The organism is Halobacillus sp. GSS1 (assembly GCF_017307035.1).
Taxonomy (GTDB): domain Bacteria; phylum Bacillota; class Bacilli; order Bacillales; family Halobacillaceae; genus Halobacillus; species Halobacillus litoralis.
This window is the reverse complement of the sequence record NZ_JAFLHE010000018.1, coordinates 1-46516: the sequence shown is the minus strand read 5'-3', so window position 1 is coordinate 46516 and position 46516 is coordinate 1. Positions and strand designations below refer to the sequence as shown.

The following is a 46516-nucleotide window of genomic DNA, read 5'->3' as shown; positions in this document are numbered from 1 at the left end:
GTTAGTGGAAATGGTTATTTGATTATGGTGAGCTTATTCCTAGTAACCTTATCGGTTTTTTATGATATGATAAGTAACAAGAAGAAATGGAAAGGAGTCGGTTCGATGAGCAAAATTTATATTCTGCATGAGAACGATGAATGGACCGATCATTTGACGGAGCGTTTAGAAGAGCTCAATCTTCCATACGAGCTCTGGCATTTGGATCAGGGGACACTTGATTTGACAAGCGAGCCACCGGAAGGGATTTTTTATAACCGCATCAGTGCTTCTTCTCATACAAGAAATCACCGTTATGCCCCTGAGTTTACTGAAGCTGTCCTTGCTTGGCTCGAACGTCATGAACGCACCATAGTAAATGGCAGCCGGGCTTTAAGGCTTGAAGTAAGCAAGGTGAATCAATATATGGCACTAAACCAAGCTGGCATTCACACACCAAAGACGATCACTGTTGCAGGGAAAGAGAATATTCTTGATGCTGCGCGCCAAATGGACATGGAATCGTTCATAACGAAACACAACCGTGCTGGAAAAGGTCAGGGAGTTCAGCTTTTCCATTCCACAGAAGCGTTGCGTGAATACTTGGATAGTGACTCTTTCGAGGAGCCTGTTGATGGGATTACACTCATTCAACAATACATTGAAGCACCAGAGCCCTATATTGTACGACATGAATTTGTAGGCGGAAAGTTTGTATATGGAGTAAAGGTCGATACGTCTGAAGGTTTTGAACTGTGTCCGGCAGACGCTTGCTCGATTGAAGATTTGTATTGCCCGACGAACGCAGGAGCGCAAACACCAAAAGCGAAGTTTGAAGTTCTTGAAAATTATCGGCCACCCATCGTGAATGATTATGAAAAGTTCTTACAGCAAAACCACATTGACGTAGCCGGAATAGAAGCCATTCAGGATAGAGAAGGTCGATTTTACACCTATGATGTGAACACGAATACTAATTATAATTCGGATGCTGAAGCAAAAGCAGGGATATATGGTATGCTCGAGCTGGCGAAATACCTTGGAGGTCTTTTACAAAAGTCACTCGTATAATAAAAAGATCGATCACATCCATGTGATCGATCTTTTTTAGTGACGTTTGCTCAACCAAAGAACCCCTGATTTAGCTAGGCGGGGGAGGACCCCTGTCATTGGTTTTTGAAGCATGTTACCAAATCCGTCATTCTTTCCAAGAGAACCGAGTGCACCTTTTAACTTCACCTCAGATGGACGCTCAGGGACACGGTCTCTAAGTATGGCATTAAGTACAGCGGCTACCTTCTCACCTTGCTGACCGGCAAGCTGTGCACTGGGAGAATGTTCAGAGGCTGCGCAATCACCTACAACGTAGACATTTTGATGGGAGGGTACCTGGTAAAAATCATTGACGATCACTTTTTCCTGGTCATCCTTTTCAAAAGGAAGCTCTCTGACAAGGAAATTTGGGCGGACACCGGCGGTCCATACAGTGACATCGTTCAAATAACAAACACCATTGTTGCATACACCGTCTTTTTCAACGTATTCTACGTTTGCGCCGTGGATGACTTCCACTTCATTATCCTTAAACCACTTCTCTACATAATCCTGGATTTTGGAATCGAAGGCTTTCAAAACCGTTTCCCCACGGTCCAACAAACGTATGTTCAAGTCCGGCCTGCTTTCCCTGACTTCTGAAGCGACCTCAATCCCGCTTAGTCCGGCACCGACAACGGTCACTTTTCCGTACGCCCCTAGGTTGTTAATGGCAAAGCCTGCACTCCTTGCTTTCGAGAACGTCTGCACACTCTCGGTGAATTCTCGTGCGCCTTCTATGCCGTGATAGTTATCCTCACAGCCAAGACCAATCAATAAGTAATCGTAGGGAAGGTTTTTTTCCCCGCCTTTAATTACGATGGTTTCATTTTCTGTGTCGATTTTCTCAACTTCATTGAAGACATAAGTGACTTGTTCGTGTTCAGGAAAATCAACGCGCGCGTGACGGTCAGACTCCGTTCCTGCTGCTATGGTGTAAAATTCAGTTTTTAATGAATGGTAAGGATTCCTGTCGACGACCGTGATATGTACATCTTCTGGGATTTGATCGAGCAACCCGTGCAAAGTGTTCATACCTCCATAGCCGCCCCCCAAAATAACGACTTCTTTCATCTTTGTTCCACCACCTTTTCTTAATCCCCTGTTCGAAAACGCTTTCTGATTGTTACAACCTTTAGAGTACCAAAATTACTGGCGAAAAACTACAATGATTGAGCAAATTCTCTCATCTTTCCTTATTATTCGATTCCCTCTCCATAAATATTTAAAAGTCTAATGTAAACATTCCTAACAAATCTTTTCATATAAGCTCCCGATTGTGGAAGACTCAGTTTCGAGACGATTGTGTGGTTCTAGGGCTCCGGGAAAAGGTTCGTCTTGCTCCATCGTCCAGACACTCGCGTCAAAAGCAGAACAGCAAAGGAATGTGTTTTTTCATTCCTTTGCTGTTCTGCTTATGTCAGTCGTGTCTACCAGGACGATTCCGCATTTGAACACTTTCCATGGGGCGGGCGGTGTGCCTCCTCAGGCTACGCCTTCCGGGGTCTCACCTGTCCCACACGTCCCATAGGAGTCTCACTGTTTCCCTCCGCCCCTTTACCTTATAAGTGTCTCGAAACTGAGTCTTCAAGAAACCTGCCATTATGTTTAATAATAGGAAGGGATAGTTCAATTTTGAAGTGGAATCTGGTACATTGAAGGCAGAAATGGTTAGAAAGGAAACGATGATGAAAAAAATACATAGCGAAATATTGCAATTTAGAGGCACGCATTATGATTTTGGGTTTTATCAAGGACAACTCCTGAAAGATTCGTGGACAGTAAAGAATAGAGAAAAACAATGGCGGGTGAGGAAACCCCGTTTTATTGTAGAAGAACAGGAAGTGAAAGATGCGATCACGCGTTTTGCCCCAGGTGTATGGGAGGAGCTTCATGGTTTGAGGGATGCTTTGGAATGGCCGATGGAAAAAGTGATGATGGAATTCGGTGGATATCGAATCGACTACAAAAGAAGTGGATGTTCGATTATGACTGGAGACGGTTATTTTATTCGAAATTACGATTACATGCCAAAGACATATGAGGGGCGTTACACCCTTTTTCAGCCCACCGACCAAGGATACAGTATCATAGGACCAACGCAGCGTATTACGGGCCGTATGGATGGGATGAATGAAAAGGGTCTGGTGATGGGATATAACTTCATGCACCGCAAGCGCCCGGGGGATGGGTTTATTTGCTGTATGATTGGCCGCCTTGTGCTTGAGTCTTGCGCGAATGTAACGGAAGCTGTTCAAATGCTACGTGACATTCCTCATCGCCATTCATTCAGTTACACCGTCTTCGATAAAAGCAATATGACCTATGTAGTGGAAGCCTCTCCGCGTGGGGTGGAGGTAAGGGAAGCTGATGTTTGTACAAACCATTTTGAAATCATGAAAAAGGAAAATCGAAATCACCTCGTGGATTCTATGAAGCGTATGGATGCGATCCAATCGAATCGTGAAAAGATTGAGAATGCTTATGATGCCTTCCGTTTAATGAACGATACCGATCGTGGTGTGTTTTCTAAGCTGTACAGCAACTGGGCCGGAACGATTCACACCTCCGGGTACTTACCGAAAGAAAATAAGGCATGGTTTGCTTTAGGCGGAGATCAGAAACCTGTGGAATTTGATTTCTCTCAATGGTTGAATGGAGAGGATCTTGAAGAAGAAAAGGTAGACGGGGAAGTAGATACCGATATCCCTTTTGCTCACATGGAGGACGGCGCCTACTGGAGTGGGAAAAAATGACCTCGAAGAGATGTTTGATCCGTAAAGGAAAACCAGAAGATGCGCCTCATACGATGGCGTTGGCCAAGGAAATGTTATCGGAGGGCTATGGGTTGAAACACCTCTCTGAGTTCCATGATTCCTTGGAAAAAGAAAAAGCATGGATCAGCCGTTATGAAGACCCTGAGTTTTTTCTCGTAGCCGAAATGGATGATGATGTGGTCGGCTTTTTAAACTTTGATCTGGGTGCTCTTTCTTCCACAAGACATCAGGGCACATTCGGTGTTAATGTGAAAAGGGGTGCAAGGAACAAAGGGATCGGCCGAGAACTCGTGAAGGCGATGACTGCTAGATGTCTGCGAATAGAAGGCATTGATATTATCCGGCTGCATGTAATGGAGTCCAATGCACGGGCCATCCACCTTTATGAGGATCTCGGTTTTCAAAAGGAAGGACGCTTCAAAGATTATATTCGGAAGAACGGCAGGAGTGAAAACCTGATTCATATGGCTCTGCATTTACGTTCTAAATAGGGAGTGATGATGAGGATGCCTGAGAAAGTCATAGTCTCTTGGAGTGGTGGCAAGGATTCCGCCCTTGCTTTACAAAAGATGATGGAAGATGAGAAGTACGAGGTCGAGGGTCTGTTTTCAACCATTTCTGAGCAGTCTTTGCGATTATCTGTCCATGAAGTGGGGGAGAATCTGCTGATGAAGCAGGCGGAGGCCCTGGGACTCCCACTTGAAATCGTCCCGGTTCCGGAGAATGCATCAAATAAGGTTTATGAGAAGGTAATGCAAAGGATGTTCCAGGACTTCAAAGACAGAAACATCCACAAAGTGGTTTACGCCGATCTTTTCCTTGACGATATCCGAGCGTTTCGCGATGCTTTATTGAGGAAGAATGAAATGACAGGGATCTACCCATTATGGGGAATAAGTTCTCACCAGGTAGCAGATGAAATCATTGAAAAGGGATTTCAGGCAGTGGTTACTACCGTGGATACGAAGAAGTTGGATAAAAGATTACCCGGGGTTCTCTATAATCAGGAATTTCTGCATTCCTTGTCCCCTGAAGTTGATCCTTGTGGAGAAAACGGGGAGTTTCACACATTCGTGTGGGGTGGTCCTCTGTATGATGCACCTTTGAGCATTCAGCGAGGGAAGCGATTTGAGACATGGAGGGGAAGGTTTTCCCACGTGGAAATAGAGGAGAAGTAGACAACCCTCTTCGGAATAAGGTATAACTAAGAAAACACATGTTGGAGGTTACTATGGAAGATATTTTACAAATGAAAGATAAAAACATCGTTGTCATGGGTGTGGCGAACCAGCGAAGCCTTGCCTGGGGTGTGGCTAAATCCCTCTATCAGGCAGGCGCCAACGTTATTTTTACATATCGAAAAGACAGAAGTTATAAGAAACTCGAGAAGTTGCTTGCGGACGGTGGATTAGAGGCGAAAGCCATCGTTCAATGTGATGTAAACAGTGATGAAAGTATTCAGCAGGCTTTTGCGGAAATTGGTGAGAAAGTCGGAGTCATTCATGGGGTTTGTCATTCCATCGCTTTTGCTCATGCGGAGGATTTGAAAGGCGATTTTGTGGATACTTCACGTGAAGGGTTCGCTTTTGCACAGGATACAAGTGCTTATTCACTTATTGCGGTAGCGAAAGCCAGTCAGCCTTATATGACAGAAGGCGGATCGATGATTGCCATGAGTTACCTTGGGGCTGAACGTGTGGTTGAAGGCTATAACGTCATGGGTGTGGCGAAGGCGTCTCTTGAAGCCACGGTTCGTTACTTGGCGTCCGATTTAGGTGAAAATCAAATCAGAGTCAATGCCATTTCGGCTGGTGCGGTACGTACACTCGCTGCTAAAGGGGTACCAAGTTTCAATGAGATTTTACACAAAATTGAAGAAACAGCTCCACTGAAAAAGAATGTGACACAAGAAGAAGTCGGAGACATGACCCTGGCAATGATGAGCCACTTATCTCGTGGAGTGACAGGAGAAATTGTCTATGTTGACTCAGGTTACAATATTTTAGGTTAATGGATAGGTCCCCTCAAGCAGGGGGCTTTTTTCTTTGCTGAAAACGTTTTACAGATTCTGTTTGGGGAATGGACTCTTAGATAAGGAAATCCACACAGGACCAATTTATTAGAACGGAGGCTATCGGATTATGCAAAGACAACAAACCATTATCGAAGAGTCATTAAAAGCCATCATGGAGGATGAAGATTTTCTCCCTGACTTGAAAGCACAAACGCGTGAGCAAGCCTATAAGTCACTGGTCGCGCTTCTCTCAACTCCGAATCATATCCACAAATCTTTTCTACGCATCACTACTGAAAATGGAACGATCGTAAGGATTCCGTCATTCCGTGTCCAACATAGTGATACTGTCGGGCCTTATAAAGGCGGGATTCGTTTTCATGAATCGGTCGATGAAGATGAGGTCTCCAATTTAGCGAAACTGATGACTTTGAAAAATGCTCTGCATGAACTTCCTTTTGGTGGAGGTAAGGGTGGAGTGGTCATCAACCCTAAAGAGTACAGCATAAAAGAACTGAATTTAATTTGTAAGAAATACGTTCAATATTTTAATGATATCCTCGGGCCGGACAAGGATATTCCCGCTCCGGATGTTGGTACTGGAGAGCGGGAAATGGATTGGATGATGGGAGAGTTCAAAAACATCCATCCCGGAGAGCCATATCGCAACAGTTTCACTGGGAAAAGCATCGTAAATGGCGGATCTCTCGGAAGAAGAGAGGCAACCGGAAAAGGGGTTTACTATACGTTCCGTTACATGTTGCATGATTTCGTCAATGAACATAAAAAATGGTTGGCCGATACGGAAAATACTTTTGCTCATACGGCTCTTGATCATGCCGGCAAAAAGTTAAAAGTAGCGGTTCAAGGCTTTGGTAACCTTGGTTCTGTTGCTGCTCTTGAGGCCTACCAATGTAATCACCTGCAAAACCGGGTAGTGGCAGTGAGCGATGCAAATGTTATGCTTTATCATTCAGATGGCCTGGATATCCCGGGACTTGTTCAGTTTGCGAAAGAGCATGATGGCGACCTGCCTTCAACTGAAGAAGACTTGAACGAACATGAGCTTGTGGCAGAGATTAAAAACAGAGATGATTTACTGGAAATGGATGTTGATGTTCTGATTTTAGCAGCGTTGGAAGATCAAATCCATAAAGATAATATGAAGAACATTCAAGCGAAAATCATTGTCGAAGGCGCAAATGGACCAATTACAGAAGAAGCAGATCGATACCTTGCGGATAAAGGTGTATTGATCGTCCCTGATATATTAGCTAATGCGGGTGGTGTCATCGTTTCCTACTACGAGTGGGTTCAGGGAAGAGAGGCACAGTTCATGACGGAGGATCAGGTGTTCGAAAGACTTTTTGATAAACTGAAAGGTACCATGGATACGATTCTTCCTCAATTTTTTGGAGATCCGTTCCCATTGAGGCAAAATTGTTACATCCATTCTGTCACAAAACTTTCTACGATTATGTACCGCCAAGGAAAACTTTATTAAGTTAAAAACTCAGCCTTCCATAGGCTGAGTTTTTTTGTACATATTTTCGTAGAAAAGGGAAAATTAAAGGAAGAGTGCTTATTTTAAAGGAGGAGTTGGAATGCTTGAAGGTAGATCAGCTTTAATTACTGGTTCCGGACAGGGAATCGGACTTGAGATCGCAACAGAATTTGCAAAAGCAGGCGCGAAGGTCATGCTTAATGATATCAATGAAGAGACCCTCAACAAATCAGTAGAACAACTACGATCCCAAGGACATACGGTAGAAGGGGTCGTTGCCAACGTAGCAAAAGAAGAAGATGTAAAAAATGCAATTGAAGAAACGGTTCGTAAATTCGGCAAAATTGACATCTTAGTTAATAATGCAGGGATTCAACATGTCGCTCCAATTGAGGAATTCCCTAGTGAAAAATATTCATTGATCCTTGATATTATGCTTAAAGGACCGTTCTATGGGACGAAGTATGCGTTCCCACACATGAAGGAACAAGGTTATGGCCGTATTTTGAACATGGCTTCCATCAATGGACTTATCGGTTTCGCAGGGAAAGCCGGGTACAACAGTGCCAAACATGGAGTGATCGGATTAACGAAGGTAGCCGCTCTAGAGGCCGCGGACCACGGGATCACGGTAAACGCAATCTGCCCGGGATATGTGGATACCCCACTTGTCCAAAACCAGTTAGAAGACCTTGCAAAATCGAGAAACATCGATAAGGAAAAGGCATTGGAAGAGGTTATTTATCCACTCGTACCACAAAATCGGTTGCTGAAAGTCCAGGAAATTGCAGACTATGCGATTTTTCTTGTCAGTGAAAAAGCGAAAAGCATCACAGGCCAAGCAGCGGTCATCGATGGCGGATACACAGTACAATAAAGGAAAAAACGTCCCTTTTATACAGGGAATGTTTTTTTCATTTCCTCTATCAAATAAAAAGCTTCTCTCCTTAGGAGAGAAGCTTTTGTTAATTTAGTTGATTCCCATCATGGCAAGGAAAATAATCGCGATGGTGGCGATCATCGGAATGAGAAGACCGACAACGAAAACATCCTTGTAAGAATCTTTATGAGTCAGCCCTGTAACCGTAAATAATGTCAATAACGCACCGTTGTGAGGAAGAATGGAAGCTCCAGATGCTACCGATGTAATACGGTGAAAAGCTTCAAGACTCAACCCTTGATTGACAGCAATATTGTAATATTCCTGTCCTAGCGCTTCGAGGGCAATCCCCATACCACCGGAGGCGGATCCTGTGATCATAGCAAGGAGACTGACGGCAAAGGCTTCTGAGAAAAATGGACTCAGGGGGATACTGAAAATCAAATCTTTTACCGAGTCAAAACCAGGTGAAGCGGTAACTACAGTACCAAACCCGACGGCCGCACTCGTGTTAATGGTAGCCATAACCGAACCGGAAGCCCCTCCATTGATTGCTTTAATGAAATCCTTATAATCTTTCCAGTTAAAGATCATGATTAAAATGATCCCGATAAGCAAGGCGGCTAGAATACTGATGTCAAATGCGTTCAGTGTCAATACAACAGCAATTAGCGGAATGGTGGAGAGAATCCAGTTTGGAAGTTCTTCTTCATTTACACTTTTTACTTGGTTATCACCTTCAGGCTCCGTGAACTTTTCATCCTTCTTAATCAGTTGTTTTTCACGGAATTTCAAATAAAAATATCCACCGACAGCCATGATCAATGCAGCAACAATTCCTAGTATTGGTGCAGCCATAGTGTCTGTTTTAAAGGTGTTGATCGGAATGATGTTCTGAATTTGAGGTGTACCAGGAAGAGCTGTCATTGTAAAAGTGAAAGCACCAAGTACGAACGTTGATGGAATCAGCTTTCTTGAAACATTCGCCTCTCGAAACATCGCTACAGCCAATGGATACACGGCAAAGACTACAACAAACAAACTAACTCCGCCGTACGTAAGAATCGCTGCCGATAAAAGCATTCCAAGAATGGCGCGTTTTTTACCAATGACGCTCGAAATCTTATGGGCAACCGACTGTGCAGCTCCTGTATCTTCCATCAATTTTCCAAAGATCGCACCGAAAAGGAAAATCGGAAAATAATCTTTCGCAAAGTCGACAAATCCCTGCATGTAGGTATCTGTATAAGCGGGAAGGATATCCATACCGCTTAAAATCGCGACAATGCCTGATACGAGTGGCGCAATCCAGATGATGGACCATCCGAGATAAGCCAACAGCATAAGTAATACGAGTCCAATTAGGATACTGATCATGATGAATCCCTCACTTTGTTTAATATCAGTTTTACTTTGTCCAAAACTGAAAAATAAATGAGGGATTGTATATGAATCCAAATGGTTAATAGAAATTTTGCGTTCGTGAGTCTTCAACAACTCTGCCATTTTGTTGAATAAAAAACGGAGTATAACCCCTCGGGGGTCATACTCCGTTTTGGTATTAATTAATCAGCCTGTGTTACGAAGACCGGCTGCAATTCCACTGATTGTGAGAAGAACTTCAGTCAAGATATCTTCATGATCGTCGACTTGACGTAACTCCTTAATGAGCTCCACTTGAAGGAAGTTCAATGGATCCACATAAGGGTTACGAAGTCGTACGGATTCCTTGATTGTAGGTTGATGATCAAGAAGTTCGGCATCTCCTGTGATTTGCAGCAAGATGTCTTTGGTACGGTCGTATTCTTCTACTATGTTTTGGAAAATACGTTCTCCAAGTTCTTGATCATTAACCAGGGCTTTATATTCTTTAGCAGTTTGAATATCCGCTTTAGTCAGGGCCATCTGTAAATTGTTGATTGTAGAGCGGAAGAACGGCCAGTTCTCATACATTTGCTTAAGAACAGCAAGGTTATCTTCGCTATTTTCAACATAACTCGCAAGTCCTGTGCCTGCAGCGTACCATGCGGGTATAAGCTGACGGTTTTGCGTCCAGGCAAAAACCCAAGGGATGGCTCTTAAGTTTTCAAATTTGGAACTGTCTTTACGCTTCATTGGACGTGAGCCGATGTTCAGTTCACTGATTTCTTGTAACGGGGTTGCTTCGTTGAAATAAGTCAAGAAATCGGAATCACCGAATACAAGGGATTGATATTTTTTCAAAGATACTTCAGAAATATCCTCAAGGGCTTGCTCCCATAGCTCTTCACGATGGTGACCTTGTTCGGACTCTTTAGATATATTCATGGCGCCCTCCAGAAGGGTAGAAGCGCCTTGCTCAAGGCTTCGGTAGGCGATGTCTCTCAGCAGGTAACGGGAAGAGAGGACTTCTCCTTGCTCGGTGATTTTTACACCTTCTCCAAGAGTTTCCACTGGTTGAGAAAGCAAGCTCCGGTTCAACGGTCCACCCCCACGGCCAAGGGAACCTCCACGACCATGGAAGAACTTCAATCCAACATTGTATTCGTGAGCCATATCGTGAATTTCCTGCTGGGCTTTGTAAAGTCTCCAGTTAGCTGTGAGTGTTCCGCCATCTTTACTTCCATCAGAATAGCCAAGCATAATTTCCTGATGATTTCCATGCTTGTCCAAGTGTTTGCTGTAGACATCCATTTCAAATAGAGTTTTCAAAATGTCAGGGCCTGCTACAAGGTCGTCGACGGTTTCAAGAAGTGGTGCTACGTTCAAGTTGCTTTCCACTGTGCCATCTGCATGCAGACGGTAAATGCCGGCTTCTTTCGCTAATACTAGGACTTCAAGAAGATCACTTGCAGATTCCGTCATACTAATCAAGTAGACTTCAATCGAACGCTCTCCGAATTCTTTGTGAGCTTTACGGATCATTTGGAAGACATTCAGCATTTTTTGTGTCTCTTCAGAATAGTCTTCGTTCAGTAATGAAATCGGACGTGGATCCTTTAAGACTTCCTGCAGGACTTCAAGCTTGTCTTTTTCTTCAAGAGTAGCATAATCCTTAACAATGCCTACTTTTTGTAGAAGTTCAGACACTGCTGATTCATGTTCGCCACTATGGTTACGAATATCGAGTGTTGCCAGATGGAAACCGAATAGTTCCACTTGGCGAATCAATTTGCGTAATTTTTTCAGCTCACGTTTGTTCGGCTGGTGCGTTTGGGCACTGTCACGAATTTGACGCAGGTCTTCGATAAGCTCGTCTGCATAGCCGTAACCGATATCAGACTTACCAACTTGGCGAAGGCGTTCTAGAATAATGGCAAATTTGCGGCGGTAAATTTCGCGGTCCACTCGCCACTTTTTACCTTTTGGAAGCATAGGTTCTTCTTTTTCAATCGCATTTTTTAACTCATCGGTGACGGTCACTTGAGTAGAAGAGTGACTGAATCTTTTCATCAGCTCTACAAGAACGGCATCATATTTTTTCAAAACCAGTTTTCGTTGTTTCTGAAGTGTCTGCCATGTGATGTCAGGGGTTACGTTTGGGTTACCGTCGCGGTCACCGCCGATCCATGAACCAAAACGAAGGAAGTTCGGAACGTTCCAATCTTCACCTGGATAGTGATCTTCCAACCGAGCTTCGAGTTCCTGGTGGATATCCGGCAGTACATCAAACAAAGTCTCGTCAAAATAATAAAGGCCGTTGCGCACTTCATCCATAACCGTTGGCTTCCGTTCGCGCAATTCATCGGTCTGCCAAAGAACGGTCACTTCATTTTGCAGGCTGTCCTGAATGCTTTCACGTTCGCTCTTCGTCAATTGAGGATGGTCCAGTTTTTTAAGGAGTGTTGCAATACGTTTTTGAATTTCAAGTACAGTCCGCTTCGTAGCTTCAGTAGGGTGGGCCGTAATGATTAATTCCAAAGAGAGCTTATCCAGGACCTCTTGAATCGCACCCTTGGAAAAGTCATTTTTTTTCAAGTTCTGAACAGCGCTTTCGAGCGAGAATGGTTGTGCGCCATGATCTTCGCGCAGTTGATATTCGCGGCGACGGCGAATACGATGATTTTGTTCAGCGATGTTTACGAGGTGGAAATAAATTGAGAATGCGCGGATGACTTGGGAGCGCATCGGTGGTTCGAGGTTTTGAATCTCATTTTTCAGTTGGTTGTATGTTGAGGTATCTGGGTTCTTCCTCAAGTCTTTCGTTAATTGTCGGATCGTTTCTACTTTATTTAGTAGTTCCTCCCCGCCGTGGTGGACGAGAATATCACCTAGCATATTTCCTAATGCATGGATGTCCCGGCGTAAGGGAGTTGTATGATCGTTTGCGTTTTTTACAGTAGTCATACTTTCACCTTCCTGTCAGATCAATTTAAGTAAGATAAAATTGCCTATGTGTTTCATAATGTTATCAGAATAATTTGCATAGTCAAACACTTTGAACCGTGGTATTATCAATGGTTACCCCAAAATAGCCATCAGAAAAAAATGGTAAACATAAGAATGACAATGCATGTAAGCGTTAACTTATAATCATGCATAAACATACTCCTCTTATTTTAAATTCTTTCCCCACAAAACACAAAATGAAAAACCCAGATGCGCTTTTTGGGAAAATATGTATGACCTGGTCACCCAATCTTTTACAGAAAAAAGGTCTGTGAGAGCTTTCGTGTGGAAGGGGTGTATAGGAATGAGGGCAGTATGAAAAAGTAAGAGGAGAGCACGTGTAATGTTCTCTCCTTTTATGATTTATGTATATTTATGGAGACTCATTTCATAAAGACTCCAATACTCGTCTTCGAAAGGGCGATGGTTTTTGAGGTAGCGGTCTTTGGTAAAACCAGCATTCTCATAACACCGGATGGCACTTTTATTGAAATCAAAAACACCTAATGTCACTTTTTGAAGGCGTACGTGGATATTAGCTGGATCATCTGTTGGCCATATCCTTTCCCTCTGTATACGGGAGAAACGATAACCTTTCCAATACGTGCCTGTTTTTTATCTTTATCTATACGTCCTATGGAAATGTGCCCGATGATTTTTTCGACTGATGGATCATAAACCTGGAAAGTTCGTCGGTCTTGTGCTTCTTTGTAATCCATTAGTTGCTGGTGGGTTAATGGGAAATTAAACATCGGACCTTCCCCATTGCATCAGGAATCTGGGGGATTCGATCCAACCTAAGATTGTTTGAAAGTCTTTTACTTCAAAAGGGCTCAATTGCAGCATGTTCCTTCTCCTAACTTTGCTTTTTTTCCGATGATACACTACTTTTGAAAAATTATGAAAAAATTCGTGACATTACATCTATACACATGGGATGATAAACTATTGTACAGTTAACGTTGGTAGAGGAGGGAATCTAGTGGCAGATAAAGAAAAAGATCAAGTAATTGATGAAGCGGTAGGAGAAAAAGAAGTACGGAAGCTAGAGTTTCGCGGCGGCGTTTTTGCTGCTACCATCCCCCTGGTGTTTTTCATCATATGGGCGGTTGTATTAAGTGTCACAGGTCTTGTGACAGAACAAGCGTTAGTATTAGGAATGGTTATTGGAATTGCCATCGGACTATTCTTATGTAAGTCTGAATGGTCAGATTATGCACAGAGCTTAATTTCAGGCATGGCACAGCCAGTAGGGGTCGTTGCGATCATTGCCTGGTTTTGGGCAGGAATGTTTGCAAACATGTTATCCGCTGGTGGATTAGTAGACGGTCTGATTTGGTTCGGTTTTCAATCCGGACTGGAAGGGGGAGCCTTTGTTGGTATCACTTTTCTTCTGGCAGGATTGTTTTCAACAGCTGTCGGCACCGGTTATGGTACAGTAGCGACTTTTGGTGTTCTAATGTATCCGGCAGGTGTCATCCTTGGAGCGGATCCTGTTATTCTCCTCGCTGCGATTTTAAGTGGAGCTGTTTTTGGAGATAATCTGGCACCTGTATCAGACACGACGATTGTATCTGCAACAACTCAGGATGCTGACGTACCAGGAGTTGTGCGTTCCCGCTTTAAATATTCCATCACAGCAGCCATTCCAGCTCTTATTTTATTTGTAATTTTCGGCGGTGGTGGAGAGATGGGAAGTCAGCAAGTGGTCAGTGAGCTTCAAAATGAAGTTTCACCTGAAGGTCTGCTCATGTTAGCTCCATTTGCATTAGTTTTATATTTAGCTCTAAGTGGTCATCACCTTTTGACTTCATTGTCTTACGGAATTCTGGCAGCAGGCGTGTTCATCTTCTTTACTGGTCATTCTTTGAAAGAAGTCCTGTATATCCATAAGAACGATGCCGGGGAAGCCGTGATTGAAGGGGCATTGATTGATGGAATAAGTGGCTACTTCAATATGGCGATCTTGATTTTATTCATTTTAGCAGCGGCCTATCTGTTGGAGGTTGCGGGTACCATGGATGTTATCAAAAACTTCTTTTTGAAGTTAATTAATAATGTCGTGCGCCGAGCTGAACTTTCTATTTTCGGAATTGTCGCTTTTTTAAATGTATTTATTACGATTAATACAGCTGCTGAGATAGCTGCAGCACCGTTTGTCCGTAAATTAGGAACAGAAATGAACATTCACCCGTATCGTAGAGCTAACTTCCTGGATACGGTCACATCTTCTCTTGGCTACATTTTTCCTTGGAGTGGCGGGGTTTTGCTCGCATGGGCTACCGTCCAGGGAGCTGCTGATCAATACGACTTCTTACCTGTTGTCGGACCGGGAGAAGTTTTCCCGTTCGTCTTTCAGGGCTGGTTGCTATTGATTGTTATGTTTGTTGCGGCATGGACAGGCTGGGGACTTCGTTACAGTGGTAAAGATGGTGAGGAAGTTAAACCACAGGATTATAAAAAATAAGTCGTATGTCAAACCCCCTGAGTAATAAACTCAGGGGGTTTTTTGTTTTACGTATGAATGTGAGCTTTCACTTCTTTCATTTGATCGAGGTGGCGTAGTTCGTGCCAACCGATAAACTCTACCCACTGTTCCAGATTCATATCTCCGAAAGCGGGGTGGGGGAATACACGGTTTTGCAATGTTTCCTGCTCCTTATTGTGAATAAGGAAAAAAGTTGCTTCACGCGTTTTTTTCAAACCCTCTTTTGCTTGCTCCAAAGTCGTGAATTCCCCTTTCGGGCGAACGGCCTCCGGCGCTTCGACTTTATAATCACGGTTGGTCGTCTTATGAATCGGTTTTTCGGTTGCCTGCTGTGTGTCTCCCTGCTTAAGGGCCTGGTTAATCTGATAAACGATTAATTGTTCCATTAAGTATAAATGTTCTAAAACTTCAAGGATGGACCAACGATCTTCTTCAGGCTTAACTGATGCTTGTTGCTCTGGCACTTGATCTACAAAATCGAGCAGTTCTTTTCTCTTTTCATCTAAGCCATACATACAAAATCTCCCTTTCAATTGAAGTTATCTCGAGTCTATCACAATTCCTATAGAAGTTTCTTTCCCCACCCCCTCTAAAAATGAAACCTTTCCAAAGCCCTTCCGTATGTAAAGATAAGAGATTGAAATATTTCATGACCAGGTCATACAGATTATTCCAACTACGTTCGGGATGATTTGTCTAACAGTTGGAGGGAGGATAATCATGCCCATCGGCGTAGTACTATACCCGGGATTTAGTGAATATGAAATCAGTGTAGCTCTTTCAGTCTTTAAACAGGCAGAGCAAAAGGTTACATATATAGGTTTGGACGAGGAAAGAGTCACTGGTGAATCAGGACTTGAATGTGTAGTAAATGAAACAGTGGAAAATGTCAGGCCTGGCGATTATGATTGCATACTTCTTCCTGGTGTCGATAATTTCAAACATCTGGTTGATCATCAAACTCTCATTAATTTCATACAAAAAACCAATGAAGAAGGTGTTCTCATCGGTGCTATATCAAGTGCCCTATATTTCCTTGCCATGTCAGGAGTCCTTGATCATCAATCCTATACAACAGGCCTTACAAAAGAACAGAGAGTCTTCTTAAATGTGTTCAATGAGAATACGTATATGGATGAAACGGTGGTTGTTTCAAAAAGCCTGATCACTGCCAAGGGATCCGCTTATGTAGAGTTTGGCTTGATGCTGGGGAGAACTTTAGGACTCGATTTTGATCCATCGTGGTATAGTCAATTAGAAGCATAGATACTCTTAGAATACGATAAGGAGGAACAGATGATGAGCGACTACTCTATTGATGAATTTATTAGAAAGACAAAGCAGGATGAATCAGAAAATGACTACTTTGAATTGGAGACTCCGCGGATTCTCGAAGTGAACCTTCTCGATCAAGTGTGGGCCAAGGCGGGAGCAATGATCTCCTATAATGGAAACATTAAATTTGAAAGAGAGGGCATTCTTGAGCATGGTGTCGGTCGTTTATTTAAAAAAGCGATGACCGGAGAAGGAAGTTCTCTAATGAAAGCCACTGGTCGTGGTCGCCTTTACCTTGCCGATCAGGGCAAGAAGATTACTATTTTCGACTTGGATAATGAGACCATCACGGTTAATGGAAATGATCTACTTGCTTTTGAACCGAGCATTGACTGGGATATCAAACTGATGAAGAAAGTAGCGGGGATGGTTTCTGGTGGTTTGTTCAACGTAACCCTTAGTGGAAGTGGACGTGCGGCGATTACTTCACACTATGAACCATTGACATTGTTGGTCCGTCCAGGGGAACCTGTGATCACTGACCCGCATGCTACTGTTGCCTGGTCCGGGCATTTGGAACCGAATTTCCGGACAGATATCAGTTTTAAAACATTGATTGGACGTGGGAGCGGAGAATCCATACAAATGGAGTTTGAAGGAGATGGGTTCGTTATTGTCCAGCCGTTTGAGGAAGTTTATACAACAGGGCAGAGCTGAGCAGAAGCGGATTTTTTTACAGACAGGCATGAGCATGGTATGCTGTGAATACAATGACAGCAAGAGAAACTTGATGTGCATTTATTGAAAATTTTTAATCTGTTATCCTTTACTTCGTTACAAAAACGTAGTAGGATGGGTACTAACAAAAATAAATAACGGAAACTTCTTATCCAGAGAGGCGGAGGGACTGGCCCTTTGATGCCCGGCAACCATCGAATCAATCTACGGATTGACGAGAACGGTGCCAATTCCTGTAGAATGTATGAACATTCTAAGAGATGAGAGGATCGTGCGGATATTAGCGACCCCTTTTCTTACTGGATAAGAAAAGGGGTCTTTTCGTGTAAGCACCATAACCGTCAAGGCTCTCGATAGAAGTTGCGTTAAGGGAAAGGAAAGATGTTAAATGGCAACCGCTATTTTCGGTGCAGGATGTTTTTGGGGAGTAGAAGCATTTTTTGAAAAATTCGAAGGGGTGACAGAAACGAAGGTCGGTTACATTGGCGGCCACCTGGAGAACCCGACATATGAACAGGTCAAAGAAGGAAAGAGTGGACACGCGGAATCTGTCAAAGTGAACTACGATCCAACGGTCATCACTTATGCAGAACTAGTGAATATCTTTTTTGAAGCTCACGATCCGACATCCCGCAACAAGCAGGGAATCGACGTTGGTCATCAATACCGTTCTGTTATTTTCCATTCGGATGCAAGTCAGAAATACATTGCTGAAGAGAAAATTAAAGAATGGGAAGGTAAAGGGGTCTTTAAGCGCTCGATTGTTACAGAAGTTGAAGAGGCAACAACTTTTTATGAAGCGGAAGAACATCACCAGAAATATTTACAAAAGCATGGCTCTGCTGCATGCTCCATTGGATAATAGAAGGGACCCTTTCACAAGGGTCCTTTTAATATTTATGAATCTTCTTTTTGCCTGGATGCATCCATAGCTTTTAAGAAATAAGCTGTAGGGAGAAGGATGCCGATTCCTGATTCAAGCAAGGCAAAGAAACGGGCCGCCCCGACAGGCAGCATGTCACCATACCCCACGCTCAACAACGTTTCCCCACTAAAGTAAAGCAAGTCCAAAAAGTTTGGGTCGACAGGGTCCCGTGATGATAAACTAGTAACAAGAACGACTCCGTTTAAAGATAGCAAATAGTAAAGGAACGTAAATCCAATGAGCACACCTGTGAGTACAAAAAATAATTGAAAGAAAAGGGCCGTGCTAAAGTAACTTTTTCTGTAGGATTTATTCGTGAAAAAATACACGAGGTTCGCTGCAATGAAAATAACCGCAACGATGAATAGAGCTTGTACCATTTTTCTTCTCCTTTTTTTTAAAAATATGGAAAGGCTATGTCAGCGTCCATCGTGTAAAGATGAGCAAGCCATTATAGAAAATCTCCTACCCTGAGTAGTAGTTCCTGTAAACATAGATGAAGAGAGAATCATTAGGAAGGGGCTGGGCTTTTGTGGGTTAATGACGCCATTTTAATTGTTATGTGTATCTTCATGGTATTGGGAGCACTGGATTATTATGTGCTTGATCACCGCCTATCTCTGGGATGGCGGTTTTACGAAGCGTTTATGATGATGGGCCCGCTTGCTCTTTCGATGGTAGGAATCATTTCCCTTGCTCCCGTACTCTCCCAGTGGCTCGCCCCAGTCATCACCCCGTTGTTTTTATGGTTCGGGGCGGACCCATCGATGTTTGCATCAATGATGCTTGCTATTGATATGGGAGCCTATCCTTTGGCGGAATCCTTAGCCCTGGAGGAAGAGGCGGCCACCTTTTCCTGGGCACTTCTCGGTACGATGATGGGGCCAACGCTTGTTTTTACTATTCCTGTGGCGCTTACAATTGTACAAAAAGAGGATCGTCCTTACTTTTCCAAAGGCATTTTAGCTGGTTTAGTCACGGTTCCGATCGGATGTTTTGTCGGCGGTGCTCTGGCAGGGTATGAAGCGGTGTGGATGTTGCGTAATTTAACACCGGCTATTTTGCTTTCCGCCTGTATCGGGGCAGGTTTATGGTTGTTTGCGAACGCCACCATCCGGTTATTTTCTTATTTCGGAAAAACCATTGAAATCGTGATTATCACTGGTCTCACTCTCATTATTATTGAAACTTTGACCGGCTTCATTGTTCTTCCTGGAATGGCTCCCTTATCCGAAGGTGTGGTCATTGTTGGAAGGATCACTGTTACATTAGCGGGTGCTTATCCTCTTGTAGCTTTTATCAATCAGCGGGGAGAGCGATGGATAGGACAACTGAGTGAAAAGCTAGGAATGAATCCGACCTCTCTAACAGGACTGATTGCTTCTACGGCGCATCACTTACCTATGTTAGCGACAATGAAAGATATGGATGAACGAGGAAAAACGGTCAATGCTGCGTTTGCTGTGAGTGGAGCGTTCGTCATCGGCAGCCATTTTGCGTTTGTTGCTAGTGTAGAAAAGGACATGATTTTTCCTGTACTCATTGGTAAATTAACAGCTGGAGGGTTAGCCGTGGGCCTTGCCTTATGGATGACGAGGGAAAGCAAATCAGTTTCTTCTCGTGTTGCCCCCCTATATAATGAAAAGTGAATCCACGGAAAAGGAGTTTTTTCATGAAGACAGAAATGAGAAAGCATTATCATGAGTATATTGAAAAATTCAAGAAAGCAACTCCTGGTGAAGTACAAGAAAAAATGAAGAATGCGATTGATGAACTGGAAGCTTCAGATGAAGGAGAAGGTTTGTCTGCAGGAGAAAAAGCGCCAAACTATAATTTACCTGATGCGAAGGGAGAAACGGTCGAGCTTTATGAACAATTGAAAGACGGGCCGGTCGTCCTTACTTTTTATCGCGGAGGCTGGTGTCCTTATTGCAACATGGAGCTGAGAGCCTATCAGCAGATCCTTGAGGAGATCCATGGAGAGGGAGCAGAGTTAATGGCCATCAGTCCACAAACACCTGATCAGTCACTGACGACGCAGGAGAAAAATGAACTGAACTATCACGTACTGAGCGATGTTGGGAATGAAGTAGCCAATCAATACAATTTGGTGTACCAATTACCAGATTATCTTGTAGAAGTGTACAAAGATAAAGGACTGCACGTGGATAAACATAATGGCGATGAGACATGGACCCTGCCTGTCTCTGCAACTTATATTATTGATACAGATGGCACGATTGTGTATGACTATACGAAAGCGGACTACAAAGATCGAGCCGAGCCATCTGACGTATTAGAAGAATTAAAGAAAATAAATGCGTAAAAAAAAAGCGTCCTCTTTAGTTTGTAGAGGGCGCTTTTTTTATTTTACATAAAAAGATTCAGGTTCATGAAGAAGAAATAGGCAGCAAGGATAAATATGATGATACAAGACTGCAGGCAAAGCCCGACCACGCTACATACTTTCCCACCTAAAGCGAATCGGTATCCTGGCGCATTTGTAGAGAGTTCAAAGAGAGCTTTATTGGCAAAATGGAACCCGATCCATCCAAAGAGGATGCCGATAAAAGGAAGAAAGATGGACATTATTCCCAAAACACAAGATGTAACGGCCTTTTGATACATCAACAAACACCGCCCACTACTTTGTATATCGATTGGCATAGCTGCTTGCGACAATGGAATCGGGTTTAATTTTTGCTTCCATTCCAAGCGACTCGATTCTTGCCATCATTTCATTTACATAGACTCTTGTCCTGTTTCGATCTCCACTCCCGATATCAATATGTCCTTCGATAGTAAACGTTGCCCCTTTGTAGATATAGGGAAGGACGACTTCGATGAGAGCATTCTTCTTTTCCTCCGTAAATAAGGAGGCTACTTGTTCCGTTAACGATGTTTCGTAGGAAATACGTTCATGGAGAGTAGTCATTTGTCTGTGTACCACTTCTTTTCGGAAACAGGCCCATGCTCCTTTTCCAACACGTTGGATGACAATGCCTGTAATAAACAAGGTGTGCGAGGGGTGAACTTGGGAGTCGGTTCCCATCATGAGCTTGTATTCTCCGATGGGTTCACTCTTCATAAAGGTCAAAATATGTGAAAACACTTCTTCGAACGGCATTTTTTTATGGGTGAGATTTTGAAACACATGGGATTGGTTCACATTAGCCAACTCCTTAAATTTTTCAAAAGAAAGGGATTGTACGTCAATGAGCTAGTGACCATTCTGTTATTAAGATATTCATAGACCTACTCGGAAGATAACATGAATTTATCGAGAGTATGTGTCAGTGGTAAAAAAATTATGTGCGTTTTCATTAAAAAAGCCCTCTGCTCCCATGTGACAGAGGAATCAACAACACAAATCCAGAAGTATGACACAAAACTTTCATAATAAGTGTTTAATAAAAGCTCCCTTTAGTTGAAGACTCGTCTTCAGATGTTTGTTCGGTATGTTGGGGCTGCGGGTAATAGCTCGCTTTCCGTGGGAGCGCGGTGAGCCTCCTCGGACTGCGTCCTGTGGGGTCTCACCAAGTAATTTTTTCCTCCTCGATATCCGGTTCCGGCGCCTAGCGGCTAGTGAGACTTCCCTCGCTTCTGTACGATAAGTCAACATCGAATCGCTACGCTCTCCGTGTTTTCTTTATCTCCGCCAGCTCAGTCCAGTCTATACGCCGCTGATCGAGGCGCCTGCACACTTAAAATAGGAGTCTCGCCATTCCCCTCCGCCCCTTTACCAGGGAAGGTTCTCGAAACCACTACTATAAGGACAGCTCGTATGATTATGAGAAATGAATGATAGAAGACCTCCCCTAGCACGGAAAAGCTTGATACAAAGCTCTTTACACCCCTAACAGTGGGATAGTAGAAGACCATCTAACTTGGTAAAGGGGTTCGTTTCACTCATACATCGAATGGGGGGGGGGGGGAAGCTGCGAGACTCCCGCGGGAATGGATCGGCTGGCAAGACCCCACAGTGCGAAGCACGAGGAGGTTTGCCGTCATCCCCGCAGGAAAGCGAGTTGCTTCCCAGCCACCCCTTACGCTCAATCCTGGCAACGAACCCCTTAAAGTCTCGAAACTGAGTCTTCCAGAATCCTGCCATATTATTGAATAAATTAAGCGAAAGGAGGGGGAAATGGTGGTTGAGGAAATCCTTCAAAGACTTCCTTCATTAAATGAAGGAGAAAAATTTATATTAGGAATCGATGGCTTAAGTCGCTCAGGAAAGACGACGCTTACGCAGAAAATTCAAAATGAACTCCAGAAAGTCCCTGTTCCAATTGTGACGTATCATATCGATGATTATATTGTGGAAAGACAAAAGAGGTATCACACAGGATATGAGCCATGGTACGAATATTATTTTCTCCAATGGGATGTTCAAGCATTGAAGGGGGAATTATTTAAAGCACTAGAAAAAGAGAATGGATTAGTTATTTTGGAAGGCGTTTTTCTACAAAGGGAAGAATGGCGGAAATTTTTTGATTTTGTGGTCTATCTCCAATGTTCAAGAGAATTAAGATTTTCAAGGGAAGGGGAGGGAACGCGTAAGAAGATCACTAAATTCAAAGAACGGTACTGGAAAGCAGAAGATTATTACATCGAAACGGTTGATCCTGAAAGACAAGCCGATTTGATTGTAAAGTCCCCATCCTGAAATTAAAAAAGGAGAAAAGGCGCACCCTTTCTCCTTAAACATGTTAAAAAATAAAAATCCACATAAGAATGGCTGTAATGACAAACGTTATGGCGTATATGGTCGTAAGTAGCGGAATACTCCCCGTGTCACTTCCTGCGTTCTTCAACTGCTTGGCGTCATCTTCTGGTGAAGATGTGTTTTCCGGTCTGGTTACTTGCCTGGCTATAACGATCGTGCCAATCAGTGCGGCTACCGAGGCGATGATTGCAAGTCCATAATAAATCGGGTACATAGGATGCGCTCCTCTCCCTTTTGTTACTTCTATTATAATAGAAGTAAGGTGGAAGTGCTAAAGTTCACTATGCTACATGTTCTCAGGGGACTGAATTCCAAGAATGGTTAAACCTTCTTTCAATTGAACGTTCACGGCATAAATCAATGAGAGGAGTGCTTGTTCTTCCTCACTTCCTAACACTTTTGTATGAGCATAGAATTTATTGAAGTGACTCGCTACATCTAACAGGTGTCTGGCAAGTTTGGATGGATCATATTCTTTATAGGCCTTCTCAATGACTTCCGGGAAAAGACGGAAAGTTTTGAGCAGTGGCCAAGCGGTTTCTGATTGGACGTCTGTTACAGGATGTTTGGGATCAAAGTTCCCTTTTTCCAGTAGGGAGACGGTACGTGCGTACGTATATTGCAGGTAAGGCGCTGTATGACCTTCAAAGGTGAGCATATTCTCTAAAGAAAATTCTACATCATTGCGTCGGTCGTGTTTAAGGTCATGAAAGATGACGGCCCCTACCCCCACTTGTTCCGCGACTTCTTGAGCGTTCACCAAATCAGGGTTCTTTTCTTTTATATTTTTAGCTGCCACTGAAATAGCTTCCTGTAATGCTTGTTCCAGTAAAACAGTCTTCCCCTGACGAGTGGACATCTTTTTGCCATCCTGCAGCATCATTCCGAATGAGATATGTTTTAATTGATCAGCCCAGGAAAACTCGGCTTTCTTCAACACATGTTTAACCTGTTGGAAATGTAGGGTTTGCTCATGGCCAACTACATAGAGAGCTTCATCAAAATCATACGTTTGCTTACGGTCAATCGCAGCTGTTAAATCTCTCGTGGCATAAATGGTCGTGCCATTGCTCTTTCGAATCAGGCACGGAGGTAACTTTTCCTCATCGAGGCGTACGACTTGCGCACCTTCCGATTCTTCCAACAATCCTTTTTCCTGCAACATGTCAATGGTGGCACCCATTTTGTCATTGTAATAAGCTTCGCCACGGGTCAAGTCGAAGGTGATTCCTAAAAGTTTATAAATTTCTTCAAACTCTTCAAGTGATACGGATTTGAACCACTTCCAGAGAGTGACGGCCTCTTCATCGTTATTCTCCAATTTTTTGAACCATTCTCTTCCTTCATCAATTAATGCTGGATCTTCTTTCGAAGCATGGTGGAACTTCACATACACGCGGGTCAATTCTTGAATCGGATTCTGCTTGAGACTTTCTTCTTTCCCCCATTTGAGGTATGCGGCTAATAGTTTTCCGAACTGGGTGCCGTAGTCTCCAATATAATTAATTTTCACTGTCTTATACCCACATTTTTGTGCAAGGTTAGAGAGAGCATTTCCAATCACTGTTGATCTTAAATGTCCCATAGAAAAAGGTTTGGCAATATTCGGGGCTGACATATCCAGGACGACTGTTTTTCCTTTTCCAAATTCGTGTGATCCATATGCTTCAGGCTCTTGGTAGAATTGCTTCAAGGCGTGGTCAGCGACAAACACCTGATCAAGAAATATATTGATGTAGCCGCCTACTGTTTGTACTTCCTTGAAAATCGGGTGTTTTATTTGGCTGGAAATCTCATCAGCAATCAGCCCTGGACTCTTTTTCAAAGACTTCGCCAGCGGGAAGCAGGGAAAAGCCAGGTCACCGTGGTCCTGCTGTTTGGGAATTTCAATAAGTTGCTGCACCCACTCTCGCGGATATTCTTCCCCAAGGATATGAGAGATCTGCAGGGCAAGTATTTGTTTTTCCATGAACGACACCTCCATAAAAATAAAAACCCCGTCTCAAATAAAGAGACGAGGTTTGTGCTCGCGGTACCACTCTTATAGCTATCGTATAGCCACTCGATGTTGTTAACGGGGGCATCCCCGGCTTTTCCCTACTCCATGGTTCAGGAAAGCTTCTCAAAAGTCCGTTTCACTACTGAAATCCTGCTCAGGCTTCCACCACCCCTGAGTCGCTGATCTGTTCCAGGTAGTTACTCTCTTTTTCCTAGAATTTCTATATTTGAAAAAATTATAGCGGATAGCATTTCCTTTTGCAATCCCTTCCTTGGGAATATCCTGGTTTAAATAGGTGATTATACGAAGAGAGGTGATTGATCATGGATTGGATTTGGAAAGCGGTTCTCATTATTATCGTCGGTACAATCATATTACGGATTGCTGGCAGGAAGTCCATTTCACAAATGACGTTATCGCAGACGGTCATCATGATTGCGATTGGTTCCTTACTGATTCAACCGGTGGCTGGAAAAAATATATGGGTGACGTTCGGCGTGGGGGGAGTTCTCGTGCTTACATTGATGGTGATGGAATTCAGCCAGGTGAAATTTGATTTTATGGAACGTTTTCTTACAGGTCGGTCTGTTTCTATTATTGAAAATGGACAGCTGAATGAAAAAAATATTAAGAAGCTGCGTTTTACTGTCGACCAGCTTGAAATGAAATTAAGGCAGAGTAATGTCACTTCTATTGATGATCTTAAATCGGCGACCCTGGAACCGAATGGACAGGTCGGGTTTGAGTTGAAAAATCAAAAAAAGCCAGCGACAAAGCAGGATATTGATGATTTATATCAGGAAATCCTTGTGTTAAAAAGGATGTTAAATCCCGATCAGGCTACACAATTGCCGACTGCAAAACCGTCTACTGAAGATTTATTTAAAGAAGTAGAGACTAAGCAGCACCAGCATGTCCACCCTGATCGTTTGAATTAAGTTCTCTTGCAGGCATTTTGATCTATTCCTTGATATAATGGAGCAGAGGTGAGAAAAGTGGAATCCGTAAACACCATTGAAGAACTTCAGGCATTTGTTCATGAACATCCACTTTCAATAGTGTATGTTTCCAGGCCGGGATGTTCGGTCTGCCATGGTTTGCTACCGCAAGTGGAAAGCCTGTTGAAGGAATACCCTGATATTGAATCAAGACATGTAAACGCTGATGAAGTTCCGCAAGTGGCCGGTGAGTTTTCAGTCATGACGGTGCCTGCCGTTTTGATTTACTCCGAAGGGAAAGAGCTATTCCGTAAAGCCCGCTTCGTCCCCATAGGGGAGCTAAATCAGCAACTGGCCAAACTGAATCATTTCATTAATGAAGGATGACCATCTGTTGAACCCTCAACAGATGGTTTTTTTTATATGTTTTACGGAGAAATAAAGTCTGATAATTCCCTCAATTTTGCTTTCTCCGGCTTTTCTTGAAAATTCAACCCGCAAATACATGTCTGAGACGAGATTATTTGCGATGAGAAGCGATGAATTGGAAATACCTCCCCATGAAACCGTTTACACTAACTAATTGGCGTATATAGACCCGACTTGCCAAAAACCCCTTGAATAAGTTTTGCCCAGTGTTATGATGAAAAACGTCTTAAATAAAGCGAACAAAAAATGCGAACGGGAGAGATTAACCCAATATGATTAAACAAACGATTGCTTTTCTAGGTGCAGGCTCAATGGCTGAGGCGATGATTTCAGGCATGGTGGAATCCGGTAATATTCCAGCTGAGAACATCATCGTGACCAATAGAAGTAATCAGGAACGTTTAAACACAATCAATTATAAATATGGCGTACGCACAGTTTTAAAAGATGAATTGAACTTTCAAGAAGTCGATCAGTTCATTTTGGCGATGAAGCCGAAAGATATTGATGCAGTACTTGCCGATTTGAAAGATAAATTGACAGCAAACCAAGTGCTTGTTTCTGTACTTGCGGGAATCTCAACATCTTATATGGAAGAACGATTGAACGAAGGACAGCAGGTCATCCGTGTCATGCCGAATACGTCAAGCATGCTTCGCGAATCAGCGACAGCCATCTCACCAGGACGTTTCGCGGACATGGACAATGTACTTGTCGCGAAAGAATTAATGAAATCCATTGGTGAAGTTTTCATCATTGAAGAAGATAAAATGGACGTCTTTACAGGAATAGCTGGAAGCGGACCTGCTTACTTCTATTACTTGATGGAACACATTGAAGAAACTGGCCGTGCAGAAGGCATGGATCGTGAAACTCTTCGTGAAATCGGAGCTCAAACATTGCTTGGAGCAGCAAAAATGATGCTTGAACGTGATGAAAGCCCGACAGAACTACGTGAAAATGTGACCTCACCAAATGGTACGACAGCAGCAGGATTGAACGCTCTTGATCAGGCTGGCGGAGGTTATGCCATCTCTGAAGCGATTAAAGGAGCAGCCAGTCGCTCGAAAGAATTGAGCAAAGAACTTGAAGGACTACTTGTAGGCAGTAAATAAATAAAGCAAATCGATGCGAAAATGTTAAACAGGAGTGATATGTTGAGTCAAGATAAAAAAAGGGTAGTTATTAAAATAGGGAGTAGTTCTCTCACAAGTATGCATGGAGAAGTCAGCCGCCGTAAATTAGAAAAATTAGTAGATGAAGTCGTCCAACTGAAAGACGACGGCCACGAAGTTTTACTCGTATCCTCAGGAGCCGTAGCCGCTGGTTACCGTAAGCTCGGCTGTCTCGAGCGTCCAAGCTCTTTACCAGAAAAACAGGCAGCCGCATCCATTGGCCAAGGATTGTTGATGGAATCTTATTCCGATCTTTTCCTATCCCACGGTTATATGGGTTCACAAATCCTCATTACTCGCAGCGACTTCTCTGATGAAGACCGCTATAACAATGCACGTAACACGATTAATGTCCTGCTTGAGCGCGGCATTATTCCGATCGTCAATGAAAATGACACGATTACGATCGATCGTTTGAAATTCGGGGATAACGACACACTTTCTGCTAAAGTCGCAGGCCTTGTCGATGCCGATCAATTGATCATTCTATCCGATATTGACGGACTTTACGATGCAGACCCTAGAAAGAATGAGGATGCTAAACTACTTGATAAAGTCCACGAAATTACCCCGGAAATTGAAGCCGCAGCAGGTGACCCAGGTAGTGCAGTCGGCACGGGCGGTATGAAGTCCAAGATTGACGCTTTCAAAATTTCCATGGCATCCGGTATCTCGTCCTTCTTAGGAAAAGCAAACACACCGAACATCGTTTATGATGCTGTGTACGGAGATGCAACAGGGACGTACTTTGAAACAACGACAGACTCTGAAAACCTTGACCAGAAGAAGCAGTGGATTGCCTTTAACTCTGGACCTGAAGGTGAAGTGATTATCGACCATCGTGCGAAAGAATCGATCGTTGAAATGAAGAAGAGTCTTCTTCCTATGAACGTTCATCATGTAAAAGGGCGTTTTGAAAAAGGTGCCGTTGTCCGCATTCACGGACTTGATGGAGATGAGATCGGACTAGGCGTTGTCAACTACTCTTCTGAAGAGATGGAAAAAATGATCAGCCTGACTGAACCTGAACTTGAATCATATGAACAAGCAGCCATCGAACGAAAAGATTTCGTCTGCCACTTAGAAGTTGCCCTGCCCGTAGGTGTTTAAAATAATCAAGGAGGTCTTTGATGACACTAACAACAAATGTGAATGTTGAAGCACAAGCAATAGAAGCGAAGAAGGCTTCAAAAAAATTGATGATTCTTTCTGAAGAAGAAAAGAACCAGGCGCTTAATCACTTAGCTGATGTACTTGAACGCGAATATGAGACGATTCTAGCTGCCAATGAGAAGGATTTGGCCAATGGTCGTGAAAAAGGCTTCACTGATGCATTTATGGACCGTCTTTCTCTTTCTCAAGAGCGTGTAGCGGAGTTTGCTCAGGGGTTACGCGATGTTTCCAAACTTGAAGATCCAACAGGTCAAGTGGTGACAGATTGGACGCTTGAAAATGGCTTGCAAGTTGAAAAGGTAACTGTACCCCTAGGTGTCATCGGTATGATTTATGAAGCACGCCCGAACGTAACCGTTGATGCAACCGGTCTAGCTTTGAAATCCGGTAATGCGATTGTACTGAAAGGCGGATCTTCTGCGATCAACTCAAACCAGGCCATCGTTGAAGTCATGCACCGTGGTCTTGAAGAAACGAAGATTCCGAAAGAAGCTGTACAATTCATTGCATCTACAGACCGTTCCGCAACGAATGAACTTTTCAAAATGAAAGAACACATTGACGTACTCATTCCACGTGGTGGCGGCAAGCTAATCCAGGCTGTTGTCGAGAATGCAACAGTACCTGTACTCGAAACAGGTGTTGGGAACTGCCATATCTATGTGGATAAACATGCCGATGTTGAGAAAGCGATCAACATTCTCGTGAACGCGAAAACAGATCGTCCGGCGGTATGTAACGCTGCTGAAACACTCGTTGTCCACAAAGAGTGGTTGGACGACAATAAAGACGCACTTATCGCTGCCTTGAAAGAAAACAACATTGCTGTGCACGGCGATGAGTATATCCTGGATATCATTCCGGGTTCTGTACTTGCCGGCGAAGACGACTGGGCGAACGAATATTTGAGCACAGATATTGCCGTTAAAGCTGTGGATGATCTAACCGATGCGATCGCACACATTGAAACTTACGGTACGAAACATTCAGAAGCGATTGTGACCGAAGATGCAGAATCAGCAGAGACATTCTTTGCACTTGTGGATGCTGCCGCACTTTATCACAATGCGTCCACACGGTTCACAGACGGTGGTGCGCTAGGCTTCGGAGCTGAAATCGGTATTTCCACACAAAAATTGCATGCTCGTGGCCCGATGGGACTTCCTGCACTGACTACAGTGAAGTTCTTGATGAAGGGTACCGGCCAAATCCGATAAGGTTCTTAGCGGAAGGGAGACTCTTAGGAGTTTCCCTTCTTTTTTTGTGCTGAGGAAAGGAAAGTGCCCTAACGTTGGTCGAAAGTGACTTAACGACTTTTGAAAGTTACCTAACTAAATCTATCGTATATATTCTTGCTTTGGAGTGGCGATTGTTGTGGGAGCAACATTGGTTTAAGAGAGTGCGCGCAACCTTAACGAACCGATCCCCGCAGAAACGCGGAATTCTGCATTTGTAATCGTGTCTCCAATCAGTAATTGATGATCTCTTAACAAAAGTAAATGCGCATCCTTTGATTTCGTTCCAAACCGTCCGCAAAGCCAATGATCACGGCGGCGCGCCATGCCTAGCATGCGACAAGAAGGACACGGAACACCCCAATTGAGCTCATCTTTTGAAAGGCCATATTCTAAAATGACGTCTGAATGAACTCTTTTTCTTTTACTAAAGTCTTCTCCTTGAAAGGTAAGGGAGGCATTCGAGTTTGCGATGACTACGAAAGAGTAGATAGGGATGGAGGGGAAGCTTGACATCTTTAACCAGCGTTGTAACTGAAATTTCTGCAGTTCCACTTGTACAAAGGGATCCTGGAATACCTCACTTTTTCCTTCTACCGTACTTATAAGTTTCCTGTGGTCGAGGTCGAACTGTAACTCTCCTTTATAATTCTTTATTTCTATAAGGACCAAGCATTCCTGATAAAGGAGAAGCGCATCAATCTGAAAAGGCCAGACACCATCGTGGAGCCTGACATCCTGCATGCTTCTTCCCGGCAAGTACTCCATGTAGTGATCAGCTGTTGTTTCACCAAAATGCCCGGCAGACAAGTGGCCCAGGCGGTTTGCTATTTCTTCTCTGAGAGGATGATGGGTGGAAATTCGATTAAGAAGAGATTCAAGCTTTAAAAGTTCCAGTGATTTTTCTCGAGGCATATTCAAACTCCTTTTACAAAAAATTCATTCTATTATATGATGATGTAATCTTTATCTCTAGGAGGGGTAGGATGAGACAGAGAGAAGCAGTAGAAACGATAACGGAAAGTTTGCAGAAAGATAACCTTGTGAAGGCTATTTTCCTAAAAGGCTCGATGGGCCGAGAGGAGGAAGATGAGCACTCAGATGTGGATTTGTATGTGCTGGTTGACGAGGCGGATAAAGAAGCATTTTTGAATAATAGACAAAAGCACCTTGAAAGCTATCAGCCTATCATTTTCTATGATGATATTTTTATTATCGCTCCTCAAATTATTGCTGTATATGAAAATCTGCTGCACGTCGATCTTTTTACAGTTACTGAGGAAACGCTCGTACATAAAGATTTTTTCCGTGTTCTCTATGATCCGGAACAACGTATGGAAAAGCATGAAACTCATCAGAATCTCTATTTATCTGAAAAGGATTTTTTATATGCGGTCGATGACATTGCTTTCTTCTTCCTGCAATACAAGAAAGCGGCTGATCGTGGGAACGACATTTGGGCTGTGAAGGTAGCTAATGATATAGGTGTGAATGTGGGGAAACTTCTTTTACAAAAATACGCACCGGATCGAGCGCAGCTTGGTTTGAAGGCTGTCCCACATGCACTTCCATCTGCTCACGTTCAGGAGATGGAGAACGTGTATCGCTGGATTTCATTAGAGAAACATGATAAGGCTGTGGGCCGATTGGCTGTTATAATGGAAGAACATTTGGAGTGGCTTGAGGAGTGTCTGGGATATGAAACATATACCCTTCCTTTTTTAAAGAGGATGATTGAAGTAATAAAAAAATAGAACCCCCTTGATAGGGAGTTCCAGTGATTAAAAGGATTGACCGGCCATCGCTTGGGAAAGCGTCGCGGTAGTTGTGACATTTCTGAAATCGACACCGAGCTGCACAGCTGTTTGAGCAATTTCAGGTCGAATACCGACAACGGTCGATGAAACACCGATCAATTGTAAACTATCAATCAATTGAAAAATCTGCTGGGCCACCATGGTGTCTACGAGATAAACACCTGATAGATCGATATAGAGGACATCGATGTTCTCTTCCGTACAATTTTTCAAGGTGTTCTCCTGAATCGATGTAGCACGTTCAGTATCGATATTACCGACAAGCGGGAGAAGGGCGCGGTCGTTTGATAATTGTATAAGAGGTGAACTTAATTCGTTGATCACCGTGCGTTGGTGATCAATCTTTTTATTCAGCTGGTTGGATTTTTCTTCTGACACCTTGAACATGATTTCATCAAAGACTTCAATTAACAAACGTTTCCATTCATTTTCAAGATCTCGGGAAACTGGGGTTTCATACTGCAGGATAAACTCTTCCAGAAAATCCAGATATTGTTCACGAACACGCATGAATTCCCGGATAATTTCATGGGTGGGTGTATTTAAATGGTTGGGGTCTCTGCCGATCTCAATAATCCAACCATTGATTTGGCTGAAAAAATCATCGCGGTCAAGGATAAATAGCTGACGCATATATTTATGAAATTCATAATTTTGTGCTTTAAGATTTTTGACGGTTTCTGAATCTTTAGATGCATATACTCCGGACACATCATGTTGATTTAATGAATTGTACCATTCTTCTGTTAAAGCTTCCGCTTTATGTAGAAGGAAGTCATGTAAAGCTTGGTTCGTTTCCATTCGCAAGCTCCTCTCTATAAAATGAGCCTCTATAGGTGTGAATTTGAGAGGATCATCCTTTATCTTCATTATAAATGGAATAACTAATCTTTCCAATAGGATTGACTTAAGGTTATTAAAAAAGGGAATATCCAAACAAGGAGGTGTTTAAATGGCTCTTAGAGAAGTGTTATTGGAACAGTTGAGATCTGTTCATGATGAAAACAGCTGGTTTGTCTGTTTCAATTATGCCGTAAGAGAATTGGAAGAACCACAAGCGGTGGAGAAACTGCATGACCAGCACCATTCTATTGCTGAAATTGTGCATCATCTTTATTTTTACAATGAACGTTACTTAAGTAGATTCCGCGGAGAGGAAGTCGCTGAACGCCCGCGCCACTATGATACGTTTCAAAATCACGGACAAGTGCAGTGGCATGCAAGAGTGGCTGACTTCCAAATGGTCATGACGATGTTTAAACAAGAGGTTCTATCATGCAGTCAAGAAAAGCTTGAAATGTGGGCAGAGACCCTGTCGAATTTATTCATGCACAATGCTTACCATATTGGACAGATTGTAACCATTCGAAAACGAAACGGATGGTGGGGGATGAATCCAGTGGTGAAAGGTTAATCATGAAAAAATACAGCATGGTTGTCGCACTATTAATATTCATTCTGAGTGTGAGTTTCTTTAGTAATGGAAACGATAAGCAGGAAGCGCTCAACAAAGATACAATCCGGGAAATTACTTTAGAAGTAAAAGGAGAAACGTATCCTTTAAAGGGTAAAGTTGTTTGCCTACACGAGAAAAATTGTTCTGTTTCTGAAGAGCAGCGGTCCGTTTCTCAATTGGAGAAAGAACTGAAGATAAAAGATTACGAGTTGCAAAGGTCCACAGAAATAACACTGAGTTTCTCTACAAGAGACCCAGATATGATCTTCTACGATGAAATGGATAACAACTCAGTTACTACCATCTCTGTAGAGGGTACCAGTTTTGAAGTCTATGGATTGGATGATTCAGAAAAGGTTTACCGTATCGGGGTCCAGTGGGAGGACACAGATGGAGAAGTTACGCGCGCTTATTATCCAATCCGTGTATCTATTATGTAAAAACGTGCAGGAACAAGGTTCCATGCACGTTTTTAAATTATCCTTCGAATTGAGACATTGCGTCGTCCATTTCCTCGCGTGTCGCCATCAATGGAGTAGTAGGCTCTAGACATGTGATGCTGCAGAAGCAATCAAGGTCTACAGTAATGCAGACTCCTGTCGCACGAAGATTACGGATAGAGTTTCCTGGGAAATAGTCACACACATGTTTTCCGTTACAGGATCTCTCTGGTTGTGATCCTCCCATTGTAACAGGGATCAAAAGCTCCAGCTTCACGCATTTTCCATCATTCGTGAATTTTTTAGCTCTGAAAATTGGAGAGCTTAGGCAATCAAGAAATGTGTTTTCGGACATTCCCAGTTGCTTGCGAATGACACCACTTCCGACGAATGGCTTGCAGTCTTTGCAGTACAAAATGAATGGAACAGTAGTGTTACGTGGAGCTTCGTCAGCAGGTGAAAGCAGATCACGGATGGAACGCTCACAGCTGACATCACAACATCCATTATCCATCAAAGCGGCCACTTCATCTTGAGCTTTGATGATTTCTTTGATCACATCGCGAACGCAGCTGTTATCTCTTCCTTTACAACTCATTAAAACATCTCCTTCTTTGTTTTTCTATACATTCTATGGCTGTTCATAGAGAGTGCTTGTATAGTTGCCTATTATTCTAAGAATCTTCATAGTTTGTAAAAATACTAGGTGAATGCCAAGGCAATGAGAGGATACGGGCATACTTTATAGTACTGAGAGTTCACGAAAGCTCGAGGTACATGGTTTACCACGCCATGGAAAATTTCCCTACGGTCTGATGCCAGCGTACACTGGCATCTTTTTTTATTTCTCCTTATTAAAGGAAGTGGCAGGTTTCTTGAAGACTCAGTTCCGAGATGTTTCCAGGGTTCGTTGCCCAGTTTAGAATCAGGGTGGCTGGGAAGCTCCTCGCTTTCCTGTGGGGGAGAGCCGAGCTTCCTCGGGCTTAGCCCTGCGGGATCTCGCCGATCTCCTTTCTCCCACGGGAGTCTCGCAGCTTCCCAACCACCCCATTCGATAAAAGGGATAACGAACCCCTTTGCCAAGTTGGAAGGTCTCCCTCTATCCCGATTGTTGTAGGTATGAAACGCTCTGTATCAAGCTTTTAGGGTTCAATCACCCCGGCATGGGAGTTTCATCCTTATACTCCCATCAAACTGAAAAGCTGAAGATTGGAAAGTGGTTTCGAGATAGTTATATAGCAAAGGGGCGGAGGGGAATGGCGAGACTCCTGCGGGAAAAAAGTGCTTGGTGAGACCCCACAGGACGCAGTCCGAGGAGGCTCACCGCGCTCCCGCGGAAAGCGAGCTATTCCCCGCAGCCCCTATCTACCCAACAAAAGCCTCGAAACTGAGTCTTCAAGAAAAGGGAGCTTTCCTGGAAGAGGGAGGCTTCGATCTTAAATATGAATAATCATTCACTTTTTGTTGAATTTTCAGAATAGTAGGTATAAAATGGATGCATACTAACCGTTTGGTATGTTTTTTGCGAAGGAGGAGGAAAAAGGTTGAACTTTGATTATTCCGATAAGGTTAAAGGCTACCTTGAAAAGCTGGGACGGTTTATGGATGAATACGTTTATCCGAATGAGTCGGTGTATGAGGACCAATTAAATGCACAAGATGATCGCTTTTCGGAAGTTCCTCCCATCATGGAAGAGCTGAAATTGAAAGCGAAAGAGGAAGGGCTTTGGAATTTGTTTTTACCTAACGATACATATGGGGCGGGTCTCTCAAACATTGAATATGCTCCGCTGTGTGAGATGATGGGACGTTCACTCATCGGCCCGGAAGTTTTCAATTGCAATGCACCAGATACAGGAAATATGGAGGTGCTTGCCCGCTATGGAAGTGAAGCTCAAAAAAACGAATGGCTGGAACCTCTGTTAAAAGGGGAGATCAGGTCCTGCTTTTCTATGACCGAGCCGGATGTGGCTTCTTCTGATGCGACAAATATTAAGTCTATGATTACGCAGGACGGAGACGATTATGTCATCAATGGTCGGAAATGGTGGTCTTCGGGCGCGGGGGATCCAAGGTGTAAAATAGCCATTTTTATGGGGAAGACGGATCCAAATGCGAAGCGTCATGAACAACAGTCGATGATTCTTGTCCCTTTGGATACAGAAGGGGTTCACATAAAGCGTATGTTGCCTGTGTTTGGGTATGACCATGCTCCTCATGGACATGCAGAAATTGATTTTAACAATGTCCGTGTACCGAAGGAAAACATAATTTGGGGAGAAGGGAAGGGGTTCGCCATCGCTCAAGGGCGCCTTGGACCGGGAAGAATCCACCACTGCATGCGGTTAATCGGAGCGGCGGAACGAGCGCTTGAAGATTTATGTAAGCGCGTTCAAAAAAGAGAAGCCTTTCATCGTCCATTGGCCGACCAAGGGGTGGTGCGGGAGTGGATCGCAGACTCCCGGATTGAACTTGAACAGGCACGTCTGCTTACTTTGAAGGCTGCTTATATGATGGACACTGTTGGTAACAAAGAAGCGAAAACTGAAATCGCCATGATTAAGGTGGTCGCCCCGAATATGGCATTAAAAGTGATTGATCGGGCGATTCAGGCTCATGGGGGGGCAGGGGTCAGTGATGATTTCACCTTGGCAGCCCAATGGGCAAATTCACGGACATTGAGGCTGGCTGACGGTCCGGATGAGGTCCATCGGAGACAAATCGCTAAACTTGAATTATCTAAATATGAGGAGTGAGATCATGCATGTTAAAGATCTTTTTGATTTGAAAGGGAAAACCGCCCTCGTTACGGGAGGTGGTCGTGGCCTCGGTGAGCAAATTGCTGAAGGTCTCGCAGAAGCAGGGGCAAATATAATTGTTTGCTCCCGTAAACAAGAGGCATGTGAACAAACAGCCCTCAGGTTGGAAAGTGAATGTGGTGTCGAGACTCTTGCCCTCGGCTGTGATGTCACGAACCCTGATGATATTGATCGTGTAGTGGATGAAGCGGTAGCCAAATTCGAATCGATTGATATTCTTGTTAACAATAGTGGGGCTACGTGGGGCGCCCCGACACTTGAGATGCCCTTGGAAGCCTTCCAAAAGGTGATGAATGTTAATGTAACTGGAACTTTCCTTATGTCCCAAAAGGTTGGCGAGCACATGGTTAAGCAAAAATCCGGAAAAATCATCAATATCGCTTCTGTTGCTGGCCTTGGTGGAGCGGATCCAAGGTTTATGGAGACCGTCGGTTACAATGCCAGTAAAGGGGCGGTCATCACCTTTACGAAGGATCTTGCGGTGAAGTGGGGAGCGCATAACATTCAGGTGAACGCACTTGCTCCCGGCTTCTTCCCGACGAAAATGTCGAAAGGTGTGCTTGAGCACGGAGGAGATTTCATTCTCGATCGAACGCCGCTCGGGCGCTTCGGTTCGGAGGAGGACTTGAAGGGAGCGGCTCTATTTCTGGCGTGTCGTGCCTCGGATTATGTGACCGGAGACGTTCTCGTTGTCGACGGTGGCATGCACGCTTCCTGTTGATGGATTTTGCTGAGTTAGGACGGGTAGACATGAAAGAAAAAATGATGGACACAATTATAGAGTTATTCGGTAAAAAGGGGTTCCAGGCCACTTCCATTCAAGACATTGTCGAAGCAAACGGAGTGACGAAGGGGACATTTTATTATTATTTCAAGAACAAAGAAGATGTGCTCGTTCATATCCACCAATCGTTTATTGACCACCTGCTGGACGGACAAGAGAAAATCATGACAAACGAAGGTCTGTCAAACTCTGAAAAGTTGTACCAAATTGTAGAATTGTTAATCAGTAATATCCGAACAAACGGTCATAGTGCCCTTGTGTTTTTTCAAGAAATGAGACACCTGAGTGAAGAGAAGACAGCCATCATTCTTCCTAAGCGGCAACAATTCCAGGAAAACATCCAGAAAGTGCTGGGAGAAGGGATGGAGGCAGGCGAGTTCAAAAAAGACTTGCGTGCAGATATGTTGTCTTATGCAGTTCTTGGGATGGCGAACTGGAGCTATTTTTGGTACGAACCGGATGGTGAAGTGGATGAAAAGTCTTTGACTGATTTGTATATGCGGTTGATTTTTAAAGGAATCGAGGAGGATACCCATGACGATTGAAAAGTTAGCGGTGATCGGAGCAGGCAGCATGGGGCATCAGATTGCCATGCTTGGTGCATTAGCTGGATATGATACAAAGCTACAGGATATCAGTCAGGAATCATTGGAAAAGGCAGAAATGAAACTTTCAGGAATTATGGACAAGTGGGTAAAAAAAGAAAAAATCTCCAATGAGATGCGTGAAGAAGCTTTTACCCGCCTTCATTTCACCACAGAAATGGAACAAGCGGTTTCAGATGTCGACCTTGTCATTGAAGCTGTCGTTGAAAAGCTGGATGTAAAGCGACAAGTGTTCGCGAAACTGGATGAGTATACACCTTCCCATACAATTTTTGCAACTAACTCATCGACCATCGTCAGTTCATTGATAGCTGACGCAACTTCAAGGCCGGATAAGGTGTGCAACATGCACTTTTTCTTCCCACCACTTGTCATGGACTGTGTGGAAGTCGTCAGGGGTGAACATACGTCAGAAGAAACGGCTGCTGTGGCCATGAAGGTATGTGAAGAGATGAACCGGACCGCGGTTCTATTGCAAAAAGAAATCTCAGGTTTTATCGCCAATCGAATTTTATTCGCGATTCAAAAAGAAGCGATGAGCTTGTATGAGGGGGGATACGCGGATTATGAAGATATCGACAAAATTGTTAAAAAGGCGTTGAACCATCCAATCGGACCGTTTGAACTGATGGATTTGTCAGGGATCGATGTAGGCTATTATGTGATGCAGCAACAGTTTAAGGAGACAGGCGACCCCAAAGACCGGCCATCTAAAACATTGGAAGAGAAAATGAAAGCAGGGGAGCTTGGCCGAAAAACAGGGAAGGGTTTTTATACCTATGAGAATCCTGTTAAAAGTTGAGGAGGAGAACAAATGCATGAAATGGAAGTGAACGTCAGGTTTTGTGAAACCGATTTATTAGGGCATGTGAATAACAATAACTTTTTCGTCTATATGGAGGATGCGCGCATTCGATTTTTTAATGATCTTGCGCTGGTAGGAGATGATTGGAACTTTATCCTTGCTTCGACGAAATGTGATTTCATCAAACAGGTGTATTTTAATCAGACGTTGATCATTCGGAGCCATGTCGTGAAAGTTGGGCGCTCCAGTTTTCATTTAGAGCAGGACATGTTTGAAAAGGAATCAGGGGAACTTGCGGCCAAGGGCTTGTCGGTTATTGTACAATTCGACTTTGAACAACAGCAGAGTGTCGCACTGACATCTGATATGAAAGAAACCTTGTCATCTTATCAAATGGTTCCAAAATAAGGGGGGTCTACATGGTTTATACAGAAGATACAAGGCCTGTCCGTCAAGGGGAAGAACTGGACGCAAAGAAGCTTGAACGTTATTTAAGACAACAGTTAGATATTCCTTCAGGTGATATTCAAATCAGGCAGTTCGGGGCGGGGCATTCCAATCTGACCTATGAACTTTCAGTGAGAGAAGAGTGGAAAGCGGTCTTACGCCGCCCTCCTATGGGGCCGGTCGCTCCAAAGGCACATGACATGGAACGCGAATTCAAGGTTCTTCAATCTTTACATCCCGTTTATCCTTTAGCACCGAAACCCTATCTCTATGAATCTGGCAATCTGATTGGCCACCCTTTTTTTGTGATGGAACGGAGAGAGGGGCTAGTATTTGATCACACCTACCCTGAAGGTGTGGAAGCGACAGAAGAGCTAGGTAGGAAGCTATCCGAAACCATGGTCGACCGGTTAGCAGAGCTTCATTCACTGGATTATCGGAATACTCCCTTGAAAGATATGGTCAAGCCTGAAGGGTTTATGGATAGGCAAGTGCACGGATGGATTAAGCGCTACGAGAAAGCGAGAACGGATGATGTCGTTTCCGGAGAGCGCTTGAAAAAGTGGCTGGCCGGAAATATTCCGGAATCCAAAGATGTTTCCATCATTCATTATGATTACAAGTTGAATAATGCCATGTTCAGTAAGGAAGATCCTTCGGAGATGGTAGGTTTGTTTGATTGGGAAATGACCACCGTGGGTGATCCGATGGCTGATGTTGGTGCTGCCATGAGTTATTGGATTCAAAAAAACGATCCCGAACTCTTGAAAACGGGACTGGGGAAACCGCCGCTCACCGTTCAAAAAGGATTCTATACAAGAGATGAATTCATTCACCGCTATGCTGAAAAAAGTGGAAGAGACGTAGAAGATATCGACTTCTATTTGACCTTCGCCTATTTCAAACTGGCAGGAATCGTCCAGCAAATCTACTATCGCTATAAAAATGGACAAACCGAGGATCCAAGGTTTGCTGGTATGCACGTCTTCGTCAATCAGTTGATCCGACATGCGGAAGAAACTGCAGGCCTCTAGCATGGGGAATGTCCAAGTCATCTTTAAGAAAGAAGATATCCTACCGGAAGAGCTGAGAGGGAAAGTCGTTGTCGTCTTTGATGTTTTATTCGCCACATCGACCATTACGGCTGCTATTGCAGATGGTGCGTCCAGTGTCATTCCTGTATTCAGCCCAGATGAAGCTCGGAAAAAAGCGGAACAATTCAATGACCCTTTCGTTATGGCTGGTGAAGATAAAGGAAGAAGGATTGAGGGGTTCGAACCTCCCTTAAGAACCTATTTGAAGTCGATCATCAAGGATAAGCATCTGATTTTGACGACGACAAACGGAACGATCGCGTTACATCAATCCAGACAAGCCTCTTCCCTATATGCCTCTTCATTACTGAACAATCCAGCGATGGCAGCTCATATGGCAGAGCGCCATATAGAAGATGATGTCGTGCTCATTTGTGCAGGGTCAAGCGGGAAATTTACGGTCGAAGACTTTTATGGTGTCGGCAGTTTAGTCTATCACATGCAAAAGAAGGGGAAGTGGGGGCTCTCCGATGGAGCCGTTACAGCTCTTGGTTTTTATAAGGGGAGTGGTGCTGCAAAGGAATTATTAAGGACCTGCAGGATTGGGAAATTGCTCGTAAATGCCGGGCTTGATCCGCAAGAGATTGATTTTGTTGCTGAGGAAGGTTTATTTGAATCTATACTAACGTATGACCGTGAAAGCGGACAAATCAAGGAGGGTAAAAATGCAACCAGTTCAGCATAATGTTCGAGGTGGGGAGTTTTTGATTTCGGAAGTATCACAGGAGTCAGTGTTTACACCGGAAGATCGTACAGATGAGCATAAGATGATAGCTGCCACTGCTCGACAATTTATTACCCAGGAAATACATCCGAATAGGAATCGAATTGAAGACGGAGATTTTGATTTTGTATCGGAAAAAATGCGTAAAGCCGGAGATTTAGGGCTGCTTGGCCACAGCATTCCCGAAAACTACGGAGGACTGGGGTTAGATAAGGTCAGTAAAGGAATCGTCGGTGAGGCATTGGGAAACGCGAGTGGCTATAGTGTTGCCCATTCTAATCATACGTGTATTGCTACGTTACCGATCACTTACTTTGGTACAAAGCAGCAAAAAGAAAAATATTTGCCTAAACTCGCATCAGGAGAGTACATAGGGGCTTATTGTCTAACAGAGCCAGAAGCAGGGTCAGACGCTCTTTCCGCAAGAACGACCGCTGTGCTGAATGAAACAGGTAACCATTATCTATTGAACGGTACTAAGATTTATATCACCAATGCTGCTTTTTCTGACACGTTTATCGTGTATGCGAAAGTAGACGGAGAACATTTTACAGCTTTCATTGTCGAGAAAGACTTCCCGGGCCTTTCCATCGGACCGGAAGAACAGAAGATGGGAATTAAAGGATCTTCGACTTGTTCTGTCGTGATGGAAGATTGTGAGGTTCCTGTTGAAAACTTGTTAGGGGAAGTTGGTAAAGGACATCTGATTGCTTTGAACGTTTTGAATTTAGGGCGTTTCAATTTAGGTTTTGCCACGATGGGAGCGGCAAAATATAGTTTTCAGTTAGCCATTACCCATGTGAAAGAACGGAAACAGTTTAAAAAAAGCATTGCTGAATTTCCGGCAACCAAGGAAAAACTCGCATCGATGGCCGCGCGAATCTATGGAACAGAGTCTCTGCTTTACCGGACAGCTGGTCATATTGAAGCTTCTCTTCACGGCCACTACGATTCAGAGGATCAACGGGCAACGGCTAAGGCGATGAATGAGCATAAGCTTGAAGCTGCAATTTGTAAGGTCACGGGTTCAGAAACGCTTGACGAAGTGGTAGATGAAGCGTTGCAGTTGCATGGAGGAGCGGGGTTCATCAAGGAATACCCGATTGAACAAGCCTATCGTGATTCTAGAATTAATCGAATCTTTGAAGGAACGAATGAAATCAACCGTCTGTTAATTCCAGGTGCCTTTTTTCAGAAAGCAGCTAAAGAGGAATTTGACGCAGCATCACTGATGGAAAAGGCGGAGTATTCACTTAAAAATGGCGGATATAAACAATCGGACCCTTGTAAGGAAGTTGTCGCTCTCATGAAGGATCTGTACCTTGTCTGCGGGGGAGCGGCTTATCGCATGTATGGAAAATCCATACAGGGTGAGCAGGAAGTATTAATGAAGCTCGCTGATCTTGCTATAGATATATATCGTGTCGAGTCTGCGGTCTTAAGGACAAAAAAAGCGGAACATGCGAAAGATCCAAGCCTTCCACTAAAAGAAATGATGACCTATACGTTAATTGAACAGTCCGCATTGAACGTCCAGCGTACCCTTACCCAACTCTTGTCCACCTTGCTGAAAGGGGAGGAACGTGTTCAAACGTTACGTCATATCCCCGTGCTATTGAGTGAGTACCAATGGGAAGGAGCGGTGGAAAGAAACCGTAACCTTGCCGATCGATTGATTGCAGCCGGTCAGTATGTATCATAAAAAAGGAGATGATCGAAATGAAACTAGGAAATGATCACTTGAGTGTCGATATAAAAGGGCCTGTATTATCCTGTGTACTGAACAGGCCGGATGCCTTGAATGCTTTTTCGGATCAAATGATTATCGGGCTCCAGAACGCCCTTGATGAAGCTGAACGTAATGATGATGTGAAAGTTGTGGTTCTATCAGGTGCCGGGAGGTCTTTTTCAGCTGGTGGAGATGTCAAATCCATGGGGACAGCTGATGCGCAGCATTTATATGACCACGTTGGGGAATTAAATCGATTGATTTTGAAATTTAAAGATTTAGCCAAACCAGTGGTCGCGGTAGTTCATGGCTACGCAGCAGGGGCTGGTTTTAACCTAGCCCTTGCCTGTGATCAGATTCTGGCAGGGGAAGAAAGTAAGTTTGTTCTCAGCTTTGCTCAAGTCGGACTTGTTGCGGATGGTGGCGGACATTACTTTTTATCCAGGTTGCTTGGCCCATACCGAACGAAAGAACTTCTCTTCCGTGCAGAACCTATCCCTGTTGAAACAGCTGCCGAATGGGGACTTGTGAATCGTGTGATTCCACTAGCTGACTTAGAAGAGGAAGCCATGAACTATGCTCTTGCTCTTTCCAAAGGACCGGGCAGAGCCATGGGGATGATGAAAAAAATCGTGGATCAGGCCGATCGCTCAGACTTAGCTACAATACTTGAACAGGAGCGAATCACTCAGACGATGATGGTTTCAACGGAAGATCACAAAGAAGGCGTACAGGCATTCAAGGAAAAGCGCAAACCTAATTTCGTAGGGAAATGAGGAGGATGACAATGAAAGCCATACAGTTCAAGGAATATGGAGGCCCTTCTGTATTAGAAAAAGTGGATGTCGATCGTCCAGAGCTTGAAGCAGGGGAAGTCCTTCTCAAGGTTCATGCTATTGGAGTGAACTATGCGGACACAGCAAGGCGTGAAGGGGCGTATGTTGTACCTACCCCTCTTCCCTTTATTCCAGGAGCGGAGGTAGCCGGGGTTGTAGAAGAAGTTGGTGAAGGGGTAAGCCGAGTCTCTCAGGGAGACCGTGTCGTGACTCTCGTCGGCTCAGGAGGCTATGCGGAATATGTGAAAACGAAGGAGAGTACTTTAATACCTATTCCGAACGAAGTGACAGATGAAACGGCTGTTGCTCTCCCCTTACAAGGGTTAACCGCTTATCATATCCTTACAACAATGGGGAGGCTGGAAAAAGGGGAAACCGTCCTCATCCATGCAGCGGCTGGTGGTGTGGGTTCTCTCGCTGTGCAACTCGCTAAACATTTTGGCGCAGGAAAAGTGATCGCTACAGCGAGCTCAGAAGAAAAGTTGAAGCTTGCCCGCGATTTAGGGGCTGATCATGCGATCAATTACACCCATCCGAATTGGCGTGAAGAAGTGTTGGAGGCGACGGATGGAAGAGGTGTCGATTTGGCTCTTGAAATGGCAGGAGGCGATATCTTTCACGAGACCGTCAAATGTATGAGAGCATTCGGAAGAGTGGTTGTTTATGGGGTAGCCAGTGGAGAGCCAGCTCAAATGTACCCCTCTGGATTAATGAATCGAAACTTATCGGTTATCGGATTCTTCCTGCCACAGATTATGAAAAAACCCGTCCTTTTTGAAAAGAGCTTGAATCACTTGTTGAAAATGATTAAGTCGGGAGATTTGAAGTTGACCGTTGGCGGGGTGTTTCATTTAGACGAAGCGGCTCATGTGCATGAAGTCATGCAAGCTAGAAAAACAAAAGGAAAGCTGGTATTAAAGCCATAAATACAAAAGAACGACAGACTTGTTCTGTCGTTCTTTTTTTTGCAGGAACAAGGAAGGATGTTGTCGAATACAAATGACCACAGATGAAAAGGGGGAGAAGACTAATGTTTGAACACAGAATCGATGACGAGTTATCACTGAAAATGATTGACCACCGCGACGCGGAAGAGCTGTTTAAGTTATCGGATCGTTCCAGAGATCACATACAGGCATGGCTTCCATGGATCCATTTCACGAAAGAGGTCGAAGATACAAGAAATTACATAAAGATGAGCTTACGCCGTTATGCGGAAAATAACGGTCTGACCGTTTGCATACTTTACAAGGGGGGAATTGCCGGTGTCGTTGATTTTCATGAGATCGATGAGAAAAACAAAGTGACCAGCATCGGGTACTGGATGGGAGCTGATTACAAAGGAAAGGGGCTCCTTACACGATCATGTGAAGTGTTGTTCGACTATGCGTTTGAAACGATAGGGATGAACCGCATTGAAATTCGAGCGGCATCTGAAAATAAAAAGAGCCGGGGAGTACCGGAGAGGCTGGGTTTCAAGCAGGAAGGTGTCATCCGGCAGGCAGCCCGACTTTATGAAGAATATACAGATCATGTGGTATATGGAATGTTAAGAGAGGATTGGGTGAAAAGGGAGGGGATCAATTGAATGTCACCTCTGTAGAACATATTCAAAAAAAGAGCCCGGTAAAAAAGGAATGTGAAGATGCCTTTGTTTTAAACTCACAGGCTTGTATTTATGGTGTTTTGGATGGAGCTACTCCCCTTGTTTGTTTTGAAGATGAAGCAGGCCATAATGGAGCCTACCTTGCTGCGCAAATTTTCAAAGCTAAACTGGATCAGTTAAGTGGTGGGGAAGGGTTAGCTCAAGCGGTAGAAGAAGCGAATATTCATCTGCGGGAAGAGATGGAAAAGTACGCAGTACAAACAGATATCGGAGAAGAACGCTGGTCCACATGCGTGGCTGCAGTTGAAGTCATGAACGACCATATTCAATATGTGCAGCTGGGAGACTCTATGATCCTCATAGAGGATGAAGAGGGTAAGTTTACTGTCCTCACATCGGACTCTGTAAAAGGAATTAGCGAAAGGGCCAAGCAAAAACGTGCAGAAGGAAGAAAGGCTGGGGAGGAAATTCCTCCTGAGAGTTATTATGATATACGGATGAATAAGCTACGCTATAACCGACGGCTCGCAAATGTGGAAGGCGGCTATACTGTTGCCAATGGTATGCCTGAAGTGATGGACTGCCTTGATCAGGGAACGATATGTAGAAGAGGGGTTCGCAGCCTCTTACTGATATCTGATGGACTCTTCCATCCGAAGCTTTCCCTTGAAGAGACCTATAATAGAATTCGGGAAGTAGGATTGGAAGCTTATGTTCAGGAATTGACGGAGCACTTAAATAAACATGCTCTCCATATTGATGACAGAACAGCAGTCTGGATCCAATTAAAAGAAGTGCCTCCTTTATAAAGGAGGCACTTCTTATAGGGGAGCTCAAGTAACGACAGCCAGAACAAAACCGTCATATCCTTTGCTTCCTACCGTCTGAAAGGCTGTGGAATCCAGTTTTGGATGGTTATTTAGTAAATCAAACATCTCTCGTATACCGATAATACTCTTATCTTTGCTTTCCGCATCAAGCAGTCTTCCATCACGAACAACATTGTCTACTAAAATCGTTGTTCCGGGCTTAGATAATGTAAGGGCTTCTTTGATATAGCGGGGATTATTATCCTTATCTGCATCGATAAAAATGAAATCAAAGGGTTCACGCCCTTCCAAAGTAGGCAAGGAATCTAGTGCGGGGCCGACAATCACTTCTACTTTATCTTTTATACCCGCCATTTCCAGATTGTTTGAGGCCACTTCTGCGTGCTTAGGATTGAATTCGAGGGTCGTGATATGACCATCTTCAGGTAGGGCTTTGGCCATCCAGGTCGTGCTGTATCCACCGAGTGTACCGATTTCTAATACATGTTTTGCGGCTTTCATTTTCACGAACAGCTGAAGCATCTTTCCCTGGGTGGCGGACACGTCAATAGAAGGGAGTCCTGCTTCTTCATTTGCCTTTAGCACATTCTCCATGACAGGATCTGACGGTATTAACTGATCGATAAAGTATTGATCCACTTGCTTCCAAGTCTCTAGGTTACTCAACCAAACCACTCCTTATGTATAGGTTTCTTCCAGTGTAATCCTCATCCAATAAAAACTCGAGCAAAAAGGTACTTTAAATTATCACTTCCATATTAAAGTAAATGGCAGGATTGTGTAAGACTCAGTTTCGAGACTTTCCGGGA

Annotated in this window: 47 protein-coding genes, 1 riboswitch and 1 other annotated feature; of the genes, 34 read left to right on the top strand and 13 right to left on the bottom strand. The window is 43.8% G+C overall.

Features of this window, described 5'->3' with window-relative positions; all coding sequences use genetic code 11:
• Positions 1-105: 105 nt before the first annotated feature.
• The gene (locus tag J0K78_RS18685; protein WP_206948423.1) at positions 106-1050 is read left to right on the top strand and encodes an ATP-grasp domain-containing protein; all 945 of its coding nucleotides are present in this window, start codon (positions 106-108) and stop codon (positions 1048-1050) included.
• A gap of 36 nt (positions 1051-1086) precedes the next feature.
• On the opposite strand, the gene J0K78_RS18680 is transcribed toward J0K78_RS18685, so the two are convergent.
• Positions 1087-2145 (bottom strand): NAD(P)/FAD-dependent oxidoreductase, encoded by a 1059-nt coding sequence (locus tag J0K78_RS18680; protein WP_160914165.1) that lies wholly within the window; start codon positions 2143-2145, stop codon positions 1087-1089.
• A gap of 614 nt (positions 2146-2759) precedes the next feature.
• Here J0K78_RS18680 and J0K78_RS18675 point away from each other — a divergent pair.
• From J0K78_RS18675 to J0K78_RS18650, 6 genes are all read left to right on the top strand, one after another.
• A complete protein-coding gene (locus J0K78_RS18675; RefSeq protein WP_206948422.1) occupies positions 2760-3827 on the top strand; it encodes a C45 family autoproteolytic acyltransferase/hydrolase in 1068 nt (355 codons plus the stop codon).
• Positions 3824-4339, top strand: coding sequence for a GNAT family N-acetyltransferase (locus J0K78_RS18670; RefSeq protein WP_206948421.1), 516 nt, complete (start codon positions 3824-3826; stop codon positions 4337-4339). The genes J0K78_RS18675 and J0K78_RS18670 overlap by 4 nt, the downstream gene beginning before the upstream one ends.
• Before the next feature lie 15 nt (positions 4340-4354).
• Positions 4355-5026, top strand: a complete 672-nt coding sequence (locus J0K78_RS18665; RefSeq protein WP_206948420.1) for a Dph6-related ATP pyrophosphatase — start codon at positions 4355-4357, stop codon at positions 5024-5026.
• A 53-nt stretch (positions 5027-5079) separates the two neighbouring features.
• The gene (gene fabI / locus J0K78_RS18660) at positions 5080-5859 is read left to right on the top strand and encodes an enoyl-ACP reductase FabI (protein WP_160914171.1); all 780 of its coding nucleotides are present in this window, start codon (positions 5080-5082) and stop codon (positions 5857-5859) included.
• A 130-nt stretch (positions 5860-5989) separates the two neighbouring features.
• Positions 5990-7366 (top strand): Glu/Leu/Phe/Val family dehydrogenase, encoded by a 1377-nt coding sequence (locus J0K78_RS18655; protein ID WP_206948419.1) that lies wholly within the window; start codon positions 5990-5992, stop codon positions 7364-7366.
• Between the two features lie 100 nt (positions 7367-7466).
• Positions 7467-8243 (top strand): 3-hydroxybutyrate dehydrogenase, encoded by a 777-nt coding sequence (locus tag J0K78_RS18650; protein ID WP_160914173.1) that lies wholly within the window; start codon positions 7467-7469, stop codon positions 8241-8243.
• Positions 8244-8336: 93 nt separating this feature from the next.
• On the opposite strand, the gene J0K78_RS18645 is transcribed toward J0K78_RS18650, so the two are convergent.
• From J0K78_RS18645 to J0K78_RS18635, 3 genes are all read right to left on the bottom strand, one after another.
• Positions 8337-9623 (bottom strand): GntP family permease, encoded by a 1287-nt coding sequence (locus J0K78_RS18645; RefSeq protein ID WP_206948418.1) that lies wholly within the window; start codon positions 9621-9623, stop codon positions 8337-8339.
• A 192-nt stretch (positions 9624-9815) separates the two neighbouring features.
• Positions 9816-12572: a phosphoenolpyruvate carboxylase gene (gene ppc / locus J0K78_RS18640; RefSeq protein WP_206948417.1), complete on the bottom strand. Its 2757-nt coding sequence runs from the start codon at positions 12570-12572 to the stop codon at positions 9816-9818.
• A gap of 551 nt (positions 12573-13123) precedes the next feature.
• On the bottom strand, positions 13124-13366 hold the full coding sequence (locus J0K78_RS18635; RefSeq protein WP_206948416.1) for a GNAT family N-acetyltransferase: 243 nt from the start codon (positions 13364-13366) through the stop codon (positions 13124-13126).
• A 230-nt stretch (positions 13367-13596) separates the two neighbouring features.
• Between J0K78_RS18635 and J0K78_RS18630 the strand changes: the two genes are divergently transcribed.
• Entirely contained in the window at positions 13597-15081 is a 1485-nt protein-coding gene (locus J0K78_RS18630; protein ID WP_206948415.1) for a Na+/H+ antiporter NhaC family protein, read from the top strand.
• 47 nt (positions 15082-15128) lie between these two features.
• On the opposite strand, the gene J0K78_RS18625 is transcribed toward J0K78_RS18630, so the two are convergent.
• Positions 15129-15617 carry a DinB family protein gene (locus J0K78_RS18625; protein WP_206948414.1) on the bottom strand — a complete coding sequence of 163 codons (489 nt, stop codon included), beginning with the start codon at positions 15615-15617 and terminating at the stop codon, positions 15129-15131.
• 205 nt (positions 15618-15822) lie between these two features.
• Between J0K78_RS18625 and J0K78_RS18620 the strand changes: the two genes are divergently transcribed.
• The 3 genes from J0K78_RS18620 to msrA all read left to right on the top strand — a co-directional run bounded on the left by J0K78_RS18620 (position 15823) and on the right by msrA (position 17977).
• Complete coding sequence (locus J0K78_RS18620) at positions 15823-16368, top strand: DJ-1/PfpI family protein (protein ID WP_242517958.1); 546 nt, start codon at positions 15823-15825, stop codon at positions 16366-16368.
• A 33-nt stretch (positions 16369-16401) separates the two neighbouring features.
• Positions 16402-17094: an AIM24 family protein gene (locus J0K78_RS18615; protein WP_206948412.1), complete on the top strand. Its 693-nt coding sequence runs from the start codon at positions 16402-16404 to the stop codon at positions 17092-17094.
• Positions 17095-17260: 166 nt separating this feature from the next.
• Positions 17261-17382, top strand: a riboswitch (SAM riboswitch).
• A gap of 121 nt (positions 17383-17503) precedes the next feature.
• The gene (gene msrA / locus J0K78_RS18610) at positions 17504-17977 is read left to right on the top strand and encodes a peptide-methionine (S)-S-oxide reductase MsrA (RefSeq protein WP_206948411.1); all 474 of its coding nucleotides are present in this window, start codon (positions 17504-17506) and stop codon (positions 17975-17977) included.
• A gap of 35 nt (positions 17978-18012) precedes the next feature.
• On the opposite strand, the gene J0K78_RS18605 is transcribed toward msrA, so the two are convergent.
• Entirely contained in the window at positions 18013-18420 is a 408-nt protein-coding gene (locus tag J0K78_RS18605; RefSeq protein WP_206948410.1) for a two pore domain potassium channel family protein, read from the bottom strand.
• Between the two features lie 150 nt (positions 18421-18570).
• Here J0K78_RS18605 and eutH point away from each other — a divergent pair, with 150 nt between their 5' ends.
• Positions 18571-19689 carry an ethanolamine utilization protein EutH gene (eutH, locus tag J0K78_RS18600; protein WP_206948409.1) on the top strand — a complete coding sequence of 373 codons (1119 nt, stop codon included), beginning with the start codon at positions 18571-18573 and terminating at the stop codon, positions 19687-19689.
• 23 nt (positions 19690-19712) lie between these two features.
• Positions 19713-20366: a peroxiredoxin-like family protein gene (locus tag J0K78_RS18595; RefSeq protein WP_206948408.1), complete on the top strand. Its 654-nt coding sequence runs from the start codon at positions 19713-19715 to the stop codon at positions 20364-20366.
• A gap of 318 nt (positions 20367-20684) precedes the next feature.
• Here the strand turns inward: J0K78_RS18595 and J0K78_RS18590 are convergent, their stop codons facing one another.
• Positions 20685-21167 carry a ribonuclease H-like YkuK family protein gene (locus tag J0K78_RS18590; RefSeq protein ID WP_206948424.1) on the bottom strand — a complete coding sequence of 161 codons (483 nt, stop codon included), beginning with the start codon at positions 21165-21167 and terminating at the stop codon, positions 20685-20687.
• Between the two features lie 1017 nt (positions 21168-22184).
• On the opposite strand from J0K78_RS18590, the gene J0K78_RS18585 reads away from it, so the two are divergent.
• Complete coding sequence (locus tag J0K78_RS18585) at positions 22185-22706, top strand: AAA family ATPase (RefSeq protein WP_206948407.1); 522 nt, start codon at positions 22185-22187, stop codon at positions 22704-22706.
• A gap of 43 nt (positions 22707-22749) precedes the next feature.
• On the opposite strand, the gene J0K78_RS18580 is transcribed toward J0K78_RS18585, so the two are convergent.
• Both J0K78_RS18580 and argS read right to left on the bottom strand, forming a co-directional pair.
• Positions 22750-22980, bottom strand: coding sequence for a hypothetical protein (locus J0K78_RS18580; protein WP_206948406.1), 231 nt, complete (start codon positions 22978-22980; stop codon positions 22750-22752).
• A 72-nt stretch (positions 22981-23052) separates the two neighbouring features.
• Positions 23053-24735, bottom strand: coding sequence for an arginine--tRNA ligase (argS, locus tag J0K78_RS18575; RefSeq protein WP_206948405.1), 1683 nt, complete (start codon positions 24733-24735; stop codon positions 23053-23055).
• Between the two features lie 38 nt (positions 24736-24773).
• Positions 24774-24987, bottom strand: a binding site (T-box leader).
• 95 nt (positions 24988-25082) lie between these two features.
• Between argS and J0K78_RS18570 the strand changes: the two genes are divergently transcribed.
• From J0K78_RS18570 to J0K78_RS18550, 5 genes are all read left to right on the top strand, one after another.
• Positions 25083-25703 carry a DUF421 domain-containing protein gene (locus tag J0K78_RS18570; protein ID WP_206948404.1) on the top strand — a complete coding sequence of 207 codons (621 nt, stop codon included), beginning with the start codon at positions 25083-25085 and terminating at the stop codon, positions 25701-25703.
• 57 nt (positions 25704-25760) lie between these two features.
• Complete coding sequence (locus tag J0K78_RS18565) at positions 25761-26090, top strand: thioredoxin family protein (protein ID WP_206948403.1); 330 nt, start codon at positions 25761-25763, stop codon at positions 26088-26090.
• Positions 26091-26404: 314 nt separating this feature from the next.
• Positions 26405-27247: a pyrroline-5-carboxylate reductase gene (gene proC, locus J0K78_RS18560; RefSeq protein WP_206948402.1), complete on the top strand. Its 843-nt coding sequence runs from the start codon at positions 26405-26407 to the stop codon at positions 27245-27247.
• Positions 27248-27286: 39 nt separating this feature from the next.
• Entirely contained in the window at positions 27287-28417 is a 1131-nt protein-coding gene (gene proB / locus J0K78_RS18555) for a glutamate 5-kinase (protein WP_160914190.1), read from the top strand.
• A 20-nt stretch (positions 28418-28437) separates the two neighbouring features.
• Entirely contained in the window at positions 28438-29697 is a 1260-nt protein-coding gene (locus J0K78_RS18550; protein WP_206948401.1) for a glutamate-5-semialdehyde dehydrogenase, read from the top strand.
• A gap of 174 nt (positions 29698-29871) precedes the next feature.
• On the opposite strand, the gene J0K78_RS18545 is transcribed toward J0K78_RS18550, so the two are convergent.
• On the bottom strand, positions 29872-30630 hold the full coding sequence (locus tag J0K78_RS18545) for a nuclease-related domain-containing protein (protein ID WP_206948400.1): 759 nt from the start codon (positions 30628-30630) through the stop codon (positions 29872-29874).
• A gap of 71 nt (positions 30631-30701) precedes the next feature.
• Here J0K78_RS18545 and J0K78_RS18540 point away from each other — a divergent pair, with 71 nt between their 5' ends.
• Positions 30702-31469 (top strand): nucleotidyltransferase domain-containing protein, encoded by a 768-nt coding sequence (locus tag J0K78_RS18540; RefSeq protein ID WP_206948399.1) that lies wholly within the window; start codon positions 30702-30704, stop codon positions 31467-31469.
• 27 nt (positions 31470-31496) lie between these two features.
• Here the strand turns inward: J0K78_RS18540 and J0K78_RS18535 are convergent, their stop codons facing one another.
• The gene (locus J0K78_RS18535) at positions 31497-32333 is read right to left on the bottom strand and encodes an STAS domain-containing protein (protein ID WP_206948398.1); all 837 of its coding nucleotides are present in this window, start codon (positions 32331-32333) and stop codon (positions 31497-31499) included.
• A gap of 151 nt (positions 32334-32484) precedes the next feature.
• On the opposite strand from J0K78_RS18535, the gene J0K78_RS18530 reads away from it, so the two are divergent.
• Positions 32485-32946, top strand: a complete 462-nt coding sequence (locus J0K78_RS18530) for a DinB family protein (RefSeq protein ID WP_206948397.1) — start codon at positions 32485-32487, stop codon at positions 32944-32946.
• A gap of 2 nt (positions 32947-32948) precedes the next feature.
• Positions 32949-33428 carry a hypothetical protein gene (locus J0K78_RS18525; protein ID WP_206948396.1) on the top strand — a complete coding sequence of 160 codons (480 nt, stop codon included), beginning with the start codon at positions 32949-32951 and terminating at the stop codon, positions 33426-33428.
• A gap of 37 nt (positions 33429-33465) precedes the next feature.
• Here J0K78_RS18525 and J0K78_RS18520 read toward each other — a convergent pair whose 3' ends face one another.
• Positions 33466-34026: a CotY/CotZ family spore coat protein gene (locus J0K78_RS18520; RefSeq protein ID WP_206948395.1), complete on the bottom strand. Its 561-nt coding sequence runs from the start codon at positions 34024-34026 to the stop codon at positions 33466-33468.
• Positions 34027-34972: 946 nt separating this feature from the next.
• Between J0K78_RS18520 and J0K78_RS18515 the strand changes: the two genes are divergently transcribed.
• The 12 genes from J0K78_RS18515 (at position 34973) to J0K78_RS18460 (ending at position 45686) form a co-directional block, all read left to right on the top strand.
• Positions 34973-36184, top strand: coding sequence for an acyl-CoA dehydrogenase (locus J0K78_RS18515; RefSeq protein WP_206948394.1), 1212 nt, complete (start codon positions 34973-34975; stop codon positions 36182-36184).
• 4 nt (positions 36185-36188) lie between these two features.
• Entirely contained in the window at positions 36189-36968 is a 780-nt protein-coding gene (locus tag J0K78_RS18510) for an SDR family oxidoreductase (protein ID WP_206948393.1), read from the top strand.
• A gap of 29 nt (positions 36969-36997) precedes the next feature.
• Complete coding sequence (locus tag J0K78_RS18505; RefSeq protein ID WP_206948392.1) at positions 36998-37576, top strand: TetR/AcrR family transcriptional regulator; 579 nt, start codon at positions 36998-37000, stop codon at positions 37574-37576.
• The gene (locus J0K78_RS18500; protein ID WP_206948391.1) at positions 37566-38438 is read left to right on the top strand and encodes a 3-hydroxyacyl-CoA dehydrogenase family protein; all 873 of its coding nucleotides are present in this window, start codon (positions 37566-37568) and stop codon (positions 38436-38438) included. Before J0K78_RS18505 ends, J0K78_RS18500 begins: the two co-directional genes overlap by 11 nt.
• Before the next feature lie 12 nt (positions 38439-38450).
• Positions 38451-38849: an acyl-CoA thioesterase gene (locus J0K78_RS18495; RefSeq protein ID WP_160914213.1), complete on the top strand. Its 399-nt coding sequence runs from the start codon at positions 38451-38453 to the stop codon at positions 38847-38849.
• An 11-nt stretch (positions 38850-38860) separates the two neighbouring features.
• On the top strand, positions 38861-39922 hold the full coding sequence (locus J0K78_RS18490; RefSeq protein WP_206948390.1) for a phosphotransferase family protein: 1062 nt from the start codon (positions 38861-38863) through the stop codon (positions 39920-39922).
• A 1-nt stretch (position 39923) separates the two neighbouring features.
• The gene (locus J0K78_RS18485) at positions 39924-40667 is read left to right on the top strand and encodes a 2-phosphosulfolactate phosphatase (RefSeq protein ID WP_206948389.1); all 744 of its coding nucleotides are present in this window, start codon (positions 39924-39926) and stop codon (positions 40665-40667) included.
• On the top strand, positions 40648-42408 hold the full coding sequence (locus tag J0K78_RS18480; protein WP_206948388.1) for an acyl-CoA dehydrogenase family protein: 1761 nt from the start codon (positions 40648-40650) through the stop codon (positions 42406-42408). The genes J0K78_RS18485 and J0K78_RS18480 overlap by 20 nt, the downstream gene beginning before the upstream one ends.
• A 17-nt stretch (positions 42409-42425) precedes the next feature.
• Positions 42426-43211 carry an enoyl-CoA hydratase/isomerase family protein gene (locus J0K78_RS18475; RefSeq protein WP_206948387.1) on the top strand — a complete coding sequence of 262 codons (786 nt, stop codon included), beginning with the start codon at positions 42426-42428 and terminating at the stop codon, positions 43209-43211.
• Positions 43212-43222: 11 nt separating this feature from the next.
• A complete protein-coding gene (locus tag J0K78_RS18470; protein ID WP_206948386.1) occupies positions 43223-44197 on the top strand; it encodes a quinone oxidoreductase family protein in 975 nt (324 codons plus the stop codon).
• Positions 44198-44301: 104 nt separating this feature from the next.
• Positions 44302-44859, top strand: coding sequence for a GNAT family N-acetyltransferase (locus tag J0K78_RS18465; RefSeq protein ID WP_206948385.1), 558 nt, complete (start codon positions 44302-44304; stop codon positions 44857-44859).
• On the top strand, positions 44856-45686 hold the full coding sequence (locus tag J0K78_RS18460) for a protein phosphatase 2C domain-containing protein (RefSeq protein ID WP_206948384.1): 831 nt from the start codon (positions 44856-44858) through the stop codon (positions 45684-45686). The genes J0K78_RS18465 and J0K78_RS18460 overlap by 4 nt, the downstream gene beginning before the upstream one ends.
• A 24-nt stretch (positions 45687-45710) precedes the next feature.
• On the opposite strand, the gene J0K78_RS18455 is transcribed toward J0K78_RS18460, so the two are convergent.
• Positions 45711-46373, bottom strand: a complete 663-nt coding sequence (locus tag J0K78_RS18455) for an O-methyltransferase (RefSeq protein WP_206948383.1) — start codon at positions 46371-46373, stop codon at positions 45711-45713.
• Between the last annotated feature and the right edge of the window lie 143 nt (positions 46374-46516).

Bases quoted from the DNA above. Each gene is read 5' to 3' on its own strand.
- J0K78_RS18685 (WP_206948423.1), top strand. From the start codon at position 106: ATGAGCAAAATTTATATTCTGCATGAGAACGATGAATGGACCGATCAT.
- J0K78_RS18680 (WP_160914165.1), bottom strand. From the start codon at position 2,145: ATGAAAGAAGTCGTTATTTTGGGGGGCGGCTATGGAGGTATGAACACT.
- J0K78_RS18675 (WP_206948422.1), top strand. From the start codon at position 2,760: ATGAAAAAAATACATAGCGAAATATTGCAATTTAGAGGCACGCATTAT.
- J0K78_RS18670 (WP_206948421.1), top strand. From the start codon at position 3,824: ATGACCTCGAAGAGATGTTTGATCCGTAAAGGAAAACCAGAAGATGCG.
- J0K78_RS18665 (WP_206948420.1), top strand. From the start codon at position 4,355: ATGCCTGAGAAAGTCATAGTCTCTTGGAGTGGTGGCAAGGATTCCGCC.
- fabI (WP_160914171.1), top strand. From the start codon at position 5,080: ATGGAAGATATTTTACAAATGAAAGATAAAAACATCGTTGTCATGGGT.
- J0K78_RS18655 (WP_206948419.1), top strand. From the start codon at position 5,990: ATGCAAAGACAACAAACCATTATCGAAGAGTCATTAAAAGCCATCATG.
- J0K78_RS18650 (WP_160914173.1), top strand. From the start codon at position 7,467: ATGCTTGAAGGTAGATCAGCTTTAATTACTGGTTCCGGACAGGGAATC.
- J0K78_RS18645 (WP_206948418.1), bottom strand. From the start codon at position 9,623: ATGATCAGTATCCTAATTGGACTCGTATTACTTATGCTGTTGGCTTAT.
- ppc (WP_206948417.1), bottom strand. From the start codon at position 12,572: ATGACTACTGTAAAAAACGCAAACGATCATACAACTCCCTTACGCCGG.
- J0K78_RS18635 (WP_206948416.1), bottom strand. From the start codon at position 13,366: ATGTTTAATTTCCCATTAACCCACCAGCAACTAATGGATTACAAAGAA.
- J0K78_RS18625 (WP_206948414.1), bottom strand. From the start codon at position 15,617: ATGTATGGCTTAGATGAAAAGAGAAAAGAACTGCTCGATTTTGTAGAT.
- J0K78_RS18620 (WP_242517958.1), top strand. From the start codon at position 15,823: ATGCCCATCGGCGTAGTACTATACCCGGGATTTAGTGAATATGAAATC.
- J0K78_RS18615 (WP_206948412.1), top strand. From the start codon at position 16,402: ATGAGCGACTACTCTATTGATGAATTTATTAGAAAGACAAAGCAGGAT.
- msrA (WP_206948411.1), top strand. From the start codon at position 17,504: ATGGCAACCGCTATTTTCGGTGCAGGATGTTTTTGGGGAGTAGAAGCA.
- J0K78_RS18605 (WP_206948410.1), bottom strand. From the start codon at position 18,420: ATGGTACAAGCTCTATTCATCGTTGCGGTTATTTTCATTGCAGCGAAC.
- J0K78_RS18595 (WP_206948408.1), top strand. From the start codon at position 19,713: ATGAAGACAGAAATGAGAAAGCATTATCATGAGTATATTGAAAAATTC.
- J0K78_RS18590 (WP_206948424.1), bottom strand. From the start codon at position 21,167: ATGCCGTTCGAAGAAGTGTTTTCACATATTTTGACCTTTATGAAGAGT.
- J0K78_RS18585 (WP_206948407.1), top strand. From the start codon at position 22,185: ATGGTGGTTGAGGAAATCCTTCAAAGACTTCCTTCATTAAATGAAGGA.
- J0K78_RS18580 (WP_206948406.1), bottom strand. From the start codon at position 22,980: ATGTACCCGATTTATTATGGACTTGCAATCATCGCCTCGGTAGCCGCA.
- argS (WP_206948405.1), bottom strand. From the start codon at position 24,735: ATGGAAAAACAAATACTTGCCCTGCAGATCTCTCATATCCTTGGGGAA.
- proC (WP_206948402.1), top strand. From the start codon at position 26,405: ATGATTAAACAAACGATTGCTTTTCTAGGTGCAGGCTCAATGGCTGAG.
- proB (WP_160914190.1), top strand. From the start codon at position 27,287: ATGTTGAGTCAAGATAAAAAAAGGGTAGTTATTAAAATAGGGAGTAGT.
- J0K78_RS18550 (WP_206948401.1), top strand. From the start codon at position 28,438: ATGACACTAACAACAAATGTGAATGTTGAAGCACAAGCAATAGAAGCG.
- J0K78_RS18545 (WP_206948400.1), bottom strand. From the start codon at position 30,630: ATGCCTCGAGAAAAATCACTGGAACTTTTAAAGCTTGAATCTCTTCTT.
- J0K78_RS18540 (WP_206948399.1), top strand. From the start codon at position 30,702: ATGAGACAGAGAGAAGCAGTAGAAACGATAACGGAAAGTTTGCAGAAA.
- J0K78_RS18535 (WP_206948398.1), bottom strand. From the start codon at position 32,333: ATGGAAACGAACCAAGCTTTACATGACTTCCTTCTACATAAAGCGGAA.
- J0K78_RS18530 (WP_206948397.1), top strand. From the start codon at position 32,485: ATGGCTCTTAGAGAAGTGTTATTGGAACAGTTGAGATCTGTTCATGAT.
- J0K78_RS18525 (WP_206948396.1), top strand. From the start codon at position 32,949: ATGAAAAAATACAGCATGGTTGTCGCACTATTAATATTCATTCTGAGT.
- J0K78_RS18520 (WP_206948395.1), bottom strand. From the start codon at position 34,026: ATGAGTTGTAAAGGAAGAGATAACAGCTGCGTTCGCGATGTGATCAAA.
- J0K78_RS18510 (WP_206948393.1), top strand. From the start codon at position 36,189: ATGCATGTTAAAGATCTTTTTGATTTGAAAGGGAAAACCGCCCTCGTT.
- J0K78_RS18505 (WP_206948392.1), top strand. From the start codon at position 36,998: ATGAAAGAAAAAATGATGGACACAATTATAGAGTTATTCGGTAAAAAG.
- J0K78_RS18500 (WP_206948391.1), top strand. From the start codon at position 37,566: ATGACGATTGAAAAGTTAGCGGTGATCGGAGCAGGCAGCATGGGGCAT.
- J0K78_RS18495 (WP_160914213.1), top strand. From the start codon at position 38,451: ATGCATGAAATGGAAGTGAACGTCAGGTTTTGTGAAACCGATTTATTA.
- J0K78_RS18490 (WP_206948390.1), top strand. From the start codon at position 38,861: ATGGTTTATACAGAAGATACAAGGCCTGTCCGTCAAGGGGAAGAACTG.
- J0K78_RS18485 (WP_206948389.1), top strand. From the start codon at position 39,924: ATGGGGAATGTCCAAGTCATCTTTAAGAAAGAAGATATCCTACCGGAA.
- J0K78_RS18480 (WP_206948388.1), top strand. From the start codon at position 40,648: ATGCAACCAGTTCAGCATAATGTTCGAGGTGGGGAGTTTTTGATTTCG.
- J0K78_RS18475 (WP_206948387.1), top strand. From the start codon at position 42,426: ATGAAACTAGGAAATGATCACTTGAGTGTCGATATAAAAGGGCCTGTA.
- J0K78_RS18470 (WP_206948386.1), top strand. From the start codon at position 43,223: ATGAAAGCCATACAGTTCAAGGAATATGGAGGCCCTTCTGTATTAGAA.
- J0K78_RS18465 (WP_206948385.1), top strand. From the start codon at position 44,302: ATGTTTGAACACAGAATCGATGACGAGTTATCACTGAAAATGATTGAC.